Origin of the sequence: Parabacteroides distasonis (genome assembly GCF_004793765.1) — a bacterium.
Classification (GTDB): Bacteria; Bacteroidota; Bacteroidia; order Bacteroidales; family Tannerellaceae; genus Parabacteroides; species Parabacteroides distasonis_A.
In genome coordinates, this window is the sequence record NZ_SRYM01000017.1 from 1 (window position 1) to 57,671 (window position 57,671).

A 57,671-nucleotide genomic window follows, 5' to 3' on the forward strand; every position below is an offset into this window, starting at 1 on the left:
TGAAGTACCTTAGAAAATAACAGTAAAATCTGTGAAGTAAATTTAGGCATAGTCAACTTGAGAAGCCTTTTCCCAGAGAAGATATACTTACTTTGCCGATGAAGTATATCTTCTCCGGGCATAGGATATATACTTCATCCGCAAAGTAAGTATATATGGATAAAACAGGCTTTTTTATCCTACCAGCCATCGTTCTATATTCCGGGTCTCTGAGGAGAAGTTCGCGCCGATCTTGATCACTTGCCGTTTATCAGCGGCGAAGGGTAGGGCGTAGCCTTTCTCGTCGATCTGCCGCAGAGCCTCCTCTGCGGTTCCGTTCAGCTTGAACTCCATGATATAGACGTAGCGGTCGGTTTGTAGGACGAGGTCGATGCGTCCGTTCGAGGTGTGGTATTCCACTTGCGTGTACAGTCCGACCAGCTTGAAGACGATGAAGAGCACATTGCGGTAATGCAGCTCCGTGTCCCGTTCCGGGTTCCGGCCAATAATCGCCTCGTAAGAGGTATCGGCGAAGAAGCTTTGCAGGCGGTGGAAGAAGGCGTCGTAGTCTCCTGCCCGTACCTCTCTCACAAAGCGGCCTATCTCGAAAGGAGACTTCGAGGCTTGAATGTTCGTATAGAACGGCAGTAAGTATTTCATGAAACCCTCCTCTACCTCTTGGTTGGGGAAACCTAAGCGATAGATCTTGAATTCCGGCTCGTAATCCTTGATCGTGAGGTACCCGCTTTGGTAGATGACGGGAATGGGGTTCCGGGAAGTGGAGTCGATGCTGTTCAGCACGTCGGCATCGGTCTCGGTGTTGGCCATGTCGTACAGGTCGTAGTTCGTTCGTTTCAGCAATTCCACCAGGTAAGAGGGCGTGCCCGTCTCGAACCAATAATCGCCGAGCCGCATATACTTGAAGGTATTCAGCAGGCTGAAAGGGTTATAAATACTCGGGCCACCGGCCACGAAATGATAACCGTCGTACCGTTTCCGTGATGCCGCAAATGGCGGCGTAAGGCTCCCGCAGGATATATCGTCCAGATTGTTGAGGTCGCTGAAGACGCTTACCTTCCCGAACTTGGTCACGCCGGTCAGCAGGGCGAAGCGTATAGCCCTGTCCATGGTCTTCAACACGCCGTAGAAGGGTTTGAGCATGTTCCGGAATCGGTTTTGCGGTAGGCCCGGTCGATGATTCCGGCGAAGCGGAGGGGCAGGGTCTCCTCGGTAGGCCGTGTCCCATACTCCTCCTCATATCTGGACAAAGTATCATTTAATATCTTATACAAGCTGTCAGGGGCGTCGTAGTGGGAGATATTCAAGTCAAAATGCAAGATCGGATGCTTGGTCACTCTTTCTCCAGCTTCTCCATGGCCAGTCCCTCGAACAGCTCCTTCTTTCCTTGGAAATAGGCCTCCAAGGTGGATAGCACCAGGCTTTTCCCGAAGCGGCGGGGACGGCTGAGGAAATAATAGCGTCCGGTATTCGCTAATTGATAAATCAAGGCGGTTTTATCAATGTAGAGATACCCGTCTTTGCGAAGGCTCTCGAAGTTCTGTATGCCGATGGGGTAAATAGTCTGGTTCATATCGTCTTGTGTTTAATGTGACTCATAGACAAAGATATGAAAAAAAGACGTACATGTTTTCGGAAAAACACGTACGTCTTTTTTTAAAGGCTTTATAGAGTATGATTCTACCTAGTACTTGAAGCTTCCTCCCCCCAAGAATTCACGGAGCAAGGAAGTTCCGGGAAGTTCCTCCGTCGGGATGTAATTAAAGTAGCGGAGGAAACGGAGCAGACGATACGCCTCGGCATTCGCCTTACTACTCTCCGGCACTTGCGCGAGGATCGGTTCCGCGAATTTGCGCAAGGCGGCCAGCTCATACAACATGGCGCTATTAAACATAGCGTCCGCATTCTCCTGATACGGAAAGATCCATTTATCCTCACCCCGGCGAACGCTCGGCCAACGGTTGATCGTATCTTCCGCCGAATATCCCCTAAAGCGATAATCCCGGATGATACGGCGCAACAGGCGATTGTCCGTCGTGGGTATCCAGTTGTGATTATCCAAAGAGATAGAGGTCAAGACCGATACATACACTCGATACTTATACTTATCATCGATAAACTCCGTCAGTTCCGGATTCAAGGCATGAATACCTTCTATCACTAAAATAGAGTTCTCACGAAGTTTAAGCTTCCTCCCTTTAAAAACCCGTTGCCCGGTCTCGAAATTAAAAGTCGGCAAATCGATCTCTTCCCCGGATAACAACTTCTTCAAATCCTTATTAAAATAGGGTAAATCCAGCGCATACAACGATTCAAAATCATACTCGCCATGCTCGTCCTTCGGTGTATCTTCCCGGTTCAAGAAATAATCATCCAAGGAAATGCCTACCGGATGAAGCAAGTTAGTCGTCAATTGTACCTGCAAACGTTTGCAAAACGTAGTCTTTCCCGAAGAAGAAGGACCGGAGATCAAGACGATACGGATGCCCTCTTTATATCCATCGGCGATCTTCTCGGCGATTTTGGCCACTTGCTTTTCCTGCATGGCTTCCGAGACTAAAATGATATCCTGCGACAATCCCTTCTCTATCGCCAGATTTAAATCCCCCACATTATCCAGCCCGACGGTACGTTGCAAGATAAGATGCTCCTTATACGCCTCGAACATCTTATCTTGATTGATAACAGGCCGCAATTCCAACGGCTCCGTCTGTTTCGGTATACGAAGCAAGACGCCATCCATATAAGGTTCCAAGTCAAACATTTGAATATAGCCCGTAGACGGAGTCAAGCAACCATAAAAGAAGTTGATATATCCGTCTAATTCATAATAAGAGGTGTAAGGCATACCAGCGGTCTCGATCAATCGTGCCTTATCATTCATACCCCGCTCCCGGAACAATACGGCGGTATCCGCCGTACGGACACTCTTATGGAGGAAAGGAAGATCTGCGTCGATCAATTCCCACATACGTTTCTTGATCTTCTCGATCGTCTCTGGATCAACGCTCTTGCCGTTATGGATCACGCAATAGTAACCTTTCGATATCGGATGTTCCAGATTTAAGGTAGCCGTCGGCCAAATATCATACACCGCCTTGGAAAATATATGGCAAAGCGAGCGGACATAGGTTCTCAACCCGGATAATTGAGTATAGTCGATAAATTCGATATCCTTCGGCTGCCAACAGCGGAAGTTCAAGCTTTCCGTCTTATTATTCACTTGCGCATTCATCGGCCTGTACCGAAGCGGAGCGCCAACCGCCGTATAAATGTCCAACAACGAAGAACCAATGGGTACATCCTTGTAGGTATTATTATTTTTACAGTAAATTGTTATTGTCTCAGACATACTATCTCAGTTATTATTTGTAAATTCGCCCCCTAAAGTTAGGAATATTAATCGGATATACAATCCACTTAAACGTAATTTAAATGGACTATTCTTTTTTTGATTTTCTCCGACTGATCGGTTCCTTGGCGCTGTTCTTGTACGGAATGAAGATCATGAGTGAAGGGTTACAAAAATTCGCGGGTGACAGTTTACGGCGAATACTAACCGCGATGACCACGAACAGAGTGACCGGTATGCTCACTGGGGTGTTAATAACGGCTCTCATCCAATCATCATCGGCTACGACGGTTATGGTCGTGAGTTTCGTGAATGCCGGACTCTTGACATTGACCCAATCCATCGGAGTCATTATGGGTGCCAACATCGGAACCACGGTAACGGCATGGCTTATCTCCGCCCTCGGTTTCAAGGTCGATATCGCCGCATTCGCCCTTCCCCTTTTAGCTTTCGCTCTCCCACTCTTCTTCTCAGGAAAAAGCTCTCGTAAATCAATTGGTGAATTTGTTTTTGGTTTCGCGTTCCTGTTCATGGGCCTTCAAAGTTTAAAGGCAAACGCCCCGGACCTCGGAGCGAATCCGGAAATGCTGGCTTTCGTGCAGAATTATACGGATATGGAATTTTTCTCTATCATTTTGTTCTTATTCATCGGAGCCATTTTAACCATGATCGTACAAGCCTCCGCCGCTACGATGGCCATTACATTGATTATGTGCGCCAACGGCTGGATCGATTACCATTTGGGAGTCGCTTTGGTATTAGGCGAGAATATCGGAACCACGATTACAGCCAACTTAGCCGCATTAACCGGAAACACACAAGCGCGCCGAGCCGCATTAGCGCACCTTGTTTTCAACGTTTTCGGTGTCATGTGGGTTTTGGTGCTTTTCTACCCTTTTACAAATGCCGTCTCATGGTTTGTTACCCATGTAATGAAAGTCAGCGATCCGGCTGTAGCGGTATCCTTTAAACTGGCAGCGTTCCACACTGCATTTAATATCAGTAATACTTTCATCATGATCTGGTTCGTAAGCTTGATTGAGAAGACCGTATGTACGCTTATCAAGTCCAAGGCGGAAGACGAGGAATACCGCCTTCGCTATATCACGGGAGGTATGTTATCCACCGCCGAGCTTTCCATCCTACAAGCTCATAAAGAAATCTCTTTATTCGCCGAGCGTACGGCCAGGATGTTTAATATGGTGAAAGAATTATTCTATGAGAAGAATGAGGAGACCTTCTTCAAGGCTTATAGCCGCGTCGAGAAATACGAGAATATCAGCGACCGCATGGAGATCGAGATCGCAAATTACTTGACTGCCGTATCGGAAGGCCGTTTAAGTTCTGAAAGTAAAGAAGAAATCCGTATCATGCTACGTGCCGTATCGGAAATCGAGAGTATAGCGGATTCTTGTAATAACCTTGCTCGAAGTATCAAACGCCGAAACGAGTTCAAATCCGAATTCACGGAGGAGCAAAACAAGCATTTGGATCATATGTTCGAGTTGGTATCCGAGGCGTTAAATCGCATGAACTTAATTTTGCATAAGCCGGAACTCATACATGATGATATCAATCCTTCTTATAACATAGAAAACGAGATCAACAACTATCGTAACCAGTTGAAGAGCCGGAATATCGAAGATATCAACAATAAGCTGTACCAATATCAAGATGGCGTTTATTACATGGACATGGTTAGTGAAAGTGAAAAGCTGGGCGATTATGTATTAAATGTTGTTCAAGCGGTTATCGAGAAAAAAATATAGCGTATATTTGTCCTTAACAATATCAACAGCCCTTTTCCGTTATTGAAAAAGGGCTGTTTTTAATATAATCCACTATGAATTATAAGTATTATACGATCGTTATCCTTAGCCTTTTGGCATTCTCCGCTTGCGAGAAAGACGATATTGACATTCCGGCAACCGACAATGAGGTGAATCAATGGATCGAGCAAACGATGCGAGAGAATTATCTTTGGTATGCCGAGTTGCCGGATAAAAGTTCCTTGGACTTTAGTCTTGATCCGGAGAGCTTCTTCAAGGGCCTGTTATCCGATAAAGACGGGAAAGAGTTTTCTGAAGGTCATCATTACTTCTCCCAATTAGAGAAAGCGACCGCAACAAAGAGTATTTATGACACGAACAACTCCTATGGATTCGATTTCGCAACTTCCAACCTTAAAGATGGAAGCAGCACCTATAAAATAGCCATCATTCTTTATGTATTGAAAGATTCACCCGCCGAAGAGGCCGGACTGAAACGGGGAGATTGGATACTTGGAGTAAACGGCTCTCTAGGTATTTCCCCCGATTATGACGTATTGAGAAACGGAGGAAGCATATCCCTTCAACTAGGAGAAGCCCAAGGAAATGGCAACAAACTTGTCCCTACCCGGGAAGTCACCCTGAACGCATCCCGAGCGGTAAAAGACACCCCATTCCTAAAAGACTCCGTATACATATATGGCTATAAGCGAATCGGCTATTTGATGTACAACCACTTCGCCTCCGGACCGGACGAATACGATTATAGCGACACAAGTTATAATCTTTATTTGCAACAACTCTTCGAGAAATTCAAAAGCCGCAATGTCAATGAGTTCATACTCGATTTACGCTATAATGGGGGTGGACTTGTCAATTGCGCCCAATTACTGGCTTCGCTATTAGTCCGTGAAAGCGCTTTAGGAGGTCCCCTATGTATCATGGAGTACAACGATAAAAACTCCAATAAAAACGAGACCCTGCCTTTACTCAAAACGACCGAGGTTATGGCAGGAAACTTAAACCTACAACGGTTATTTGTCTTGACAGGTTCAACTACGGCTTCCGCCTCCGAACTTATCATTAACTCGCTACGATCTTATCTAGACGTTCGGGTGATCGGAAAGCAAACTTTGGGTAAGACTGTCGGTATGACAATCTACGATGAATCTAAAAAATATGGCTGGATACTTTCTCCCGTCACTTTCCATATTTATAATAAGGATCGGGAAGCTGATTATGAAGGTGGATTTCATCCCGATGTAGCTATTGATGAGTTCAAGAGTGATCTGGTAGAATTCGGAGATTTGAATGACCCCTTATTAGGACAAGCTATTTACGAGATAACCGGCCAGTCGCCATTCTTACGATCCGCTACCCCGAGAGACAACCGGGAAATCCAATATAATCCCCCATTGTCCTATAAGGATAACTTATTATTGGTACCAAACGACTAAAAAACAAGATATGAGAAAGGCGCATGCAAATTAGCCGATCGCTCAGCTATCAAAAAAAGTATAGCTATCGGAAACCTTCGTTGAAGGTAAACAGCTTCCCAAAGAATAAGAAATCCGATAAACAATGACTTCTCCTTTCTTGTTTTCAGATAAACAAGGGCATGAATGTATATGGAAAACGTAAAAGAACATTACTGGAGATACTCATTGATCACTATCATATTAGGACTAGGGGTAATTTTATTTTTTAAGATTACCTCATTTCTTGGAGGTATACTTGGAGCATTCACCATCTATATATTGCTGCGTGGACAGATGTTCCATCTGACTGAAAAGCTGAATATGAGACCGGCTTTTGCTGCTCTGTTGTTACTAGGGGAAACGATTTTATGTTTCTTAATCCCGATCACATTGGCAATTTGGTTGGTTATCAACAAAATCCAAAATATTAATTTAGATCCGACTATACTGCTGAATACAGGCCAGCACATAGCGGATCTAGTCCAAGAAAAGACAGGCTTTGATGTACTGGATAGAGGAAACTTATTAAAAGCGGCCTCTATACTCCCACAAATCGGACAATTCTTAGTGGGTAGCATAAGCAGTTTCGCCGTAAATGTCGTCGTATTGATTTTCATCCTGTACTTCATGCTGATAGGTGGAAGAAAGATGGAAAACTATCTATATACCTTATTCCCATTCAGTGACCAAAACAAGGATGAGGTACTCAACGAGATCCATATGATCGTAAAATCGAACGCCATAGGTATCCCTCTTTTGGCGGTGATACAAGGTATCGTGGCGGTGATCGGTTACTTTATCTTTCAGACTCCCGATCCGCTTTTATTTGGATTTCTCACTTGTATCGCCACGATCATTCCCATTGTAGGGACCGCCTTGGTCTGGGTTCCGCTGGCGGCTTATATGGCTTTAAACGGAGATTGGGTACATGCCTTGGGATTGACTATTTATGCCTTGCTCGTTATTACGAATGTCGATAATCTGATTCGTTTTATCCTACAAAAGAAGTTGGCGGATATACACCCGTTGATCACCGTCTTCGGAGTCGTAATCGGGTTGTCCTTATTCGGATTTATGGGGATTATTTTCGGGCCGTTGTTATTATCCTTATTCCTTCTTTGCATAAATATCTTCAAGAAGAGCTATTTGGATAAATAAAGAATATCTAATGCAATTAACGCTTCCGGGCCTTTTCCCGGGCGGCCTTTTCCTTTTCCCGCAAAGCTTCCTTGCGGACTTTTTCCTTCTCTTTCAATTTTTGCTTGTATAAGCGTTCCTTCTCCTTGCGCTCTTTTTCCTTCTGTTTCAGGCGTTGCTTATAAGCACGTTCTTTTTCCTTACGAAGCTCCTCACGAGCCTTCAGTTTCGCCTTACGGTCGGCTTCCGCTTGTTTCAGCTTGGCTTTGCGATCGGCTTCCAACTGCTTCTCCCGATCGGCCTTCGCTTTCAACAAGGCACGTTCTTCCTCCGCTTGCTTCTTGAGAAGTTCTTCCTGTTCTTTCACTTTCTGTTCACGTAATTCCTTATTCGCCTTTTGCTGAGCCTCGAAATCCTTACGAGCCTCTTCCTTGCGGGTTTCTTCTTCGGCAGCTTCCTGCTTACGGATCTCTTGGATTTCTTTCAAGGTCATGCCTTGATCCTCAACCGCCGGCTGAACAACAGGAACCGTATCCTTACGAAGGGTATCGACAGGCTGGATTTCCGGTTTGTCAAACGCAGGGCCCTCAATCGTATCCGAGACGACTGGTATAGGCTGTATCTCGGGCTGTCGGACAGGTTCTTGAACAGGCCATTGTTCCTCTTCCGGCACTTCGGCTTCTTCCTCCGTGATCATTTCATCTTCAGTCGCCTCCTCCTCCTTAGCGGCTTCCATACGGGCTTTCCAACGGGCAGCCAGATCCGGTAATTCCTCACCGAAGCTATCATCGAAGAAGGTGATATATTCATCCAAGGTCTTGCCACGCATCAAGGTCTCATAATTATCATCAGAGATCGGTAACACGGCAACTGCTTTATTCAAGGCCGTAGCATAGCCATCCTTACCGTATATCATCTTATAATATTGTATAATCTCGTCGAAATTGATAAATCCTTTGATCGCCAACATACTGATCGGGCCGGCCTGCTCCAAAGCCAAATCAAACTCTTTCACCATGAAGTTCGCGAAGTTATAAGCGGCAACAGCGAATAGCAACTGATTCTGATCTACGCTACCCGTAGGATATATCAAAAGCATCTGATAAGGTGTATTCCGTTCCGGATTAAATACACGAGCCGAATCCTCGGCAGATAACATACCATCCTCCCCCAAACCGAATCGTAGGTTCCAACTCATACCTTTCACACCGCCCTGCACCAAGGCACGTCCCCGAAGAACACCTTTCAACATCTCCCCGGCCAGTTCCGTGACATCCGCGTTCGGATACTTCTCGACCAGCGCTTTCAAGGCATTCTTAAAGCCTTCCGCATCCCCGGCTTGCACATAGGATAACGCATCCAAGAACATGAATTTAGGCATCAACGTAGCCAATGGGTATTTCTCGCTTACGTACCGGAAACTCTTACGGACATACGCTGTATCGCTCTCCAGATAGCGGTCGTAAGTAGCCTGATAGATCGAGTCCTGTACCACATCCATCATCCGGATATTATACTCGTAATTCGGATCAGCTACCGCCACCGCATAATCGCTTTCAGGGAAGGCGTTCATTAGTTTATTCTTATACTCGGTAACCAACGCTGTATTTCCGATTTTCAAGGCCATCAAGTATACTTGATAATAGCTCTCCAAGCGGTGCTCATGATCAGGGAAACGACGTTCCAGATTCTCGAACGCCTCGACAGATAAGGGGATATCCTCCAACTTATCCTTATAGATCATCGCCATATTGTAAAGGCCATCTATAATAATAATGTTAGAGGCGTCTATATCCTCTTGCGTGAAAGGTAGCTGCTGTAGGTAATACTCACGGGTATGCGGATCATCGGCGGCAACAGCCGGCAGGTCACCTCCTATCGAATCGGCCGGCAACGGCTCACCGTCCGGCCCTACTGTGGAATCTCCCTCAGCCAACATCTCCTCATCCAGATTCTCATTAAAGGTAGAGAGTTCCTTCTTACGGCGGCGCCAGTGATCTTCCAACGGACGACGTCCCCATTTACGCTGGAACTGTGTCTTTCCTTGCGCTACAGTCTGAGGATTATAGAAATAAAAAGACGCTCCACCGGCCGCATTCGGCAAGACAACAGCGTTGGTTTCCGTACCGGGGCGGTCGATTCCGGTGCCTTTCGCTTCCTGCTCGGCCAAATAAGCCTCTTTCTCAGCCAAGGCTTTCGCCTCTTCCTCCTCTTTCTTTACCTCCTCAATCTTCTTATCGATAATCGCTAATCGCTCCGCTTCCGGTAATTTAGCCAAGGCTTGCAAACTATCTTGAAGGTGGACCGCTTCTACATGCACAACCAATTCATCCAAAATCGCCGACAATTTAGAAACCCGTTCATAATCCTTGTATTCCTTTTGAATTCCAGCTAAGGCTCCGCTAAAACAAGGTTGCGCTTTCACGTAATCCCGCATCGTAAAATAGATATCTCCCAGCTTTATCTGGCAAATCGCCTTATCCATTCCATTCAATGTACTCTTATCAATACCGAGTTGATAGTTCTTTATGGCATTCACCGTATCTTCCCGGCTGAGGTATACATTTCCTAAAGCGTAGTATACTTGATCCAGATAATCCTTATTCTTTTGGCTTTTCGCCATTTTCTCCAGCATCTTCACCACTTTCAAGTAGTTCGTGCCCGAGAATACTTCCGTCTGACGGATACGTGAGGCAAATTCCAACTCATACGGAGGATTCGAACGAGCTACCTCACCAAAGGTCTTATAAGCCAAGCCATCTAATTCTTGATCCGCATAGATTTGTCCCAAAAGATACTTCATCCGGGTACGTTGCTTCCGGTTTTTCTCCGCCTTGATAGCGGTCTTCAGATAAGGGATGGCATCCTCGAACTGCCCGTTCTTGATCAAATAATCGGCATACACCGCCGCATATTGCTTCAAGGCAGAAGCAGGAATACCGTTCTTGTTCATCTTATCCAAGATATCCTCGGATTCATAGAACCAACCCATCTCGGAATAACAGCGGGCTTGCCACAAACGGGCCTCGGCCACGACCTCCTCGTCCTTCGCGTAATGACGGGCTATATAGGAAAAGGTAGCGGAGGCTTGCAGGAAATCGGCATTGTAGAATTGCGCCTGTCCCATGATCAGCCAACTATTCTTTAAGAAAGGGTTATACTCCTCTTGTTCTTGGATAGCACGTAGTTTGGGATTATTCCGCCAGCCCGGTTTCTTGGCCGGTTTCGCTTTTATGGAGTGTAGCTTAATAGCTTTATTACTTTTCTCGATCGTCCGGTCGAAAGGGCCGCCCGGCTCGGCTTTGTCTTTAGGCTGGGCGCTAATCGGATACATATAGATCCTGTCGGAATAGTTCTCTTTATATCCGTCCTGTTGGCTTTTCAGTGCCTCGTCAAACGCTTGTTTTCCATTGAAATAAATATTATAACGGGTCGTAAAGGCATGATAAAAACGGCTCGCTTTCGTGTTCTTCTTCGTGCTGCACGACCAAAGCAAGAGTACCGTTAATAACGCCACTATGTAGTAAAACCCTTTTTTCATTCTTTAATTAACGCCGTAACAACGGTTTTATTGCTTTCAAGGCCAAAAAGAGGACCACCAAAAACAAGATGATAAACGCACCGGAAGGCACGTTCAGGAAATAAGAAAGAACCAGTCCGGAGACGCAACCCAGAAAGCCGATCGCGATACTTCCCCATATGATCTTCTTGAAGTCGGAAGTAAACAGGTTCACCGTTATTTGAGGCAGGGTCAGCAAACTCATCAATAGCATAATCCCTACCAACCGGATCGAAAGAACGATTGTCATGGCGATAAAGCACATCATCGTATACTCGATCCATTTTACCGGTAGGCCTTGCGTGACAGCGAAGTCACGGTCGAACGCCACGTAAACGATCTCACGGAGGAAAAGGGAGAATATGAGTATCAGCAATACGACCAATCCTAAAATCCACAAGATATCGACCGTAGAGATCGTTAAGATATTACCAAATAGATAAGCGGACAGGTTCGGGGCGTACCCCGGGGTAAGGAAAATGAAGATTACTCCCAAAGCCATACCCAGCGACCATACACCCGCTATGGCCGAATCCTCCCTTACGTTTTGCGTCTTGCTCGCCCACTCCACGCCAAAAGCGGAGAGGATGGAGAACAGCATCGCCATCAAGATCGGATTTGTTCCCAAATAAAAACCCAAGCCCAAACCACCGAACGAAGCATGCGTGATCCCTCCGCTGATAAATACCAACCGGCGGGATACGATGTAAGTCCCGACAACCCCACAAGCGATAGCGGTTAGCAAGCTCCCGATTAAAGCGTTCTGAAAAAAGGCATATTGCAATAAATCCATATGATTCGTTTCCTAAATTAATGAATACGGCGTTCGCCAATGATCAAGAATGCCTCATCTTTCAAGGCATCCGGCAAATTGATTCCTCGTAATTGCAGGCTACGAAGCCAACCGGCCACTTCCACTTCCCGGAGGGTATAAAGCACTTCGCTAAACTCCTCGATGGCTTCCTCATCGTATGCATCCGCTTCCACTCCTTGGAACCGATCCAGTTCCTCATCGTTATAATATTCGATTTTCTTGCTGACGGCAGCCAATAAGCTGTCTCGTTCGCAGGTCTCATGTTGTCCACAGCACTCTTCCTCGATCTCTTGTGGTTCGGGGATCTCCGAGATCTCCCCCCGTTCCAGCATCTTCTGAAGTTTCTTATTCCGGAAATACCCGGCGATAGCGGCTACGACACCCAGACCTATAAGACTTATGACAATGTACCACATAATTCAATTGAAAGTTGAAAATTGAAAATAGAAAATTAAAGGGCTGATTCCCTAATAGAGAAACCAGCGGCCCTAAGATCTTCCCAATAATGGGGATAACTCTTGCTGACCACTTGCGGGTGGGCGATTTCTATTCCCTCGGGACGTACCAAAGCGGCGGGAGCGAATGACAAAGCCATCCGATGGTCCTCGTAAGTAGCGATTACCGGATGAGATGCCGATTCCCCGCGCTCACCATTCCATTCCAAGATGCTATCATTACAATCCGTCAACACATAACCCAATTTACGAAGCTCTGTCTTCAATGCCTCGATCCGATCCGTCTCCTTGATCTTCAAGGATTGAAGTCCCGTGAAACGGAAAGGGATATTTAATAACACGCAAGTCACCACAAAGGTTTGAGCCAAGTCCGGTTCATTCACAAAGTTATAAACCAACTTCTTACAGATATTTCCAGTATGTCTTAACACAACTCCACAGCTCGTATAAGTAGTGCCCACTCCTAATTGAGCAAACAACTTCGCTCCGGCGGCATCTCCCTGCAAGCTATTCTTGAATAAACCTAACAATTCGATCTCAGCATTTTTCGATAACGCCATGATCTCATACCAATAAGAAGCGGCGCTCCAATCGGATTCCACCGTAAAACGAATCGGCTTATACTCTTGGGGGAGCACCTTGATCGTATTCTCCGTCCAAGAGGCTCTCACTCCATATTGCTCCATCAATTGCAACGTGATATGGATATAAGGCCTAGAGATAATAGTTCCTTCCAAATGCAACGTAACCCCATTTTCTGTTAACGGGGCGATCATCAAGATAGCGGATATATATTGAGAGCTGACATTTCCCGGCAGCGAGATCTCCCCGCCTTGCAAGGCACTCCCGAAAATACGCAAAGGAGGATAGCCCTCCTTCTCCATATACTCGATCCGAGCGCCTAAAGCGTCCAACGCATCCACCAATACCTTGATCGGACGGTTCTTCATGCGCTCGGTTCCCGTAATCGTCCATTCGCCCACCACCTTCGAGAGGAAAGCGGTAAGGAAACGCATCGTCGTGCCCGCCGCACCCACATTAAAATCCCGATCGTTCGAGTTCAATGCCTTTACCATCAAATTCGTATCATCGCAATCGGATAAGTTCTCTACATCGTATGCGCTATAACTTAGCGCATTCAAGATCAATGCCCTGTTACTGATACTTTTAGAAGCGGGAAGCTTTACGGTAGTCCGGATAGCGGAACCCGGAGCATTTAGCTGATAATTCATTGCCTTCGTATATTCAAGATTCAAGAAGCAAAAGTACGAAAATTAGCGTACATATGGAGTATAACTGCGGGAAACTTTCTTCTTTCCTCTCACTACATGACTCCTTACATTAACAACGGACCCCTTTGCCGACATGATACAGAAACCGGCCTTCGGCTTTCTTTATGCTTCTTCTCGAACACCAATCGTGACAAGGCGTTCGTTTGAACCGATCCAACCAGTAGACAGGAGGGGCAATAAAACACCCTTTTAAGTGAGAATATTCCCGTTTTCAGGCACGAAAGGCGATGAAAGCCTACACGTATAGTCGCGTTTGGCAACGCCAATACTGCCGTTGGGCATTATAAACAGTCACGAATAGGGTTCTCAGTAGTCGTGAATGGGCATCGTAACCCGGTTAGAACCCAGTCGTAACCCTATCGGATAGCCCAAAGAAGTCAATGGATATGAATTAGGATGAATTATTTTCGCTAGAATGAAAGGCTGTTTTTCGGTATCGTATTATCAATAAATGAATTACTATTTTTTTCTCGCATATTTAGCAACGAATCGTACATAGTCCCGGAAAAATCGATTCTCCGGGACTTCAGTTTACAAAATGTCAAAATGTCAAATCGCCAAATGGTCTTATCACAAGGCATTCATCTTCAGGAAATGCTTCCAGAAAAAGAGAATCTGGTAATCAATAGAATTATTCCAATATTGTGAATCGTGATTACCCGGGCGAGTGATAAAGTCGTGGTCGATGCCCTGTTTCAATAACGCCTCATGGTAGTTTTTATTCACTTCCAAAAAGAAATCACTGTCACCACAATCGAAGATCAAAGCGATTTGGTCTTTCTTCAAGGTTGGAACCAAATTGATAACCGTGTACTTCTCCCAATTTTCCGGATATTTCGCCTTCTCGCCTATCTGTGCACTCATCTCCCAGTTTTTCGGGAAAGGGCGGATATCCACGCCACCGCTAGTACTTCCCGCCGCAGAGAAAACATCGCTATGAAGAAGGCCATTCCACATAGCGCCATGTCCACCCATGCTCAAGCCGGTAATAGCACGTCCCTTACGATCGGCTACGGTCTTATAACGGGAATCCACGTATTTCACCAACTCATTCGAGATGAAAGTCTCATACCGTACATCAGTATTCAAAGGGCTATCCCAGTACCACGTATTCTTACCATCCGGGCATACGAAAAAGATCCCCTTCTCGTCAGCGATCTTAGAAAGATCCGGCTTGATACCTACCCATGTACGAGCGTTACCGCCGTAACCATGCAACAAATAAATCACCGGACACGCCTTCGTTGCGGCCACATCCGGACTTACCACGACTACCTCTATACTTTTATTCATCGAAGGACTTTTCACTTGCAAAGTATCTACCTTCGCCGCCTGCAAACTGAGCGGAAGCAAACAAACCAACGCTACCGCTACCTTTTTCATCCAATCCATATCAGTAATATATTAACGATTAATTCCCCGTAGCCTTGTTTTCAAGGAACTACGGGGACAAATATACAGATTTTACAGCCAAAAACTTATTTACTTAACGAGAAAGGACGATCCTCTTTCGCTGTTCTTCCCAACTTTGTCATTGCGCCACCCATTTTTCACCTAACTGACTGATTTTTATCGTGCGCTTATAAAACGAACATTAATCGACAAACTCTCCAGAAGGAGGATTCGCACCTTCTCCCACTCCCCACTTCTTATTCGGATAGTCTCCCATAAACAATTCTAATGTACCCCCATTCATGATATCCTCGTGAGTAAACCAAGTCTTAGCATACTCCACACCATTCAACTTGGCAGATTGGATGTATTTATTTTCCCATGAAACTCCATGAGCGATCACGGTAAACACTTTTCCGTTTGCCAACTGAATCTCCGATTTATCAAATAAAGGACTACCTATCGTATAAACAGGCACTCCCGGAGAAACCGGATAGAAACCCAATGCGGAAAATACATAGAAAGCCGACATTCCACCGCCATCCTCATCACCACAAACACCCATCAGATCATTCCTGAACCAGCTTTCCATAAGCATACGAATCCGTTTTTGTGTCTTCCACGGCTGACCGGCATAATTATACAGATAAGGAATATGGAAACTAGGCTCATTTCCCATTACGAACTGCCCGACATTACCCGTAGCATCCGGATGAAGAGCGTAATATTGCCATTTTGACATTTTCATGTCCTCAACAAACAACTGATCCAATCTCTCAATAAAAGGAACGTTGCCTCCAAAAAGATCTATTAAATCCTGAATATGATGACGTACATCCCAATTATACGTCCAAGCATTGTTTTCGTCAAAATAAGCCCTAGCCCCGATGCCTCCGGAAAAAATATAGTCGAATGGTTCTATAAACGTCCCATCTTTATCCTTCGGATGGAAAAAATTAGTCTCTTTATTAAAGACATTCCGGTAATTATAAGAACGATCCCGAAAGAATCGACAATCCTCATCTTTTCCCAAATGTTTAGCTAATTGGGCAATACACCAATCGTCATAGGACGCGGCTGTAGTTACGGCTACCGCTTGTCGCTGTTCAAATGGTCCTACCTCCGTAAACTCTTCTTTTTCTCCCGGATGCAAAGCGGGGAACCAGCCATTCTCATGATAAAAATCATCCAAGGCCGTTTTAGGTCCCCGGTACCAAGGGATCATGGACTCTGTCATCACCGTATGTTTCATACCCTCAAAAGCCTTTTCCACATCAAACCGCAAGCCTTTATTCAAGGCATCCGCAAAGACACCTGCCGCATGGTTACCGTTCATGCAATGCGCATCCCCAAATACACAAGGGAAAGTAGGTATCCACCCGGATTGCTCATACATCCGGATATAAGACGCCAGTTTTTGTTCTTGAGCCTCCGGATTCAATAACACTTGCAACGGGTGAAGGGCCAAATAGGTATCCCATACCCAATCATCCACCCAGAAATCCACTCCATTATCTTCATGCACCTTTCCATCGTACGCACTAAAATATGTACCATCCTCAGAGATATTGATCATTCTTTCGTGCGCCCGATACAAGGCGGTATAAAATGTGGTCTTTTGATCCTCTGTTCCTCCTTCAATCTTTATTTTGCCCAACACGTCGTTCCATTTATCACGAGCTTGCGAGGCCAATTTCTCCAGATTGAAATCATTGATTTCATTATATAAATTCCGCTTGGCCTGCTCTACTCCAATATAAGAAATTCCATAACGAACATTTACCACATCCTCCGATTCCGGAAATTCAGCAAATACCAAAGAATGAGAGAGGCTATCAACTTGAATGGGCTGGGCATCAAACTCCAAATAAAAATAATGTTTTATCCCAGCGAAGTTATCATATCCACACAAAGCTCCATCTTTTATATCGATCTCTCCTTTTCCATTAGCTTTCAACAAAATCAGCCGTCGATCCGAATCCTCAAACCGAAAACGATAAATCGCCGATTTAGCCGCTGGCGCAAAATCCACCCCTACGGAGAAATCATCCAAATACACCGAATAACTATAAGGTGTAGATTTCTCATGATCATATCGATATTTTAAATTCCCACCGAAATCCTTAACGTCTCCCCTATAAGGCAACAGCAACAATGAATGGCCTTGCCTATGGGAAGGACTATTTAGGGCCAGTCCCTCCATACGATCCGTCGTAAACTCATTATGAGTCGGAATCATACGCAACATGCTGTTAGGCAGGTGGGTAGTGGGATAGGTAGGCACAAGTAAATGACTGATATTCCCAATCCGGTTATTCACATAATCTACTGGTGTTTTTTCTATTTTACCTATGCAACTACATAATAATAGAAATAAGGTTGTCTGAAATAATAGTTTCTTCATGAGATTGTATTTAATAATAACGATTCTCTAGCATCTATTCTTACCACAAAGATGAAAATTAAAATTGATGAAGCAAAACTATCGTAAACTATTCAAAGTAAGATTCTGTAGAGAATTACATACCGTACTCCCGCATTATAACCAGAAAAGAATCAGTACGATTATGATTTTCCGAATGGAAGTACAACTTTTTCTTTCCCTTCCACCACTGGAGCTGATCGTAACTCTTGGCGTGGTACATTCAGGCCGGCCCCAGCTAACACATCTGTCGAAAACCAAACGACAGGTGCAGTCATATAAGAAAGTTCAGCTGGGTTTCATAGATTCTGGCACCAAGTCCAACCCTGTCTCAAATGAACGAGTTGAATGTGTTTCATCATATCTAAAGCATCCTGACAATATCTTGCTTGCCATGCTATCCTGTATAACTTTCTAAATAAAATGACACACCCCCTAATAATCCTCCTACTAATGCCCCTAAAATAAGGCTATAGACTGGCGATACCTTTCTTATAATCAAGAAAATCGATACCAATAATCCGATAAAAGCTCCCCATGCACTCATTATACCCATGTGTTAGTGATTCATATAATATTGGATTACACGCAATTGTTGTTCCAAGGCACGCCCAATATTCCGGCAGGTGAAATCTTTGTCCATCGCCTGCTCCAAGGAAACCGGATAAGGAAGAAGTGGCAAGACCGCCAGAAACCCGGATTTATTAAGTGCCTCTACCTCCTCTACGGAACCACCCATTACGATAATCGGGATATCCTGTCTCATGCCTGCCTGCAATACTCCGCATGGGGTCTTTCCCATGCAAGTCTGTTTATCCAGTTTACCTTCTCCCGTAATAATTAGATCCGCCCCCCGTATACGTTCATCAAAACGCAAGGCATCCAGAACCATCCGGATACCGGGTTTAAGTTCAGCCTTTAGGAAAGCGACAAATCCTCCACCTAAACCACCTGCGGCTCCCGCACCCGGAATGTCGTCTATCTCTATTCGTCCCGTTCTTTTTATGACTTCCGCAAAATTTCGCAACCCCTCATCCAGCAGACGGACCATAGCGTCGTCCGCTCCCTTTTGGCGGGCAAAGACATACGCCGCCCCTTTCTCACCATAAAAAGGGTTATTCACATCGCAGGCTATGGTAAATGAAGTTTCCCGCAATTGCGATAATGCCCTTGAACAATCTATCTCATAAATCTGATTAAGGATCTGCCCACCCAATTCCAGCTCATTCCCGTCTCTATCAAGAAAACGAAAACCCAAGGCCTGCAACATACCGGTTCCTCCGTCATTCGTTGCGCTTCCTCCTATTCCTATCAAGAAATCCCGGCAACCACGATCCATAGCGTCTTTTATCAACTCACCGGTTCCATACGTCGTTGTTCTCAAGGGATTACGCTCCGATACAGGCACTAGCGTAAGGCCACTCGCCGTTGCCATCTCGATAACCGCCGTACGATTATCCCCCAGTATCCCATAAGTAGCCTCGACCGGCCTCATCAACGGATCATGCACGACACAAGATACGGCTTCTCCACCCATCGCCGTAATCAAAGTATCCACGGTACCTTCTCCCCCATCCCCCACCGGGATTTTCACCACCTCGCAATCCGGAAAAACCTTATGGATCGCCCACTCGGCACATTCAGCAATCTCAACAGAAGAGACCGAGCCTTTAAATGAATCGGAAGCAACAACGATCTTTCTCATCCAATCAGCTTCTTAATATAAAAACAAAATAAATCAATTCCTTCAAAATGCCCAAATATACAGGTTTTAAATCAAATGCAGTACTACTTATTTATCCAAAGGACATACAGACTTCTCTGTTCGACGACAGCGAACGATCGTTCGTCACCATCGAATAATCGTTCAGTGGCACCGAACGATCATTCGCCTACACTGAATAGAGAATAGATATAGCCTTTCAAGAATTTGTCTGATAATATTCAAATTTTTACTTTTGTATTCATTATAATACAATCATACATCATGAAACAAAAATTAAACATTACGACATTTTTACTATTTTGTTGCATCACCGCTTTATGGTCTATCCCACGTCCCGAATACCCTCGTCCACAATTCGAACGCATGGATTGGGTAAATTTGAACGGAGAATGGACTTGCTCATTCGATTTCGGAGGTACCGGAATGGAACGGGAATTCTATAAATCGAACGGTTTTGACCAAAAGATCACAGTGCCCTTCTGCCCGGAAAGTCAGTTATCCGGCGTAAAATACACGGATTTCATTCAGCATTTCTGGTATCAACGTCCTATCACGATCCCACAAGAATGGAATGGAAAGAATATAAGACTTAATTTTGGAGCTGTTTATTATAAGTCGGAAGTATACATCGATGGAGTCCTGGCCAATCGCCATTTTGGCGGCACCTCTTCTTTCGCGGTAGATATCACGTCCTTGGTAACACCGGGAAAGACACATAGCCTGGTCGTATATGTAGAAAGTGACCTGCGAAGCGCAAAACAACCGGCAGGAAAACAAAACCTACAATTTGAATCTTACGCCTGTAATTATACCCGAACCACGGGTATCTGGCAAACGGTTTGGATGGAGGCTGTCCATCCGGAAGGACTGCAATCCGTGCAGTTGCTGACAGATATAGATCAACAACAATTGGTTGTGCGTCCTCGTTTCTATAAGGAACTAGGAGGTAAATTGCAGGTAACGGTAAAAGATAACGGTAAAGTAGTAGCTAGCCAAACTATTACGGCAAGCTCCTTATCTTCTGCTATTCTACCCATCAAGAAAATGAAAACATGGAGTCCGGAAAACCCTTTTTTGTATGACTTGGAATACAAAGTAATAGACAAGAACGGAAAGGTAGTAGATGAGGTAAGAAGCTATACCGGTATGCGTAAGGTACATATCGAAGGCAATAAGATTTATCTGAACAACAAACCTTATTACCAACGCCTGGTACTTGATCAGGGATTCTATCCCGATGGGATTTGGACGGCTCCTAGCGATGAGGCGTTAAAGCATGACATCGAACTCTCCATGGCGGCCGGCTTTAATGGCGCCCGCCTCCATCAGAAAGTATTTGAGGAACGTTTCTATTATTGGGCAGATAAGATGGGCTATCTTACATGGGGGGAAGCTTCCAGTTGGGGTATGGATTGCAATGATACGGAAACCGCCCGGAATTTCATAACTGAATGGACCGAAATCGTAGAACGTGACCGTAACCATCCTTCGCTTCTTATCTGGACACCTACAAACGAGGAGTTCTGGCCTGATCGCGTACAATATCCGCGCCTGATGCACGACCTGTATAACCTAACGAAAATGATCGACCCGACACGTCCTTTCCACGGTACCAGCGGTGGTGTACACATCGCTACCGATATCTGGACAATCCACAATTACGAGCAAAACCCGGAAGAATTGAAAAAGCAACTGTATAATAACGGCAAACTATTTGTCGCCCCAAAATGGGAAATACAATTGATGCCGAAAAATATCGGTTTCAACGGCCTGAAATATACAGACCAATACCAATTCCCGGAATATAAAAAAGATATGCCTTATTTAGTTGATGAGTTTGGCGGTATAAAATGGAACCCGTCACAACAGATGGAAAGTGCCCAAAATACATCTTGGGGATATGGAGAGCCACCTCATTCTTTAGAAGAGTTTTACAAACGTTTGGAGGGCCAAGTCAACGCTGTCCTATCCCTTTCGAAGGATATCTGGGGATATTGTTATACACAGTTGACTGATGTGGAGCAAGAGCAAAACGGTATCTATTATTATGACCGTACGCCAAAATTCGACATGAAGCGTATTCACGATATCTTCAGCCAAACCCCGAAGGTAGAATAATATCACGATCTTAGTACGAGTGACAGTCAGTATGTAACAACCAAATTTTATCAGGGGCGTACCCACGTGGATACGTCCCTTAATTTTTACAGATTACATATCAATCTTTCTCTGTGTCATTTTACTACCGTAGGCTCCAGCCCAACTACATAGGGCAGCAGCTATCAATATAGCAAAGAAAGATATGAGAGCCGACCGGGCAGCGGCATCCGTAGCCTTATCCGCAGCCTCTAATGTCTTTTGTTTCACTTCTTGCCATTCTTGAGTAGCTTTTTGCAAGTTTTGTTCTAAATTACGGATTTGTTTATCAGCCTCTGTCGTAGCTTTACGCAAGATCTCCGTATATTGCTTAACGGCCTTATCCGCTTCCGCCTTCGACATATTCGTATTATTAGCTAAAGCCTTAGCCAAATCATTTTGATCTATATTTTTTGTCAGGCTGTTCGCTTGCTCTTTTAATCGTCCTAAGAAATTCTTAAAAATCTCATCCGCTTCTTCCGGATTGGCGATCGCTTTTTTCACGGTTTTACCGAAGTCGGTCTTAACACCGTCTAATTGTTTTTGCAAATAATCCGGTTGTAACTCTTTCACCTTGCTCTTCACGAGGGCCGTACGGATATCTTTCGGTATTTCCCCGTCTTTCAAATCGACCTTGAAATCAATTTCACCAAATATATCCTTAGCCTGATCTGACAATGCGGAGACACCGCCACCCACAATCGAACCAGCGCCAGAGAGAGCTCCGCCAGCAACAGAAGAAGCGGCACCCAATGCATTCATCGTAAGTTTCGCAGCCCCTACAGTGAGTAAAACGCCCAAGGAGGCTCCCACGATAAGTGTTGTAGCCCAAACTAGAAAACCATGGATCAAACCATCTATCCCAGCCAGCTTACCAGCAATAAATCCACCAGCCACCATACTAACTACCAAAGCGATAGCCGTACCTATGCCGACTGTAGTTCCTACACCCGAAGTAGGATTGTCTGCCAAAGGATCAAACAGGAACAAACTGATGCTGGAACTCAACATCGATAAAAGGATAGAGACAGCCAGCACCGTTACCACACCCCCAAATACACTACCCCAAGAAACTCTTTTGCTTAAATCAGTTAAACTAAATCGTGTCATAACACATTATTTTAAATCATTTACGAATCTTATTCTTTAAGAAAAAGAGACCATCTTCAGTTATGGCGAAGATGGTCTCTTCCATCAAAATCAAAAGATTATCTCTTCAGATTATTTGCGTAAGCATGTGTCTTATTTTTCACATCATCCGCTTTCTCCGCTACGTCATTAGCCCCTTCGGCTACTTTATCAGCTACTTTTACACCTGCATCCACCACCTTTTCCTTTGCGACCTCCATCATGTCATCCGTATGATTTCCAACATGGTGTAAAGTTTCACATACTTTATCTTTTAGCTGTCTATACTTTGGGGTTTGCGAGAAACGATAAGCTAAAATACCAACGATTGAACCTAATCCAAGGCCCAGCAAAAATTTTGAACTTCCAGTTTTCATAATCTTATAAATTTAATAAATGAACAATATTTATCTTTATCTCAAAAGTTTAATAAATAATACACAATGACTATTCCACATAAAGAATCACAGCACGATTCCATTCTGGTTTATCGAAAGGCGGTTCTTTATCACCGACCCATTCAACAATCACTCTATCCTGACTGATATTATAATCATTAATCAAAATCCGAGCTACATTTTGTGCCCTTTCAGCCGAAAGTTTCTCGTTGATCTTGCTTGTTCCGGTCTTTTGGTCCGTATATCCGATCACTCGAACCTTAAACTGCGGGTTGTCCTTCAAATATTGCGCAATATTATAAATATTAACACCTTGATAAGTATCTACTTTCGTTTGGTTAATTTTGAATAGTACAACATTATTTATCAAAGGATTCTCCTCGAACTCCACCACCTTCTCGGTAATGACTTGCGGTTCCGGACAATCTACCGGACGTTTAGCCAATTCTTGATTCTGGGCATACAATTCATTGATACGATTATTTAACTCGTCAATCTCTTGCGGATTTCTCAAATCAGCCTCTTTAAAAGTAGCTGTTTTACCAATGTTAAAGATCAAACCTGCTGATGCGGTGCCTAAGACATCGTAATTTCCACTACTCTTGACCTGGTTGAACTCGCTTTTCACGGCAGTAGCAGCGAACTCAACATATAAAGTCACACGGTCTGAAAGCTTGAAGTTATTGATAATACCCGCATTAAGAGTCATACCATTTACCCGAGTACGTCCTGCGGCATACGTCGGCTGATTCGTATAGTCCCATCCGAAAGCCCATCCGAAACCTACGTAAGGAACGAAGCTATAAACACGGTCAGGATTATATTTCATGAAATAATCCGTCATGCTCCACATCAAATCGGCCTGTATCGTGGCATGCTTATTGCGCGACATGATACTCGCATTGTCATTAAAGGTATGCAAGTTAGTAAGACCGGCAGCTTTAATACGAGTCCCTAAATACGGGTTGATCCATTTTCCTATTTGAACTTCAGGTGCCACCGTAAATCGATGGAAAAAATCAGCATCGCTATTCCTGTCACCAAAATAAATATTAGCGCCCGCACCCGCTCCAATGAACCAATTGTCCCCAAATCCATTATTAATAAACGTCGCTTTATGAGCGGGTTCCGTACTCTGTCCCTCTTTCACTTGGGCAAAAGATGTCTGCATGATGCTACATAGCACCACAATAAACAAATATTTTTTCATGATTGAATTGTTTTAAGTGATACAAAAGGCCAGGATTAAAAACGATATCCCCAACCGAAGGCAATGACAGACGAGTTGTCTTTGCCGAAAACATACTTATATTCGACATTCAAGAAATTCCGGGGATTGATATTATAGGTTAATCCCCCTCCTACATTAAAGCCGAAATTAGTAGAACTATTAGAGTCCAATGTCACTTCTCCCTCTTCCCCTTTTATGGTTCGTTTTCCCTGAAAATTATTTTGCAAGTTGAAACCTGCTAAAGGATAGAGCGACAATTGATCTTCAGAAAGGTCAAACACATAATGCGCATTGACGTTTACATCCAATCCTGTTGTTTTATCCTTTGGAAAGAAAAACATCAAATCTGGAGCTAAACGTACATGATTTGTCAGGTTATACCTTCCTTGAGCCCCCAACATTACACGCTTAAAATCAGTCTGATAACCAAAATTTCCCAAGAGTGAAAATTCCCCCTTTTGGGCAAAAGCCCCCATAGATGTTATCAGCAAAAATACTATAAAAAGAATTTTTTTCATTTGAATAAATTTTAATTATACATATCAAAAAACTTTCCTTTTTCGATTAAACTCATGCACAAAAAATCTATTATTGCAATAAAGATTTCATATTTAATCTAATAACATCAACCTTTTTTATTTTGTTGATACCAAATAATACGAAAATCTATACTCTAAGTTTTTTTCATATTCATTTGCAATTATCACCAGTTCAAAAAGGATTGATTTTAATAGGGGATGAGAAAAAGTGAGGCAAAAACGTGATAAAATAAATAAGATCAAAACGTCAATAAAAAAACCGGAGCTAGTATCCCTACTTGCTCCGGTTGCTTTTAGTGTGTCCTGTTAAAATATATTGATTGACTTATGTCTTTCTAAATGGCTTTTATACATTAATCGTCAACAGCGAGTCCCGTATAACGATATCCAGAAACCTTATATCGCATATCGGGTTCGTCATCACTAAATGACACATAATATACTATACTATCCGCTGGAGTTCCATGAGGTGTCGTAGCAGCCTCCAACAAAATTTTACCTCCATCAATCGTCACATCACAACCTTCGTACGATTCATTAGGCATGGCACCATTTGTCGCAAATGTCATCGCATTAACATCTGAGCTGACCCGAACCTTGAAATCCCAAAAGTTTTTCAGATCATCCACATACATCTCAGCCTGCGTATCAGCAGCCGTATTATAGGTATTCATGTGGATATGCCCCAATCCAAAGCAATCCTCGGCCACCACATTACCGCCTTCATCTACCGCATCCACCGTCACATACCATTCACCGGCAAGCGCTTCGGTAGCCGTACCACCGATTTCGTCTTTCTCGCAACCTACCAATACGAATACCAGCAGGGAAAATAGCCATACAATATGTTTATTCATAATTCCTATTCGTTTATTTATTCATTACTACATAGAATGTCATCTGTCCCGCATAATCGATATACCAAGAGATCTGTCCTGTTTCCGGATCATACTTACCTTCTCTCATGCTATCCATAGAATCGCCCCAACCAGCAACGAGGCTGCTGAGTGGTTCAATCGTATTGTCGGCATTCAATTTAAAATAACCTTTCATAGCATATGACGCACCATAAGCCGCACCTTGGTCATACCATCCACCCAAGAAATCGGATATCGCAAATATACCCGGAGCCACTTGATCCACCGATATACTGAAATCTCCTTTGAATGGAGCTTGCGCACCATTCATATCCCGATAACTAACACTCGCATCCACCGTATATGAACCAGATGCATCTGCCGTGATAGCCGGATCATAAACGATCACCGTGCGTTTAGCCGAGCTAGAAAATCCATCCGCATTCGCAGCCGAATAAGATACGGAATAAAGACCGATCTTACTGGCATCCACATTACTATCGACAATCACCGAAGCGGTCACGTCTTCTTCCCCTTCCTTGGCAATGACACCGGGATCAGCAAAAGAGCTGCCAACCGGTACCAACATAGGATCATCGCCATTCATCTCAAAGTTCACATAATAGGTCACCTTCGTCAGACCTTCTGTCGTTTTCTCGCAGCCCCACAAACCGACAAGACCGCAAAAAAGCAATAAACTATAAATTACCTTTTTCATAAATGTCTCTTTTTAATTTGATTATTTACCCCAGAATACCGGTGCCGTATACCCCGGAAATGCCGGCGTATTCTCATTACGGGAGGATGAGCTTTCAGCATACGGATAACGTTCTAACAATTTATTCGCACCTACTTCGCCAAATACTTGGATCGGGGTGTACAACGTACCAGGCACATACTTAGAAACATTGTATGATTCCTGATTACCTTCGGTATAGAAATCGCTGCCCTTAGCTGTGCCGAACGTTGGATAATCCAAACGACGCATTTCACACCAAGCCTCGAACGGATTGACACCTGAAAGCGCTACCCACTTGGCCAAACCAATACTCTTCTTATAGTTGGAAGCCTCGAACGGATAACGGGCTATGTAATCAACTGCCCCATCCACATTGGCAGAAGCAAACGATGCCTCGATTGCGGCCGCATAATGAGCCTGGGCATCCGCAGCCGATCCGTAACGTGCATAATATTCAGCCTTAAAGAATTCGATCTCCGATACAGTGATCAAGTAAACCGGCATATCAAAAGTAGCCACCGGACGGCACCAATCTTGTAGTTTACTCGTAGACTTCGGATAGTTGGTACCCGAGATACCACCGACATATTCTCCAGCCTTGTTTTTTTCGAAAAACGCAGACAAGCGCGGATCCTCATATTCAATAGCTCCTTCGCTGTTCTTTACCTGCATCGTACCGATAATAGCCAAGTTGGCCGCAATATTGGTCTGCGTAGATCCCCAAGTCGTTGCAAACTCTTCCGAATAAAATGGGTTCATCTGTCCCGGCTCATTCTTCCAACAACCTTTATAAGAGACATCAGAAGTAGGGAAGTTGTTTTCCGCAATCAAAGCTGCCACCTCAGAGCGTACGTCTTTGACATTAGACATGCGCATAAGCATTTTCAGCTTCAACGCATTGGCGAATTGTATCCATTTATCAGCCGTCGAAGACGGAAAGAGGAAGTTAGTACAGACGATATTCGCTGGAGATACCTTTTCCAATGCCGCATCGATTTCAGCGATCACGCCCTCATAAACAGTTTGCCCTTCATCATACTTCGGGGTCGGGAAGTTTTCCAAGTCCAACGCTTCCGTATAGGGCACTTCACCATAGCAGTCCACCAAAGCTTCGTAAATGAACGCACGCAAAACCGTACCGGCCAAGTAAGTACCCCAGTCTTCATCTTCTGTGGCTTTAGCCAACAATGTTTTCAAGTTCTGTAAACCTTTTTGGTTAAACTGCGTATAGGTACCGCTACTGCGGGTTGCCGACATATTGAACTTCGAATAATCCAAATAGTTGCTCGTACCGAACAGATGAGCATACTGCTGGGCATGGAAACCGCCGGCGATACGCAGAAAGTTACCGTAACTGGAAGCCGTATTCATCTCGATGGCAGGCATCAACATAAATGTCTCGATGTTTTCTTCTGCAGGCGAATTTGGATCAGTATTGATATCCAAATAGCTGTTGCAAGAAGTAAAGCTCACACCTAAAAGTAGTGCTGATGCTAATAATATCTTTTTCATATCTTATTTTCTCCTTGTTTTTAGAATTTAACACTCAGGTTACATCCGAATACGCGGCAAGACGGGTTGGTATAAAGCTCACCAAATTGCGTAGCCAAATCACCATAAGAAGACTGTGATACGGTAGTTGATTCCGGATCAACATAACGGTTGTCTGATGCGGTCCAAGTAAACACATTGTTACAGAACGCCGTGATAGCCAAATTACTCAATGACATCTTACGTACCCACCGCTTCGGGACATTCCAAGTCAAACTAATGTTACGCAATTTGACGAATGAACGATCCATCAAATAGGCCTCTCCGCCATCACCATATCCATAATCATTGAAATAGGTCTGATAACTGCCATTACCCAGATAGATAGGAGTCGTGTTTTCAGAATAATTACCATCACCATTATCAACAACCGAATTCGGGATAATGAACGGACGGCGATCGTTGTAAGTCGTAACCACACCGTTACCGGTAAACTGCATCAAGTTCTTTGTACGTGAGAACATATAACCACCACTACGGATATCCAAAGCCGCGCTCAACGTGAAATCCTTGTAAGTAAGAGCCGTATTGATACCACCAGTCCAATCATAATTCATGTTCTTTCCGGTATCTTCAACCGACGTACCTAAAACAGGATAACCATTCGCATCTACAATTGGCTTTCCATCGGCTGTTTTCTTTGGTAAATAAGTATAGAACTGTCCCATCGGCTTACCTTCTTCCGCATACATATAAATCGCATCATTACCGGCGGAGAAATTATAAATAGAAACTTTTCCACCTTCCAAGCTCTCAGGTAATGAAAGCACCTTATTGTTGTTTTTCGAGAAATTGAAACTCAAGTCCCAACGAAAATTCTTGGTCTGTACCGGAATCGTATTGATAACCAACTCGACACCCTTGTTGCTGACTTCACCAAAATTAGTCACCATATAGCTGAAACCTGTTGAAGGATCGGTCGGAAGAGTAAAAATCTGGTCTTTCGTCTTACGATCGTAATAAGCGGCATCGATACCGAAACGTCCATTAAAGAATTGTAAATTCATACCTACCTCAAACTCGGAAGTCATTTCCGGACGCAGCGTGTTGCTCCCCTTCGTATTGGAAGCCATAAAAGCATTCACCCCGTTCATTGGGAACTTAGATACATCACTGCCATAATAACCATGCGCCGTACCTTGCACATAAGTAAGTCCGGTACGATAAGGAGAAGCGTCATTACCGGTCTTACCGTAAGCCAAACGGGCTTTACCAAAGGTAAGAATTTCATTTTCAGGGATCAATCGGGTAAAGATCCAGCTTAATGTAGCACCTGGATAGAAGAAGCTATTGTTGTCGATCGGCAACGTAGACGACCAATCGTTACGGGCCGTCAAGTTCAAGTAAATCATATCGTCCCATCCAAAAGTCACATCACCGAAAAGACCAACCAAACGGCGTTTCTGTTGGGATTCCTCCAAAGTTGTCTTTGTTGAACCGTTGCTCAAATCCCAAAAGCCGGTATAGAAAGATAAATCATCGGTCTGACCGGTCATACGCGTATTACCGCGCTCATTCATGTTCACACCGACATTTACGTTAACGTCCAACTTATTATCCAAGAAACGTTTAGCATAGTTGGCTAAGAAGTCATGGTTCAACTCGTAATAACGACCATAGCTCGCATAAACATAACCACTCTGGTTCATATTGGAAGGAGCGTATCCATAATCCTCGTCGATCAAGGCGTCATCCAAGTTAATTTGCGGAGAACCTACCTTACGATCGTAATCCGTATAGTCGAAACCCATACGATAAGAAAGCTTCAATTCCTTAATTGGATTCACGTCCAACTGCACTTTACCATAGATCTGTTTCGATGCCGTATGGTTATAGTTATTTTCCAACGCCCAATACGGATTAGTGATACCGTAAGGGGTAAAGTAAGCCTCCGGAGTATTGAACGGAGAACTAGTATCTTTCATGTCCACAATAGAGATATCACGCGGCAACTCTAGTACACCATCAATCACGGATGTACCTTGGAAACTACCCACGGCATCCGTCTGGCTGCGTGCGAAGTTGACAGACGATGACACCTTCAACCAGTCTGTCGCTTGGTAACCGCCACGGAAGGCCACCGTATTACGTTCGTACGTATCATAGTCGTCCGGCATGATACCATCATCATTCGTATAAGAATAAGACAGGTAATAATCCATCTTGCTATCGTTAGAGACGCCACTCAAAGAGATCGTATGATTCTGAGACCAACCCGGATCGAAGAAATCTTTCAAGTTGTTTTTCTTAGCGCTGTACTCATGAATTAATTGTTGGTTATTCCAGATCGGACCATATACCTGCATCGAACCATCCAAACGGGGGCCCCAAGAACCATTCTCAATAAAAGTCTGCGCGCCGTTCCATCCTTGTCCGAATGAGTTCTGCAATTCCGGCAAGTAAGAAACCACACGTGACTGCACGTTGCCACTATAACTGATCGAGAAATTACGTCCGTCACCCTTCTTTCCAGACTTCGTTGTTATTACGATCACGCCATTAGCGGCACGGCTACCATATAGAGCAGTCGCGGCCGCACCTTTTAATACGGTCATCGAAGCGATATCTTCTGAAGCTACACTCGAGATACCTCCAGTCGATACGTTCTTACCACTGCCGGAAACCATATTATTCTGCAAAGGCACACCATCCACAACATAAAGCGGCTGATTACTACCGTTGATAGAACTAAAACCACGAATCACAACATTACTAACCGAACCCGGATCAGCAGAGGTTGAACTAACAGACAAACCGGCTACTTTACCGGAAAGGGCATCAGCCACATTTGTCGTACGCGAACTGATGATATCATCAGCCTTTACCGTCGTAGCAGAATAACCTAAGGTCTTTTCAGATCGAGTGATGCCCATCGCTGTAACTACCACTTCTTCCAGTTTCTGGGTATCCGACTGCAAGAGAACTTTGACGACCGGCTTTACAGCCATCTCCTGCGTATTCATGCCGACATACGAGATTTGCAATATTTTCCCTTCCTGCGGCACATCCAGAGAGAACTTACCATCAAAATCTGTTACCGTACCAATCGTTGTCCCCTTGACAATGATTGATGCACCAATAACCGGCTGCCCATCATCTGCGCTAGTGACAGTTCCCGTCACCTTCACATTCTGCGCAACCACTGTACACATACTGATAATAAGGCACAGTAAGGTAAAAGTTAACTTTTTCATCATAGACATTAAATTTTATAACATAATTACAATTTTTATTTACAAGCGACAAAATACATCTAAGTCTCCGAGGAACTATAGTAAAAACACCAATCGAATCAATGCCCTCTCGTTAAAACTCTAAAATATTTTCAGCAAATATACTAATATTTATTTTAAAAACGCAAGTTATAGTAATAATACGTAACATATATATAGACAGAGCTAATTTTATAAAAACGTAAATCATCTCCTCTATGTCATGCGCCACTCATAAACGGCTTGGCTTCGTCAGGAAATATTATAAATAAAAAATAAGATTTCCCTTTTCTTGTCATTACCAACTAAACCATTGATAATCAATATCAATAAAACCACAGTCTGCTTCCCTTATATGGAACAAATCTTCTCACTCTGTATTTACATTGAAAGCTTTTCCATCCTTTTTGGAATATATCTGACTTATTATAGTGTCATCACCTTTAACAAAAAGTTAATATTTAATTTATTTTCAACAACACTAATTAAATATATTTACATATTTACATTCTCCTTTTGTAGCTGTTTCATATCTTGAAAAATCATTAGAAAGAGGCAAATATTACGTATTTGGGGTATGCCTTGACAAAAACAGGGAAAAGTAATTTGGGAATAAGAACATAGTTCCTCGGAGACTTGAACAATAAAATATACAAACGAAGGCTCATAAACGCATAAAAATACAGCCACATCAAATAGGACACATATGCGCCCCCTATACAATTGAGCCTTCCTTTTGGATAAAAGTATTATGGGCAGTAGTTTGTCTATTTATATGATATAATCTTTCCACCTATGTGATACGATCTTTTCACAAGTATGAAAAGATCGTATCACATAGGTGGAAAGATCTCTTCACAGATATGAAAAGATCAGATTATGCGATGCTTGCTTATACTATCATTTCACTTCTACCACAATCATTACAGGAAAATGATCAGATGGTGTACGGGCAACATATTTCTGCCTGGAAACTTCTTTGGGGAAATTAGCGCTCTGCTCTTTCTCCGCACTTTCTTTCGCTCTCGAACGGTATGTATCCGTCAAGACACCATACTTTTTTACATCAAACTCTTTCGTAAGGAATAAATGATCGATACGACTATCCGTTTTGCGGTCCGCATGGAAACCATTAAATGTGCCGTTGGGTACATATCGGAAATCCGCTATCTGATAAGAATCCCGCATAATACCGGAATTATCCAACAGTAGATAAGATTCATTGTGTTGATCCACATTAAAGTCTCCTGTCAAGATAGCCGGTAACTTCTCTGGAAATTCCTTCACTTTCTTAAGGATAAGTTTAGCACTTTCCGCACGGGCTTGTACCCCTACATGATCCATATGTAAGTTAAAAAACAAGAAAGTAAAACCAGTTTGCCTATCCCGAAATTTACCCCATGTGCAAATACGGGGAAGAACGGCATCCCATCCCTTATTGGGGCGATCGGTTATCGTAGACAACCAAAAATCCCCATGATCCAGCACCTCAAACTTCTCCTTACGATAGAATATGGCGGAGTATTCCCCGGCTTGCTTACCATCATCACGTCCTACCCCGATATAATCATAACCGGGCATCGCATTCTTAAGATCTTGCAATTGATGATACTTACCTTCTTGAGTTCCGAAAATATCAAAACCGTGAAACTGTATCAACTGAGCGATGTACGGATAACGTTGCCCCCAACCATTACCATTTGTCGAGTCACCCGCATTTGCGTTACGCAAATTATAAGTAGCGACCACCATAGACTCCGCCTGCAACACAAACACGGAGCAAAGGACAAATAAGAAAGAATAAATTAGCTTCTTCATATCTTTACAATTATATAAAACATTCTAATCCGTAAACTTAAAATTCAGCCTCAATCATAATCGGGAAATGGTCTGAAGGAAAATGACCGTATTGGAACTCATTCAACGTACCATATTTATTCACGTGAATATTCTTGGTAACGAAAATGTAGTCAATTCGATTCTTCATCGGAGCATTCGAATTAAATTGATTTGTCGTTCCTACCGTCCCATAGGGCGGTGTTTTTGAGATTTCCCGTGAGTCCAACAGTAAACCATCGGATTTCAGTATTTGTATAGGCTCAGAATCCGGCGTACCATTAAAATCACCTACACAGATAGCAGGGGAATCCCCCGCTATCTTTTTAATATTAGCCAACATTATCAAAGCAGACTCATGACGGGCCACCTTACCGATATGGTCAAAATGAACGCTGAAGAAATAAAATTCCTTTCCCGAAACCTTATCCTTCAACTTCGCCCAAGAACAAACCCTCCGGCATTGCGCATCCCAGCCAAAAGAAGGCTTATCCTGTGTCTCCGACAGCCAGTAATTTCCCGAGTCCAATAATTTAAACCGATCTTTCTTAAATAAGACCGCGGCATGTTCTCCAGCCTCTTTTCCATCATCCCGGCCTACACCGACATACGTGTACGTACCATCTTTCACTAAATCTTGTACTTGGTGAATCAATCCTTCTTGAATTCCAAAGACATCAAAGTCATGAAAATGTACCAACGACACGGCCATATCCTTCCGATGCGTCCAAGAATCATCCTTATCTCCGTCATTATCATATCGCAGGTTAAAACTACCCACGTTCAACTGACATTTCTGCTGCCCGAATATTCCGGAGCAGAAGCTAAATAAGGAAATAAATACTATAACTAGATTTCTCATACTATTCTTACTTTTAATTACCAACCCGGATTCTGTTTCAAATCAGGATTCTTCTGAATTGCCGCCGCCGGGATCGGATAATAATATTGACGATCATCATCATACCAGATCCTAGGATCGTTATCAGACCAAGTGAGGTTTCCATATGTACCCTGTGTCAACCCTTGTTGGGTATCATCCCCTACTGATATCGGCGTACAACTAGCCGGTAAATTCTCCGGTTTACTACCGATATAGAACACGACATCCATTGTACCGTCATGGTCAAGATCCATCGGTTCATTCAATTTCGGGACATAAATACCCGTCCAACGCATAGTCATCAATTTACCTAACTTCCAACGCTTGATATCCGAGAAACGGAATCCCTCCAAAGCAAGTTCAATAGAACGTTCCCTGCGGATTTCCAATAAGACGGGATCTGAGATATTAGGGAAATAAGTATTCTGAAGATAAGTATCCACCTTCACCGGCTTAGCATTTAATCCTCCCGTAATACCGGCGCGGGCACGTAAAGCTCCAACTGTCTTGCTCCAATCCTGATCACTCAATGTACCCAATTCCGCTTTGGCCTCCGCATAATTCAACAGCACCTCCGCATAACGGAAAAGAGGTATAGCGTTTGTATTCAAGGCCCCAGCGTCATAATGAGTAGCATCCAACGTATACTTAATCGGCTGATAACCGGTAAATGTATAGCCATTGAAATTCGGAGCGGCAGGTTCCCCGTCTCTCTGATAACCCGGAGTACGAATTGTTTGCGCTAAACGCATATCACGATCTTGGCATTCATCATAGAACAACATTGTCTCATATCCCGGACGATCCGTAAATGGAGTTCCATCGATACTCAAAAATGTGTTGACAAACGTACGAGTCATGCTAAAACGAGAGCCGTAGGTACCCGATGTCCACCACCAATTCGCATCACCTAGTTTACCTAGAGTTACGTCACAACAGCTAGCAAGCATTACTTCGCTCGTGATCGGCGTATCACTGATGAATATAGCACGCATCGAACCATCTGTTCCCGCACCTGTATATAAAGAATGACCAGATTCTGCCATCACGGTTTCAGCAGCGTTAACAGCCTCTTGGAACCACTTATTCGCTGTATCGGCCAATCCCAATTCCGTATGATACTTACGAAAAGAACCTTCAAACAGGCAAATACGGGATTTCAAAGCGTAAGCCACCCACTTCGTCACCAAAGATCCCGTACCATCACTCGCACGAGTAATATGTTCGCACGCAAAATCCAAGTCTTCCAAAACTTTGTCCATCACGAATGTTCTGGGATCACGCTCATCATACAGCTTCTCGTCATCAATACTCAACGATTTATCTACCCAAGGCACATCTCCAAAACGGAGTACTTTCTCATAATAGAAATAAGCACGGAAAAAGCGGGCCAATCCGATATAATTATCACGTACGGACTCATCTAGCTGATCACTCACGCAATTCTCAATGAAATAATTCAAATTACGTAAGTTTTTCCAATCATCGGAAGACCAGCCCGTAGCGACCTCAGCCGAATAAGCCCCATCTCTCAAAAAAGAATCGAAACTTGTTACCGCACCATAATCACACATCGCATCTTTCTTATACCCATTACTGATAGAAGGCAAAATATCATAAAAGGAATAAGAATATGTCTGAAGTCCTTTTTCATTATTAAATATAGATTCCTTGTCTATTTCCGATTTTGGAGACTCATCCATCGAACAAGCACCCAATAACAAGCAAGCCGATATAAAAGAATATACTAGTTTTTTCATGTCTCAAGATTTAAAAAGTTACTGATACACCTAAGCTTATGCTTCGCATTTGAGGATAACTATTACCATCACCACTGCCTCGTTTCCCGTTCAAGCCAGACTTCATATCCGCATCCGTCAAGTCCGGGTCCGAACCATAGATATTTGTCACATCCAAATCACGGGTATGTTTATACAAGGGAGACCAGCACCACAAATTCTCCGCCGAGATATAAACCCGGGCATTTTGAAGCATGATCTTCGAAATCCATTGTTTGGGTAATGTATAACCAAATTGCAGATTCTTCAAACGGATATAAGCCACATTCTGCAAGTAACGAGTCTGTTTCGTATCTCTAATAGATGTATTATAACCCGCATAACGAGGCAAATAAGCGCCTTGATTATCCTCAGTCCAATAATTATCGACATGCCATGTCGGTAGATTATTATACGGACGATTATATTGTCCCCAGAAAATACATTCCGAACTAGGATACCAATCCTGCTTTCCTACACCTTGGAAGAAGGCTGATATAAAGAAGTTATTCCAATCACCGCTTAGGTTAATACTATAAGCAAAACGGGGTAAGCTATTACCTATCACCTTCAAATCCCCATGATCATCAACCCGGTTCGTTCCATAATCGATTGCACCGTTCCCGTCTTGATCCTTTAGCTTCACGTCTCCCGGATACCAAATATTTTTGGAAGATGACTTGATTAATTTCTGGGTAGCATGATTATCGATATCCGCTTGGTCTTTAAATAAGCCCTCGGTCTCGTATCCCCAAATCTCACCGACACGCATACCCTCATAGTAATCATCCAGATACTTATTCTCATTATTATAACGATCTATGGTTGAAATATAATCAGACAGAGTACCCTTGATCTCATAATTAAACTGTTTGCTAGCCAGCTCAAAATGATCACGCCAAGTCAATGTGATTTCCCAGCCTTTCGTTGTCATATCCGCATAGTTACCTTTTGGGGAAGCGGCACCGAAAATCTCAGGGAGCGTCTTACCGACCGTGTACATATCCGTAGTCTTACGGATGTAGTAATCGCCGGAGAAACGGAAACGATTGTTCAACATACCAAAGTCAAGTCCTACGTCAGTTGTCGTAGCAGTCTCCCAAGTAAGTCCGCTTGGCATAACGGCAGGTGCGCTGGTATACTTATTCAACGCTCCATTCAATACCCGATCGGAAGTCTTGATGCTTAAAAGCTCAAGGAAACTATACGGGTCAACATTACCATTACCCAGTGAACCATAAGAAGCCCTGACTTTCATATCCGAGAAGATTTGTTCATTCACCCGCCAGAACGGCTCCTCCGAGATTCTCCAACCCGCCGATACAGATGGGAAGAATGCCCATTGCTGATCTGTCAGGAATTTCGAGGAACCATCATAACGGCCGTTCACTTCCAACAGATAACGATCCTTAAACGCATAATTCAAACGGAAGAAACCACCGGCAACCCGCCAACGGTTATATTTACCGGATGTAGTGATAGCGTCACCCAACGCCAAATTGATGTTATCCGTATCATCAAATAACAATCCATTCCGCTGAACCTCTAGGTTCTTATATTGAGACTGCTCATAATTATAACCGATCATACCTTTAAAATAATGCGCCTCCGCAAACGTATCCTCATAATCGGCATAAATATTAGTAGCAATATAATCAGTCTTACCGGTCGTTTCTTTTAAATCATTGTATTTCTCGCTCAACAGCAAACTCTCACCTTCCACTTTGCTATAAGGAACCGGGACACGGCGTTGCGTCTTATTATTATCCGTATTCCTAAATGTAAAATCACCCCTTACATGCAACTTGTTGTTTAAGAATGATGTCGTAAAGCTAGTCGTATTCCGTAATACCTTATTATTCGTATCAATGCCGTTCTTGCCATATATGAAATCACCTATCGTATAAGCGGCCGCAAAAGACAGGCTTCCATCCGGATTGAAAATAGGCTGGCAAGGATGTCCCTCATCCGATATATTACGCCAGATCGAACCACCCTCACCGACATTCATCGGGTTATGATAATCCATATTCGAGAATTCCATGTTATTCTCTACTTTCAACCAATCAAACAGCTGGATAGAACCTTTCGCACGTAAATTCATCGTTTTGTAATCGTCCGTATTATAACGGAACAAACCATCATATCCATAGAAACGGCCGGATATATAATAATTTAATTTACCATTACTTCCTGTCAACGATAGATTATGGTCCTGCGCAAACGTATTCTTCTTATATAAAGCATCGTAATAATCCTCATTTCCGTAATAAACATACTTGCCGTTAGCATCTTTCTCTACTTCCGAGGTAATACCTTGTTCTTTCCGCAACCTAAAATCTTCCAGCCAACCAAGAGAGAAGTCTTGGGTCTTATTAATGTTCTTCGGATCTGCCGAATAATTGTTCCATGCGTGATAAGCCTCATAGAAACGTTCGGCATACATATATCCATCCGTCACCACATCGGGAACCGTAGCCGGGCGTTGCAATGAGAAATTACCCGTATACGTAATAGAGGTCTTATCTTTAGCCGGTTCTTTTGTCGTAATCAATACCACGCCAAACGTACCCCGGGCACCATAAATAGCGGCAGAGGCCGCATCCTTCAATACAGACACGCTAGCGATATCATTTGGATTCAACATAGAGGGATCCCCCTCAACACCATCGATCAAAACCAAGGCATCCCCGCCTTGACCAATAGAGGTCGTACCACGCACGTTATAACTAGCCGTACGGGTCGGCTTACCATCCGTCAATTGAATATTCAAGTTCGGGATAGAACCTTGCAACATCTGGGTAGCGTTCGATACGGAACGGTTCTCAAAAACCTCGCTCGTCACTTGTTCCACGGCACCCGTTAAGTTTACTTTCTTTTGAGTACCATAACCTACAACCACGACTTCATCTAATTTTTGAGTATCCTCATGAATAGAAATGACCAGATTATTCTTATTTCCTACCGGTACCTCTTGAGCTACGTAACCAATATAAGAGATTTGAAGTATCGAATTCGGAGTTACTTCGATGGAGAAATTACCATCAATGTCCGTGATCGTTCCATTCGTAGAACCTTTCACTACCACATTGGCGCCGATGATAGGTTCGCCTTTCAAATCTGTAACTACACCGGTCACTTTTCTTTGTTGCTGTGCTTCTGGCAAAGCCTCTATATCATGACTATTCGCACACAAGGCCATTGGAGTATTTACGCTCGGGAATAATGATGCGCAAAACAAAGCCTTGAAGAAAAAATGCTTGATATTACTCATTTTAAAACGTTTTTTATAATATATAGATTTTAACTAGATAACAAATGAAGACAGGTAGGCATACCGCCTTCTTCTCTTTTTACATTCATTCCGCATATTTACATAGGCTTCTCTTTTTTTAAGGTTAACTACTCTATTTACATTCTCTCATCTCAAATAAAAAACAAGACAAACGAGTTCCGGGAAGACTATGATTTTCAATAGAAAGAATTTAGGACATAAAGCCTGCTAGATCAATAGATAACCGGAATCCGGATAGAATATGATTGATCTAGTAAAAAGATTAGAAAGAAAAAATAGGATTATAATAGTGTACGGGAAAATGATTTATGTATCATAAAGAACCATAGTCTTCCCGGAACTAAGTCAGCAAGCAACCTTTAAAAAAGTAAACTATATGGATAGACTATGTCTTTTCTTAAGATCTAATGGCACAAAATTAGTGAATTTATCGTTTATTTAGCAACACTAGATACATTTTTCAACAAAAAAACACGTATGCTCTTTAGAGAACATACGTGCTTTCGAAACTTTAAAAACTTTATCTGGGGAATCGTCAATTATTCGATCGGATCTCCGGAGACTTGAAGGGCCGAATCATTACTTCTAGAGATCGCAACACACAACATACGATCGCCACCATTATGATAGAGAAAATATTTCCCTTTAAAATAAACAAGCCCAGTCATAAACACTACGTTATTTACAGTACCTTGTATCTCATACTCCCGATCTGGTTTCAGAAAAGCATTTTCCGAACGGTCCAATAATGCCGTTGGATCATTTGGATCAACTAGAGCTTGTCCTAATCCCGAGGCAAGAACAGGCTCTCCTGTCTCCCCTTCTTGTCGGAAACGGAACGTATTGTAAAAAACGACAATTCCCTTTTCCGTCTTAAGTGCATACCCACCTTCTATCACGCGATCATCAAATTTTCCTACACGTTTAGGCAATAAGACTTTAGGAGATCCATCCGGATTTTCCAACATCTTCCAATCCCGCAAATTATCCGAGGTCGCAATATACAAGCCTTCTTCACCCCAATACATCCAATATTTACCATTTATCTTTGCGGCGACTAATCTTCCATTCTTTAATTCCGTAATGATAGCAGCCGATTTAGACCATAAGCCAGCATACTTCTCCCCATGATATTTAGAGAAAGGCGACCCCTCCTTCTTCCAGTTTACTAAATCTTTAGAGGTCGCAACCATTAGTCTGGCAACCGACTGCAACCATCATACAACAGAACATAGCCTCCATCGGGAGATTCCACCAAACGGGGAATCTCGCAGCCTCCTCCCTCTTTATCCAAAAATAAATCATCTTGAGGATATAGTACAGGAGATCGCCGTGTAAAATTTATCCCATCAGAACTAACCGCCAGCCCAAGTCTCATAATGCTCGGGCTACCATGAGTATGAAGATTATATCCCCTGCTATCATCTTCACCTTGATAAATCATAAAGATCTGATTATCCTTCACAACCACAGCTCCGCCAATGATAGCCCTCGATTCCCATCTAACCTCTTTTCTTTCTAAAGGGCAATAGAATTTACTATCAAAGTTCGGGCCGAGTATCGGATTGATCCCTTCCGGTTCTTTCTCGAAAGGGCCAATCATCCAATCTTTATAAATCGAGGTGTCGATCTGAGCATTTACTAGGCCACAAAAAGACATAATAAATACACATACAAACAATCTATTATAGAACCACATACATTCTACTTTTAGACGTTACAGGGTTGGGGTATAAATAGCTACCCCAACTTTAGAATCCGCACAACCATAATACAAGTACCATTTATCTTTAAAGAATACCAACCCTTCAATAAATACAGTACCATCTACATACTGACCACTCTTCTCGAAATCAGCCATAGGTTGGAAAAATGGAACATCCAAACGAGCGATCGCTTTATAAGGATCGTTCAAATCAAACAATACTTGCCCCGCACTGTAAGTACCTGCGTTAAAACGAGGATCTCTCCTATCATCCTTTTGGTTCTTACCGTTATAAAGTAATAAGATCCCTTTATCAGTCATGATAGCAGGAGGTCCGCACTCTGTCAAGGCACTATCAAAATAATTATCACGAGGATAAATTAAGCCCAACAATTCATTCTGATCATTTAATACCGGAGTCCAAGTTATCAGATCGTCAGAGGTCGCAGCCGCAACCATCTGTTCCCCCCAATACATCAAGTATTTACCATTTACTTTCGTTATAACTTGTTTACCATCCACCACTTTTGTTACGATAGAACCGGACTTACATGCCATATCCTTAAAACGTTCATCATAAGCTTTCGCAAAAGCCGGGCCATGCTTCTCCCACGTCAATAAATCACGGGAAGTAGCGACAGACAAACGAGGAACCTCCCGATTCCATGCGGTATATATCATAACATAAAGCCCATCCTCCGTAACCGCTACACGAGGGTCCTCACAACCTCCTTGCCATTCAAATTCTTTCATATTATCCTCGGCGGGAAACATTACAGGAGTAGCATGCCGTTCCATCGTAACCCCATCTACACTCTCTGCCAATCCGATCCGAGAGGTACGTTTTCCGATACCCGTGGCTGAATTATCTTCCGCACGATACAAAACACAAATCTTCCCGTCTTTTACCACTGCCGCAGGATTGAACGTATCACTCTCTTCCCATCCTACCGGAGCCTTACGCATCGGACAATCAAACTTACTTTCCGGATTCGGAGTAATCACAGGATTCACTCCTTCCGGACGTACAAAATCACCCAAAGCCCATACGGGAAGATTATTTGTGTTGTTAGCGATCACCTCTGTCGGTACCTGTTTCGCCTTATTGCCACATGCCAACAAGCAAACACATAAGAACGATACAGGTATTAGATTTAAATAATTCATATATACTATTTTAATTTACAAATTAACTACAAAATCACTTCCATTATCTGAGAGTAATTAATTACCCCTTCTGTTTTCGCTCCTATACGGACATAGATCTTATTACCATTCGCTTTAACCTTATACTCATTATCTAAGAATGTTTGATCAGCTACCAAGTCAAATGTAATCGTTCCAGACAATTCATTCACTGTAACTTTCCCCGCTTGGTTCGCTCCACCATCATCTACACCCGGAGCAAAGTTCCAATACCCATATACCTCATCCGTTGTATATGAAGACCGGGTCTTGCTCACTTGATAATTGATAGAAACTTTTTTCCCTGAAACAGAAGCCGAGGCTTCAATCCTTGCATACGGAATCACTGGGATATTTACTTCTGTTTGTCCTTCCACGGTTGCCCGGACCTCTTCCGAAGTTACGAAAGGTCCTTCTACCGTAATCAAGTAATCGCAATTAAATATACGAGAATTATTAAAGGTACCATCTTGTTTCGCATAGAAATCCACTGTTTTAGTAGCCCCCGTACCTTGTTCCATCAACTTTATAATCACACCTGTAGAGCCCTGTACAGGCAGAGGAACAGGCTGATTTGTCTCAGCATCTAATATCGTACCATAAACCCCTCCATCCGGAGCGTCATAATTATCCAACTCATTTACACAAGAGCACATCAGGCATAAAGACATCAATGATAAAAAGCATATATTTATAAATCTCATAACTCTAATACATTTTAAATTAATTTGTATAACCGGGATTCTGTACCAATTTCGGATTCGAGTTCATGTCATCCGATCCGATCTTCACATAATAATTCTTTTCCAAGAATAAACGCACCTGTTTCGGAGGCTTATTTCCACGTTCAAATACATACTTTTGAGTGCGAGTATCCAGCCATGGATAAAGGGCGGAACCTCGGAAACCATTCAAGCCCCCCTGCGCTACATCCAAATGAGCAATTCGCCAACGACGCATATCCCAATAACGATGCCCCTCAAATGCCAACTCAACCTTACGCTCGTGACGTACTTTTTGGATATCGATGGATGTCTGTTTAGCGATTCCCGCACGCTCACGAATAGCGTTGATAGCATTCAAAGCCTCTTGCTCCTTTCCTCCCATCTCTACGGCAGCCTCCGCTAGATTCAAATACATCTCGGCCAAACGGAAGACCGGTCTAGGAGTCTCCGACTTACCCATATTTAGGTCTGTCAATGTCTCATCCCAGAACTTTTTCTGATAGAAGCCCGTTTTAGAAGGGTCACCCGCATCTGCTCCACCATCCTTACCTGATACATTATACGTAATCCCGGTAGATGGATCCACATAGTTTTCTACCGCATCTGGTTGCTTGGTCGCTTGAATCTTTTCGCCATTCGAATTAATGATACCTCTTCTCCATTCTACGATATCACCCTTACAAGGAGAACCCGGCAAATAAACAGAGGCGAACAATCTCGGATCTTTATTCGCAAATAACTCCATCGGATCATCGAAAGCACGTGCCGAGCCATCCGGATTGGTTAATACCAAGGTACCCTCCGAACCATCTAAATATTCATATTCCTCAACCATTTCGAGCGTAGGAGCCGCACCACAGCCCCAGCCTCCGGCACGGAACGAAAAAGGAGCGTTACGTTTATCAAAGTCATGTCCTTTTCCTCCAGCCACATTATATTGCTTTTGGAAAATATATTCACCGTTATCACCATTACCTTTCAAAAACATATCACAATAGTTCTGAGCTCGATCATCCGGTTTTTTCAGATATAAAGCATAAACTCCTAAGTCCATAACTTTTTTAGAAGCATCATATGCTATTTGATAAAAGTGATTCGCCTTCTCGGTAGGAATCCCCACGATACCATCCAATTGAACCGTACCATATTTAGCGATAGATCCGGCATATAAAGCGGCACGAGAACAAAGAGCCAGAGCAGCCCCTTTATCGGCTCTATACTTTCCGGAAGCATCCCGTTGTAATGGTAAGTTTTCTGCGATAGCATTACACTCGTCAATAATAAAGTTATACACCTCTTCCTCTTTTGAACGAGGAAGTTGCAAAGATTCTAATTGATCCGCCCCATTATATTCTTGAGGCTCCATTATTATAGGAACTCCACCATAGCGTTTTACCAACGTAAAATAATGCCAAGCACGGATAAAACGAACCTCGGCTTCCAAAGAGGCCTTTTCTGCCTCATCCAACAATGCTTCTTTCAGCTGAGCAAGGAAATCATTACAATTACGAATGCCTTTATATGGGTCCGCAAAGGTGCCAAACAGATCATCAGCATAGGCATAAGTCGCATTACCATTATCAAATACCGGATCTTTTTGGAAAGAGCCTTGCGCCTCATCCGACATCGTTGTCAAGTTCACTAATTGATAATCGGCATAATGTCTATAATTAAAATCTTCCAATTGCATCTTATCATACAAGTTCACCAATACACCATTAATCAATTTAGGATCTTCCCAAACTTGGTCCGGCGTGATCAAATCAAACGGTTCTTTATCCAAATAATCACAACTCGTGAAGGAAAGAAACGCAATGCCACAAATCAAACTATTAAAATATTTTATCGTATTCATAAAAGTTCCACTATTAGAATGTTAAATTAATACCAAAATTATAAGACTTCATTTGCGGGTAATATTGTAAATTCGTCTGTGAGTTCTCCGGATCCATGTACTTCATCATTCCACCTCTAGTTATAGTCAAAGGATTATAACTATTCACATAAATCCTGACATTCTCCAATCCGGCTTTCGCTAACCAAGTCTTCGGTAAAGTATAACCTAACTCTATTGTTTTTAATCGTAGATAATTCGCCTTCAATAAGCTCCATGTACTAGTCTCATTATTCAAACTAAAACCAGTAGGGCGTACAGCCGGCATCTCACCTGAAATCCATACGCTATTTACATCCGAGGGATTTTCTCTATGCCAACGGTCTTCCCAGAAGACCACACCATTACCTAATCCCTGTTGAATAAACGGGTCTAAGAATGTCTCAAACACTTTCACCTCATGTCCAGCGGCACCTTGGAAAAATGCGGTAAAATCAAAGCCATTCCAGTTTACCGATAAATTCAATCCATAATACATACTCGGTGTATCGCTATGCCCAACAGGTTTCTTATCTTTATCATCAATAATTCCATCCTCATTGATATCAGCGTATTTAATATCTCCGGGCAATAAAGACTTGTTGCCATTACCGTCTTGGATAGGCGCATTCAGTATCTCCTCAAAACTCTGGAACTGTCCTAATGCCTCATATCCCCAAGTGATACTTTTATATCGATCATTCGTGTTATTCCTCCAATTCTCATACATATTACCGGAAACAGCACGTTCTACATACCGATTCAGTTCGCGGGTAGTCGTAAAGTTCGCACTTACGCTATAAGACACCTTACCTATCGTATGACGATGTGTAAGTACAAGCTCAAAACCTCTTGTTTTATCCGAATTTAGGTTTTCTTGTGGTAAGTTCTTTCCAAATGAAGTCGGCAAAGTCAATAAACGATTCGCTAATAATCCTTTACGGCGACGCTCAAAGTAATCGAACTCCGCAGAGATCAAGCCATTTAATACAGATGCTTCAAAACCGATATTGGCCGTTGTAGATTCATACCACGTTAAATTAAGATTAGGCAATCCTTTATCTTCCGCACCATTAGAAAGTCCGTCAGAGCCCAATACATAATTACCCGATGGATACTTATAACCACTTAAATACTGAAAAGCAGCAAAATCACCTTCATCGCCCACCTTTCCATAAGATCCACGGATCTTTAAATTATCTATGAACGATACATTTTCCTTGAAGAAAGCCTCTTGTGAAACTCTCCATCCCAGAGAAACAGCCGGGAAAAATCCCCAACGACTATCGCTCGCAAACTTATAAGAACCATCATAACGAAAACTTACCTCAGCCAGATATTTACTATCATACGCATAATTCACACGCCCCACCAAACCTTCATGAGCAGAAACTTCCGCATTTCCATCATTACTCTTATTCGTATTATCACCCGCATTCATTTGGTCAAGAGCACTGATGTAAAATTGACGATAGGCAGAAAACCAGTCCTTACGATAATTCCTCATTTCCCACAATAACAAAGCGCCGACATCATGTTTACCGAATGTATTATGATAATTGACAGAGTATTGCTGGTTAGGCATAAAAGAATTCTCATTCTTCTCGTCCAACGTAGAAAGCGCATGTCGTGTTATTTTATTATAAGTTTCATTTACCGCATCATACTGGTATTCATAGTATTCCTTGAACCATTTCTTCTCAAACAGATTATTATAATCGTATGATAGCAATGCCTTTACCGATAAGCCTTTTACCCAAGGTAGATCCCAATTGATAGTCAATGCCCCATTAAACTCCCGACGGTCTCTCTTATCGTATCCAACTTCACTAGCGTTGATTACCTGCATCGGATTAGGCTCATTACCTGCGGTATTGTAATAAGGAGGCGTATTATTAGCATATACTGTTTTTAACGGGCTAGACAAATATACATCTTTGAAGACACTTTGGTCATATGGTTTATTCCGAGTATCCAAACGACCACTAAGTTGTAAACCTACCGTTAAGCCTTTCGTGATCTCCGCATTAACATTAGAGCGTACATTATATTTACGATAGTTTTGATCTCCCGAAACCCAAATACCGTCTTGACTTGTATAGCCTAAAGAAAAATAATATTTAACTTTCTCCGTTCCTCCGGAAACATTCAAGTTATGATACATTTGAGGAGCCGATTTCCGAGTTATCTCTTTCCACCAGTTCGTACTAGGATAAGCGGGATCTGCACCCGTCCTATATTTTTCAATCTCTTCTTCAGAATAAGGAGCCTGTACTCCAATATTCATCTGCGCCTCATTCCACAAGGTCGCATATTGATACGCATTGTATAATTCAGGGAACCGAGTCACCTGTTGGAGGCCATAATAACCATTATATGAAATTTTTGGTTTGCTGATCTCTCCCTTCTTGGTTGTTACTAAAATAACGCCATTCGCCCCCTTAAAACCATAGACAGCGGCAGAAGCATCTTTCAAGATACTAATCGACTCTATATCATTTGCATCGATCTGAGTAAAATCACGCTCCACACCATCTACAATCACCAATGCGCTTCCAAAGCCACGGATATCGATACTAGCCGCATCATCACCGGGAGCACCACTTCTCTGTACCGCCCGTAGACCGGGTAACTTACCAGCCAAAGCATTCGTCACATTCGGAGTCTTGACAGAAACAATGTCTTTCGTCTGCAACGAAGCTACGGAACCAGTCACGGACGCACGCTTTTGTAGGCCATATCCTACAACTACGACCTCATCCAGCTTTTGAGTATCTTCCCGTAAAAAGGCGTTCAACACAGATTTTCCGGCAATCGCCACGTCTAATGTATTATAACCAATATAGGATATTTGCAAGGTTGCCTGCGGAGAGGAGACTTCCAATGAATAATGACCATCCAAATCTGTTATCGTACCATTCGTCGTACCCCTTTCAACCACGTTTGCACCAATCACCGGCTCCCCGCTCTGATCCATGATAGTACCGGTAATCACTCGTTTCTGTTGTTGGGTAACAGATGTATTTTTAGAAGACAAAACAATCTGGCTATTATCTTTTAAGACATAAGTAATGGATGTTTGCCTAGAGATCTGTTCTAAGATATTTTGTATACTGGCATTCTTGACATCCACTGATATACGGGTACTCAACCCGGGTAGATCATCATTATAAAAAAATCGGTAGTCGCTTACCTTTTCTATTTCCTTAATCACCTCACGCATCGTTTGGTTCTTAAGAGTAAGCGTAATTTGAGCCATTGCGGATAAACCAGAAGAGGCCAACGCAAATGAACATAGGATCGCTCGTAAAAGAATTTGCTTGATGTTACTCATTTTTAAGTGTTTTTTATATATTATATAAATAATAAAAGGTAACTTTACAAGATAAAATACATGGCAATAATCTGATAGATAGAGGCAACCCGCCAGTTGTCTTATCTTTTTAAACTTTATATGTCATGATTTTATACTTATAAAAACAATACATTGGGGGGACAGGTCTTTACCCTAAAGGAACTGTCCCTTTATTATTCTTTCTTTATATCATAGGCATCATCATTTTAAGGTTAACTAAAACTTATCTCATTTCTCTCTCAGTGTTATCGTATCGCCTTCCGATCCGTATAAAATTGGAGCGGTAAGACTTATAATCTCAAAGATGTTATCCAAGCTATTATTCTTTATAACCCCAGAAAAGCGATAACGTTTTATCCGCTCCGAATCAAATTTGACTTGTACGTTATACATCCGATTCAACAATACGGCTATATTCTCCAAAGTCTCACTCTCAAAAGCCAACTCATCATTTCTCCACATCCGGGCATACGACGAATTGGTAAGTCTTTCTACCAACAGCCTCCTACTGGCCTTATTGAAACGCACATGCTGATCTGGAGATAAAACCGCCATTTCATTTCCCGCAACAGCCCGGATACTTCCTTCAAATAGGGTCGCCGTTAATTCTTTATCCTCATCATATGCCTTGACATTAAACGCCGTACCCAAAGCTTCCAGCTCCAAGTCTCCTGCCTTTACGACAAAGCGATGCTTCTTATCTTTAGCGACCTCAAAATAGGCCTCACCGGACAGGAAGACTGCTCTTTCATCCTTCCCGTAATCTCCATCGTACGTAACACGAGTATGCGAGTTTAGCCAAACTTTCGTTCCATCCGGCAGGGCCAAACTAGCACGTTGCCCCTTTTCCGCCGATACGATATATTCCTGTTGATTCCCACCTACACCCCGTGTATATAAATGAGATCCGATTCCCAGACTCACACATAAAAGAATAACAGCCGCATACGACCACCACTTCCCGAAGGATCTTCTTTTAGGCGTTTTCATCCGGTTCTTGATTTGGTGGAACATCCGTCCTTGTATCTCCGCCGATAATTCTCTACCGGACACATCTTCCCATTTCCGCTTATAAAATGAGAATATCTCATCTTTCGAACGAACATTCATAAACCACCCCAGAAGCTCTTTTTCTTCTTCCGGTGAAGTACTGCCACTCATAAAGCGGTCCAACAAATCAATATATCTATTATTTTTTGCCATCGTATATATAGTATATCTTCGAGAGAAGGCATCCCCCTACAAGTTATTTGAAAAGACAAAGATTTAACATTCATTAATTAAAAACAATAATAGTGCAGCCAATAGACAATCGGAAGACAGCCGATCCCGCAAAAAACGTAAAGCCCTGTTTACCTGTGTCTCCACAGTCTTTTCGGAGATAGAGAGGCGTTTCGCTATTTCTCTATATGATAAATGTTCATGACGGCTCAAACGAAATATCTCCCGACGTGATGGCGGTAATTCTTCTATCAAGCTATTAATATATTCCCGTAAAGACTCCGCATCAATTCGCTCTTCCATAAGCGAATCAACATCTGATAGCTGTCGTTGTAGGCTTTCCGTCAGTTTCTCGGAGAGTAGCCGATTCTCTGTCTCTTTATAAACTAAGTTACGGGCGATGGTGAATAGATAGGCGTCAAAGTTTTGCTCCGCATCTATCGTCTCATGTTTCTCCCAAATCTTAAGAAAAACGTTTTGAGTCAAGTCCTCTGCCATAGATTTTTCATATAGTAATGAGTAAATAAAATGATATACATGCTCATTATACTTCCAGAATAGGGCCTCAAAAGCCTTTTCATCCCCATTCTTCAGATCTATAAGCAAATGTTTATCCACTTTCATATTACATATATCCACTATATGGCTCTTATCCCCCTTGTGTATATTTGTAGTTCATATACATGAGTTCTGGTGAGACCACGTTAGTTTGTACGGATGATATGAATGATAAGATATAGATAATCAAGGAATAATTAAATGACAGAAGTTCCAACAGTATTGGAAAGTTAAAGAGATGATAAACTATTGGATTGTTGTTTAGATATTTATAATATAAACAAAACGTAGTCTCACCAGAACCAAATACAAAGTTACAAATAAGTTCTCAAATATAGGCAAACATCATTACATTCCAAAATGATTTATGATAGTAAGGTATTCTTTTAGTAAATAGGATTTTATTCAGTGCTATATTGAAATTTGCCAAGTAAGCAAATGCTTTATAAACCTAACTATTTGTCCAATATAACCTCATTTTACTAACACCCCCCTTCTTCTAATAAAGGAAAAAGGAGGAAACCATAAGGTTAAAAGAGAGCATTATCCCCATTTTTCGGCAAAAAAGGTCTCATTTTATCACAAGACTAGTGTCGAATGCCAACGAAAATAGTAGTGTTTGCCATCACATACAGTAGTATTGGATGATACATACAGTTGTAATTGACGTCAGAACCTATAGTAATTGGCATCGGAACCGGATAAAAAGCCATTCCTAACTTATGCAGCTATGAATTAGAATGAATACAAGTGAATTTCTTTGCTAGAATAAATGGGTTAAAAACAGCATACAACTGACATTCAAATGATTACTGATTTATTTTCTCATATTTGGCAATCAACTGTATATTGGCCCGGAAAACTTGATTCTCCGAGCCTTTAAAATACATTTTGTCAATTTGTAAATAGCTCTTCTCTTAGAACTATTCACCCAACTTATCAAGCAGTTCGTAAGAAGGGAGTAAGAAAGAAGTATGCCGCCCAAGACCTGTCGGCTATTCGGGAACTGGCCCTGCAAGTAATCAAAGGTCGCAACGACAAGCGGAGTATCAGGAAAAGACGTTTTCGTACCTCTCTTTCGCAGGATTATCTGTTGGAATTACAGGTAATCTCATTAGAGGATAACCCATCCTTCACGCCCAGATAGTCGAAAAAGCTAGTCACCTCTTAAATTTTCGCCTTATAATACCTTTTCGATAGGGAAATACTTGATGGTAAAGAAAAAAGTAGCCCCCTTACCCTCATCAGACTCAACCCATATTCGTCCACCCATACGCTCTACAATTACCTGACAGATAGACAATCCCAAGCCTGTTCCCGACACGAAATTGTTTAACTTGATGAAACGTTCAAATACATTTCGCAATTGTTCCTTCGGGATTCCACACCCCGTATCAGCTACATAAAATTCGAGTACATCCTCATCTACCAATCTATACCCAAAGTGAATGTAGCCCTCTTTGGTGAATTTCACCGCATTTGTCAACAAGTTGATCAAAACCTGAGATAACCTATTCTTATCCACATAAAGACAGCAACTTGGCATACAGTCCATAAAACGCAATTCTACGGCATCTGTTCTCCTCAGACGCATAGAACTTTCCAGTTCTTTCATCAAGACATTCAAATCTACCTCATTACGGACAAACTCCAAAGTCCCGGCCTCTATTTTCGACAAATCAAGTATATCACCGATCAATTGCAACAACAGCATATTATTACTCTCAATGATAGAAACAAATTGCTTCTTTTCCTCCTCATCGTCCGTAATCGCCAATATCTGCGAGAAACCGACAATGGCATTTAATGGAGTCCTGATCTCATGGCTCATATTTGCTAGAAAAGTAGATTTCAGCCGATTGGATTCCTCCGCCTTATCTCTAGCCTTTAATAATTCTTCCTCTATTCTTTTCCGCTCGGTGATTCTAAGCGAGGAGCCGGTCAATACGACCGGATGCCCCTCCTCGTCTCTCTTCTCTACGATTGCCTGCACCTCTATCCAATCAAAACGAGGAGTATTCCTTCCCGATCTATAGATAAGGAATTCTTCTTTTATCTTGTTGACGTCCCCTCTAATCAATGCCTCACATACATCCTTCATCCGATCTCTATCAGATTTACGGATCTTACTGAAATATTTCTCTTCCGATATCTCAAGCGATTTTTTCGATATGGACCGATCCGAATTAGAATGCTGAACATCACAGAATATGAGATGCGCTCGCAAATCCCACCTCCATGGAATAATATTGGCGATATCCAATGCCAGAGATAATTTGCAGTTCAACGCACGGTAGTTTCTCATCAGCTCCAACTCACGTCGTTGCAAGTTTCTCTGGCGGCCCAAAGTCTCTATTCTCCAAAGAAGGAAGAAGATAATAAAGAACAATAACAAAATACCCATAGAGATATGCAAGCGATACTGTTCCCAGAATGTAGAAGGCCTCAGATAAAAGAACGTATCAGGAGGACAATTGTAAGGAGAGATTCCTTTCTTCTCCAGTACTTGATAATCAAATACAGGCCTAGCATAGTCAGGAGAGACTATAGATCCACCAGATGTTCCCTTCAGCACGGACCTCACGGTCTTTATGACAATGTCATGTATACTGGATGCGACGTAAAAATATCCTCCCAGCAATCCGTTCTTATCAATCGCCATATCATTCAAGGTGAATATGGGAGATGAGGTATATGAACTTATTGTCTGATAGAGGTCTGAGCTTTGAACCACATATTTCCCCTGTCGGCTTTTAAACGTCCATGAAGACAATAATACCCCAGTCCTAGCATCTACGTTCCTCAAGGAATCTATCAAACTACTTACCGAAGTATCTCCTGCCGTTAACACCGTAAGCTGTATATCTGGGTACTCGGTTCGCACAAGACTCTCTACTATATCTTGATTCTGTAAACCCAAAAAGGTCTTATCCGACAGAAACAACAACCTCTGCATATCCGGTATCAAGCTATGCATCAAGTTAACGGTCTCTTTTATATAATCTGGAATAAAAAGAACTGTCACTTGGGGATGCGAACGAATAACATCTTGTATCGGAGTTTTTTCATCCTGCGTGATAATCCTTTCCTGCAAATAAGTCTCCCGCAAACCTATATATAATTTATGTGTATATAATAAGATCGGGATCTTCTGTCCCCAAGCTTCTTCCAACTTATCAAGTAATAAGGCAAACGCCGGATTTCCCAATAACAAGATCAAGCGAGGAGGCGACTTATACCTTGCGAAAAAATCCTCCTTAAACAGAGATAGATCTTCCTCGTTCTGTATTAACAACATATTCATGTGCTCCGTATAAGCTGTTAGTTCCTCATACTCTTTAAGTAACGTCTCGTAAATAGGTACGGTACAATTATAGCTCCAGGGAGAATTTTCAGAGTAAGAGTTTATAATAAGTATATAATCTTCGTTTTTTGGAGATTGCGACATAAGATCAGTACAAATTCCTAACGAAACCAAGATAAGAACAAATAGTTTTTTTACACAACTCATAGTTTTTTCAAATATGCGCAAAAATAAACATTTTTCATAAAACATAATATTGTATCTATAATAATAATCATTTATTACCCAATAATGGTGAACAAAGCAATTTCAGATATTACTATTCAATACTTCAAAGTTACCAGACATCAATATTCAGACACATATTGTCATGTTGAAAATTATAAGCAAATACTTGAATATTTCGAATAATAGAACTTGAACAACTTGAAAATCTTATTTATTTTCATTCATTTTCGCTGTAAAAATATTAACTTACAATTTTAAATATCAATAATTATTAAAGAATCACATGTTATTGTACTAAATATATACATTTGCCAAGTCTTTTAATAGTTAAAGGACGATAAGTGATATAAATAATAAGTTTTTATTCAATTTGTAACCTATGAACGCATTAACATTTCAAAAGAAATTATTAAGCATGCAGGAGAACATGATGAATTTCGCGCTCATGCTTACAGCGAATCGGGAAGATGCTTTCGATTTGACACAAGACACGACTTTAAAAGTTCTTAGCAATCAGGAAAAGTTTGTGGATAATGTAAACTTCAAAGGCTGGGTCCTTACAGTAATGAGAAATATATTCATCAACAACTACCACAAAGTGGTACGTGAACAAACCCTGATCAACCGGGATGCAGACTTATACAATTTAGACGTATTGAGCAACTCCGGTTTTGACTCTCCGGAAGGAACTTGTCAAATTAATGATATAACAGAAGCGATCAATAACTTGAACACTGATTTGAAGGCTCCTTTCTCAATGTTCGTGAGTGGTTATAAATATCATGAGATAGCAGAAAAGCTAAATCTACCGCTAGGCACAATAAAAAGCCGCATCTTTTTCGCCCGAAAGGAATTACAGAAAACATTAAAAGATTTCCACTGATAAACTTTTAATTAAATAAAAAGCTCCTATTCCTCTTTCACTTACATCAAGAAATAGGAGCTTTAACATAGATACCCTATTCGAAAAGATCCGACAGGACTACAAACACGCATCCAACAAGGAGACAAATTTTAGTACAGCTGTCTTAGTATCCTTAGATAAGAACACGATTATTAAAAATTATCCCGTACATTTGTCTTTCGATTGGAATTGAAACGAATAAGGCGCAATGATTGTTGTAAGAGATTTTGACAGACTGAAAGAAAAGGAACTGGTGGCTACGATCGGATTTTTCGATGGTGTGCATCTAGGGCACCGTTTCTTAATCGACGAGATGAAAGAGATTGCCAAAGCACGTAACCTGCCATCGGCCGTAATCACCTTCCCGAAACATCCCCGGACCGTATTGCACACGGATTACCAACCGAAGCTATTAAATTCTTTCGAGGAGAAGTTACAGCAATTAGAGACTACCGGAGTAGATTATTGCATCGTATTAGATTTTACGATCGAGCTATCCCGACTCTCAGCCAAGGAGTTCATCACCTCCATTTTAGCGAAAAGCCTGCATGTAAAGACTTTATTGATCGGATACGACCATCGTTTCGGGCACGATCGGACGGATGGTTTCGAGCAATATGTCGTTTATGGCACCGAATGTGGCATCGAGGCGCTAAAGGCATCTCCCTATGACGAAGGAAACACGGCTGTCAGCTCTTCCGAAATCCGGAAATTACTACAAGCCGGGAATGTAGCGGAAGCCGCTTATTTGCTGACTTATCCTTATCAATTGCTAGGACATATCGTCAGCGGCTATAAAGTGGGACGCACGCTAGGATTTCCCACGGCGAATATACGGGTAGATGAGCCTTTCAAAGTCATACCCGGCATTGGCGTATATGCCGTATGGGTGGAAGTGGAAGGCAAACGATATAAGGGAATGCTTTATATCGGCGACCGTCCGACACTCAATAATGGAACGGATATATCTCTCGAAGTCAACATTCTGGATTTCTCCGGAGATATCTACAATGATAGCATTCGTGTTTCATTCGTTCAATATGTACGTGGAGACATCAAATTCGATTCCTTAGAAGCATTGAAAGCCCAGCTGGAGAAAGACAGATGCACCGTAAATAATTTATTATAAGATGGAAAGATATTACGAAGCGATCGATTTATTAAAAGGCATGATCTCCCGTCCGTCTTTCAGCCGGGAGGAGACCGCCGTAGCGGACTTCCTGCAAGCAGAATGGAAAAAGGCCGGACAAAAGGTATTCCGCAAAAGCAACAACCTGTGGATCATCGCCCCGGATTTTGATTTCGGTAAACCGACTCTTTTACTCAACTCCCATATAGACACCGTCAAGCCCGCTTCCGGTTGGACCAAAGACCCGTTCACCCCCGAAGAGACCGATGACGATACTATATACGGACTCGGTAGCAATGACGCAGGCGCAAGCGTAGTCTCCCTCTACGAGGCTTTCTGCATTTTAAGCCAGAAAGAACAGCCTTACAACCTGATCTTCTTAGCCTCCTGCGAGGAAGAGGTATCCGGGAAAAACGGGATTGAGAGCGCGTTGACCGAACTCCCTCCTATCACCTTCGCCATCGTTGGGGAGCCTACGGGCATGCAACCCGCCGTTGCCGAGAAAGGGCTTATGGTACTGGATTGTTCCTCCGTCGGGAAAGCCGGACATGCCGCCCGCAACGAAGGTATCAACGCCATCACCTTAGCCATGAAAGAGATCGAATGGTTCAGCACCTACCAATTCCCGGAAAAAAGTGATTTCCTCGGACCGGTGAAGATGACTGTCACGATCATTCATGCGGGGACACAGCATAATGTCGTTCCGGATACCTGTGAGTTCACCGTGGACATCCGTACCAACGAATTCTATACGAACGAGCGACTGTTTGAATTGATCAAAGAAAAGGTTCATTGTGAGATCAAGGCCCGCAGTTTCCGCCTTAGCTCCACCCGTACGGATCTGGCTCATCCTTTCGTGCAACGGGCGATCTTGATGGGCAAAGAGCCTTTCGGCTCTCCTACGCTTAGTGATCAAGCACTCATGCGTTTTCCTTCCGTCAAGATAGGGCCAGGTAATTCAGCACGCTCCCATTCCGCCGATGAATTTATCCGAGGCATGGAGATACGGGAGGCGATCGATACGTACGTACGGCTATTGGACGGATTACAACTTCTATAACCTATGTTGAAAAAGATACTGGGAACGATCGGGACACGCTATCTAATAGCCCTCCTTAACCTTGCGCTCATCTTTATCAACGCGAAAGTGCTAGGTATAAAGGGCGTAGGAATGGTCGGCTTGATTGTTGCGTCGGTAAATATCGCCGTAATTTTCAACGGGATACTCAGCGGAGGCACGATTGTTTATTTCATGAATCGTTATTCTATGCGGACGATCTTTCTTCCCGCTTACCTCTGGACTTTCATAGGTTCTGCCCTCGCCTGTGTATTCATGTATTTCACGAGACTTTTACCTACCGCTTATTGGCTGGATATCTATCTGTTGGCGATATTAAACTCGATTGTTGCCGCCAATGCCCGGTTTCTTTTGGGAAAAGATCATATAAAAGGGTTTAACCTAACTTTTATCTTGCAGGGAGGATTGCTATTCTTCATCCTCCTCTATCTTTATTACGGAGCGAATTTACAAGAAGTACAATCCTATGTATGGGGACTATATGCAACCAATGGTATCGCTTTAGCGGCTAGCCTGATCATGCTTGCCCCTTACCTTCTTAAGGAAACACCTCGGCCAGCGGGGAAACCGCTCTATAAGATCGTAAAGGAAATGTTTGCCTATGGCTTATGGGCTGGTGCGGACGGGTTAGCGGAGACTTGTACCACCCGTTTGAATTATTTCCTCATAGAGCGTTTCAGCGGGTTGGGGGGCGTAGGCTTGCTCGATGCCGGAACAAAGATATCCGAAAGCGTATGGCATATCAGCCGTAGCGTAAGTTTCATAGCATACAGTAATGTAGCCAAGACCACGGATGTGATCGAGCAAAAGCGTATTACCCTGCAACTTTTAAAATTGACCTTCTGCGCTATGACTCTTGTAATGGGATGCACCTTATGTATTCCGGAATGGGTGTACACAGACTACCTTTTCAGTACCGAGTTCAAAGGCGTACGGAAGGTTATAATAGGTTTATCGGTAGGTATTGTCACACTGGGATGCAACAGTATTGTCGGTCATTATTTCATAGGTAGCGGAAAAATACGGTATAGTGCCGCAAGCTCTTGTGTAGGATTGGTTACCTTATGGATAACCGGGGTTATCTTGATTCCTCTTTACGGTATCATCGGATCGGCTGTCAGCACCAGTATCGCCTTCACGACCATGTTGATTTTCTCTTTGAGCGTATTTATGCGACAAACCTCTACTGCGTTCCTCGAACTTATCCCCAACCGCAAAGATTGGGAATACCTAATGCTAAAATATAAAGATCGGAGAAAGGTATCATAACATAGACTGTACCTTATAGACAAACTCCATCCAAACCCAATAGCGAATCGCTTTTCCCAAGAACATGGAGATTGCCACGACCCATATATTCGCCCGCAAGAAACCTAGGGCGACAGCGATAAAATCGCCGATACCGGGAAGGAAAACAAAGAAGCCCATCC

At 42.7% G+C, this 57,671-nt stretch carries 38 protein-coding genes and 1 pseudogene (1 of these 39 running past the window's edge); 8 read left to right on the plus strand and 31 right to left on the minus strand.

Annotation, left to right across the window (positions count from 1 at the left end; all coding sequences use genetic code 11):
- Positions 1-174: 174 nt before the first annotated feature.
- A pseudogene (locus E5342_RS20305) lies at positions 175-1,570 on the minus strand (ATP-binding protein).
- A gap of 111 nt (positions 1,571-1,681) precedes the next feature.
- Positions 1,682-3,349, minus strand: a complete 1,668-nt coding sequence (locus E5342_RS07985; protein WP_121736024.1) for a nucleoside kinase — start codon at positions 3,347-3,349, stop codon at positions 1,682-1,684.
- 83 nt (positions 3,350-3,432) lie between these two features.
- Here E5342_RS07985 and E5342_RS07990 point away from each other — a divergent pair, with 83 nt between their 5' ends.
- The 3 genes from E5342_RS07990 to E5342_RS08000 all read left to right on the plus strand — a co-directional run bounded on the left by E5342_RS07990 (position 3,433) and on the right by E5342_RS08000 (position 7,754).
- Positions 3,433-5,118, plus strand: a complete 1,686-nt coding sequence (locus tag E5342_RS07990; RefSeq protein ID WP_135959155.1) for a Na/Pi cotransporter family protein — start codon at positions 3,433-3,435, stop codon at positions 5,116-5,118.
- Positions 5,119-5,192: 74 nt separating this feature from the next.
- On the plus strand, positions 5,193-6,575 hold the full coding sequence (locus E5342_RS07995) for a S41 family peptidase (protein WP_121736026.1): 1,383 nt from the start codon (positions 5,193-5,195) through the stop codon (positions 6,573-6,575).
- 165 nt (positions 6,576-6,740) lie between these two features.
- Complete coding sequence (locus tag E5342_RS08000) at positions 6,741-7,754, plus strand: AI-2E family transporter (protein WP_135959156.1); 1,014 nt, start codon at positions 6,741-6,743, stop codon at positions 7,752-7,754.
- Between the two features lie 16 nt (positions 7,755-7,770).
- Here the strand turns inward: E5342_RS08000 and E5342_RS08005 are convergent, their stop codons facing one another.
- The 7 genes from E5342_RS08005 to E5342_RS08040 form a co-directional block, all read right to left on the minus strand.
- A complete protein-coding gene (locus tag E5342_RS08005; protein WP_121736028.1) occupies positions 7,771-11,274 on the minus strand; it encodes a cell envelope integrity protein TolA in 3,504 nt (1,167 codons plus the stop codon).
- Positions 11,275-11,281: 7 nt separating this feature from the next.
- Positions 11,282-12,085 carry a metal ABC transporter permease gene (locus tag E5342_RS08010; RefSeq protein ID WP_036618669.1) on the minus strand — a complete coding sequence of 268 codons (804 nt, stop codon included), beginning with the start codon at positions 12,083-12,085 and terminating at the stop codon, positions 11,282-11,284.
- 17 nt (positions 12,086-12,102) lie between these two features.
- Positions 12,103-12,522, minus strand: a complete 420-nt coding sequence (locus E5342_RS08015; protein WP_036618667.1) for a hypothetical protein — start codon at positions 12,520-12,522, stop codon at positions 12,103-12,105.
- 35 nt (positions 12,523-12,557) lie between these two features.
- Positions 12,558-13,793: a 3-phosphoshikimate 1-carboxyvinyltransferase gene (locus tag E5342_RS08020; RefSeq protein WP_135959157.1), complete on the minus strand. Its 1,236-nt coding sequence runs from the start codon at positions 13,791-13,793 to the stop codon at positions 12,558-12,560.
- Positions 13,794-14,423: 630 nt separating this feature from the next.
- Positions 14,424-15,236: an alpha/beta hydrolase gene (locus tag E5342_RS08025; protein WP_168354467.1), complete on the minus strand. Its 813-nt coding sequence runs from the start codon at positions 15,234-15,236 to the stop codon at positions 14,424-14,426.
- A gap of 211 nt (positions 15,237-15,447) precedes the next feature.
- Positions 15,448-17,649: a GH92 family glycosyl hydrolase gene (locus E5342_RS08030; protein ID WP_135959159.1), complete on the minus strand. Its 2,202-nt coding sequence runs from the start codon at positions 17,647-17,649 to the stop codon at positions 15,448-15,450.
- A gap of 577 nt (positions 17,650-18,226) precedes the next feature.
- The gene (locus E5342_RS08040; RefSeq protein WP_135959160.1) at positions 18,227-19,372 is read right to left on the minus strand and encodes a glycerate kinase; all 1,146 of its coding nucleotides are present in this window, start codon (positions 19,370-19,372) and stop codon (positions 18,227-18,229) included.
- A 282-nt stretch (positions 19,373-19,654) separates the two neighbouring features.
- On the opposite strand from E5342_RS08040, the gene E5342_RS08045 reads away from it, so the two are divergent.
- Positions 19,655-21,511, plus strand: a complete 1,857-nt coding sequence (locus tag E5342_RS08045; protein WP_135959161.1) for a glycoside hydrolase family 2 TIM barrel-domain containing protein — start codon at positions 19,655-19,657, stop codon at positions 21,509-21,511.
- Positions 21,512-21,604: 93 nt separating this feature from the next.
- Here the strand turns inward: E5342_RS08045 and E5342_RS08050 are convergent, their stop codons facing one another.
- From E5342_RS08050 to E5342_RS08150, 21 genes are all read right to left on the minus strand, one after another.
- Positions 21,605-22,639 (minus strand): YrzE family protein, encoded by a 1,035-nt coding sequence (locus E5342_RS08050; RefSeq protein WP_121736034.1) that lies wholly within the window; start codon positions 22,637-22,639, stop codon positions 21,605-21,607.
- A gap of 98 nt (positions 22,640-22,737) precedes the next feature.
- On the minus strand, positions 22,738-23,034 hold the full coding sequence (locus tag E5342_RS08055; protein ID WP_121736035.1) for a YtxH domain-containing protein: 297 nt from the start codon (positions 23,032-23,034) through the stop codon (positions 22,738-22,740).
- A 70-nt stretch (positions 23,035-23,104) separates the two neighbouring features.
- A complete protein-coding gene (locus E5342_RS08060; protein WP_121736036.1) occupies positions 23,105-24,265 on the minus strand; it encodes an OmpA family protein in 1,161 nt (386 codons plus the stop codon).
- Positions 24,266-24,300: 35 nt separating this feature from the next.
- A complete protein-coding gene (locus tag E5342_RS08065; RefSeq protein WP_121736037.1) occupies positions 24,301-24,804 on the minus strand; it encodes an outer membrane protein in 504 nt (167 codons plus the stop codon).
- Positions 24,805-25,178: 374 nt separating this feature from the next.
- The gene (locus E5342_RS08070) at positions 25,179-25,682 is read right to left on the minus strand and encodes a lipid-binding protein (protein WP_121736038.1); all 504 of its coding nucleotides are present in this window, start codon (positions 25,680-25,682) and stop codon (positions 25,179-25,181) included.
- A gap of 13 nt (positions 25,683-25,695) precedes the next feature.
- Positions 25,696-26,400, minus strand: coding sequence for a BT_2262 family domain-containing protein (locus E5342_RS08075; protein ID WP_121736039.1), 705 nt, complete (start codon positions 26,398-26,400; stop codon positions 25,696-25,698).
- Between the two features lie 21 nt (positions 26,401-26,421).
- Complete coding sequence (locus tag E5342_RS08080; RefSeq protein WP_121736040.1) at positions 26,422-27,933, minus strand: SusD/RagB family nutrient-binding outer membrane lipoprotein; 1,512 nt, start codon at positions 27,931-27,933, stop codon at positions 26,422-26,424.
- A gap of 20 nt (positions 27,934-27,953) precedes the next feature.
- On the minus strand, positions 27,954-31,169 hold the full coding sequence (locus E5342_RS08085; RefSeq protein ID WP_246867077.1) for a SusC/RagA family TonB-linked outer membrane protein: 3,216 nt from the start codon (positions 31,167-31,169) through the stop codon (positions 27,954-27,956).
- A gap of 915 nt (positions 31,170-32,084) precedes the next feature.
- Positions 32,085-33,002, minus strand: a complete 918-nt coding sequence (locus E5342_RS08090) for an endonuclease/exonuclease/phosphatase family protein (protein WP_121736041.1) — start codon at positions 33,000-33,002, stop codon at positions 32,085-32,087.
- 37 nt (positions 33,003-33,039) lie between these two features.
- The gene (locus tag E5342_RS08095; RefSeq protein WP_135959162.1) at positions 33,040-33,882 is read right to left on the minus strand and encodes an endonuclease/exonuclease/phosphatase family protein; all 843 of its coding nucleotides are present in this window, start codon (positions 33,880-33,882) and stop codon (positions 33,040-33,042) included.
- Between the two features lie 17 nt (positions 33,883-33,899).
- Complete coding sequence (locus tag E5342_RS08100) at positions 33,900-35,663, minus strand: RagB/SusD family nutrient uptake outer membrane protein (RefSeq protein WP_135959163.1); 1,764 nt, start codon at positions 35,661-35,663, stop codon at positions 33,900-33,902.
- A 10-nt stretch (positions 35,664-35,673) separates the two neighbouring features.
- Positions 35,674-38,955, minus strand: a complete 3,282-nt coding sequence (locus E5342_RS08105) for a SusC/RagA family TonB-linked outer membrane protein (RefSeq protein WP_282593905.1) — start codon at positions 38,953-38,955, stop codon at positions 35,674-35,676.
- Positions 38,956-39,515: 560 nt separating this feature from the next.
- On the minus strand, positions 39,516-40,169 hold the full coding sequence (locus E5342_RS08110; protein ID WP_135959164.1) for a hypothetical protein: 654 nt from the start codon (positions 40,167-40,169) through the stop codon (positions 39,516-39,518).
- Positions 40,169-40,675 (minus strand): hypothetical protein, encoded by a 507-nt coding sequence (locus tag E5342_RS08115; RefSeq protein WP_135959165.1) that lies wholly within the window; start codon positions 40,673-40,675, stop codon positions 40,169-40,171. Before E5342_RS08115 ends, E5342_RS08110 begins: the two co-directional genes overlap by 1 nt.
- A gap of 18 nt (positions 40,676-40,693) precedes the next feature.
- Positions 40,694-41,848: a glycoside hydrolase family 130 protein gene (locus E5342_RS08120; RefSeq protein WP_135959166.1), complete on the minus strand. Its 1,155-nt coding sequence runs from the start codon at positions 41,846-41,848 to the stop codon at positions 40,694-40,696.
- Positions 41,849-41,874: 26 nt separating this feature from the next.
- The gene (locus E5342_RS08125) at positions 41,875-42,570 is read right to left on the minus strand and encodes a DUF3823 domain-containing protein (protein WP_246867078.1); all 696 of its coding nucleotides are present in this window, start codon (positions 42,568-42,570) and stop codon (positions 41,875-41,877) included.
- 19 nt (positions 42,571-42,589) lie between these two features.
- Positions 42,590-44,446, minus strand: coding sequence for a RagB/SusD family nutrient uptake outer membrane protein (locus E5342_RS08130; protein WP_122380254.1), 1,857 nt, complete (start codon positions 44,444-44,446; stop codon positions 42,590-42,592).
- A 13-nt stretch (positions 44,447-44,459) separates the two neighbouring features.
- Positions 44,460-47,798 (minus strand): TonB-dependent receptor, encoded by a 3,339-nt coding sequence (locus E5342_RS08135; RefSeq protein ID WP_135959167.1) that lies wholly within the window; start codon positions 47,796-47,798, stop codon positions 44,460-44,462.
- A 249-nt stretch (positions 47,799-48,047) separates the two neighbouring features.
- Positions 48,048-49,022: a FecR family protein gene (locus E5342_RS08140; RefSeq protein ID WP_135959168.1), complete on the minus strand. Its 975-nt coding sequence runs from the start codon at positions 49,020-49,022 to the stop codon at positions 48,048-48,050.
- Between the two features lie 63 nt (positions 49,023-49,085).
- Positions 49,086-49,664: an RNA polymerase sigma factor gene (locus tag E5342_RS08145; RefSeq protein WP_135959169.1), complete on the minus strand. Its 579-nt coding sequence runs from the start codon at positions 49,662-49,664 to the stop codon at positions 49,086-49,088.
- 1,114 nt (positions 49,665-50,778) lie between these two features.
- Entirely contained in the window at positions 50,779-52,902 is a 2,124-nt protein-coding gene (locus E5342_RS08150; RefSeq protein WP_160217469.1) for a sensor histidine kinase, read from the minus strand.
- A 607-nt stretch (positions 52,903-53,509) separates the two neighbouring features.
- On the opposite strand from E5342_RS08150, the gene E5342_RS08155 reads away from it, so the two are divergent.
- The 4 genes from E5342_RS08155 (at position 53,510) to E5342_RS08170 (ending at position 57,510) form a co-directional block, all read left to right on the plus strand.
- Positions 53,510-54,013 (plus strand): RNA polymerase sigma factor, encoded by a 504-nt coding sequence (locus E5342_RS08155; protein ID WP_121736048.1) that lies wholly within the window; start codon positions 53,510-53,512, stop codon positions 54,011-54,013.
- Between the two features lie 229 nt (positions 54,014-54,242).
- Positions 54,243-55,163, plus strand: coding sequence for a riboflavin biosynthesis protein RibF (ribF, locus tag E5342_RS08160; RefSeq protein WP_135959170.1), 921 nt, complete (start codon positions 54,243-54,245; stop codon positions 55,161-55,163).
- Between the two features lies 1 nt (position 55,164).
- Entirely contained in the window at positions 55,165-56,223 is a 1,059-nt protein-coding gene (locus E5342_RS08165; protein WP_121736050.1) for a M20 family metallo-hydrolase, read from the plus strand.
- 3 nt (positions 56,224-56,226) lie between these two features.
- The gene (locus tag E5342_RS08170) at positions 56,227-57,510 is read left to right on the plus strand and encodes a lipopolysaccharide biosynthesis protein (RefSeq protein WP_135959171.1); all 1,284 of its coding nucleotides are present in this window, start codon (positions 56,227-56,229) and stop codon (positions 57,508-57,510) included.
- Here E5342_RS08170 and E5342_RS08175 read toward each other — a convergent pair.
- Positions 57,505-57,671, minus strand: the final stretch of a protein-coding gene (locus tag E5342_RS08175; protein WP_121736052.1) for a YqaA family protein. The gene runs 283 nt beyond the window's last position; only the last 167 of its 450 coding nucleotides appear in the window; its start codon lies beyond the right edge, outside the window; it ends in the stop codon at positions 57,505-57,507. The two genes, E5342_RS08170 and E5342_RS08175, sit on opposite strands and share 6 nt — an antisense overlap.

Coding starts and splice junctions, on each gene's coding strand:
- E5342_RS08070 (WP_121736038.1), bottom strand. CDS start 25,682: ATGAATAAACATATTGTATGGCTATTTTCCCTGCTGGTATTCGTATTG.
- E5342_RS08170 (WP_135959171.1), top strand. CDS start 56,227: ATGTTGAAAAAGATACTGGGAACGATCGGGACACGCTATCTAATAGCC.
- E5342_RS08020 (WP_135959157.1), bottom strand. CDS start 13,793: ATGAATTATCAGCTAAATGCTCCGGGTTCCGCTATCCGGACTACCGTA.
- E5342_RS08025 (WP_168354467.1), bottom strand. CDS start 15,236: ATGAAAAAGGTAGCGGTAGCGTTGGTTTGTTTGCTTCCGCTCAGTTTG.
- E5342_RS08040 (WP_135959160.1), bottom strand. CDS start 19,372: ATGAGAAAGATCGTTGTTGCTTCCGATTCATTTAAAGGCTCGGTCTCT.
- E5342_RS08115 (WP_135959165.1), bottom strand. CDS start 40,675: ATGTGGTTCTATAATAGATTGTTTGTATGTGTATTTATTATGTCTTTT.
- E5342_RS08150 (WP_160217469.1), bottom strand. CDS start 52,902: ATGAATATGTTGTTAATACAGAACGAGGAAGATCTATCTCTGTTTAAG.
- E5342_RS08010 (WP_036618669.1), bottom strand. CDS start 12,085: ATGGATTTATTGCAATATGCCTTTTTTCAGAACGCTTTAATCGGGAGC.
- E5342_RS08045 (WP_135959161.1), top strand. CDS start 19,655: ATGAAACAAAAATTAAACATTACGACATTTTTACTATTTTGTTGCATC.
- E5342_RS08090 (WP_121736041.1), bottom strand. CDS start 33,002: ATGAAGAAGCTAATTTATTCTTTCTTATTTGTCCTTTGCTCCGTGTTT.
- E5342_RS08120 (WP_135959166.1), bottom strand. CDS start 41,848: ATGAATTATTTAAATCTAATACCTGTATCGTTCTTATGTGTTTGCTTG.
- E5342_RS08100 (WP_135959163.1), bottom strand. CDS start 35,663: ATGAAAAAACTAGTATATTCTTTTATATCGGCTTGCTTGTTATTGGGT.
- E5342_RS08060 (WP_121736036.1), bottom strand. CDS start 24,265: ATGAAAAAATATTTGTTTATTGTGGTGCTATGTAGCATCATGCAGACA.
- E5342_RS08110 (WP_135959164.1), bottom strand. CDS start 40,169: ATGGTTGCGACCTCTAAAGATTTAGTAAACTGGAAGAAGGAGGGGTCG.
- E5342_RS07985 (WP_121736024.1), bottom strand. CDS start 3,349: ATGTCTGAGACAATAACAATTTACTGTAAAAATAATAATACCTACAAG.
- E5342_RS08145 (WP_135959169.1), bottom strand. CDS start 49,664: ATGAAAGTGGATAAACATTTGCTTATAGATCTGAAGAATGGGGATGAA.
- E5342_RS08135 (WP_135959167.1), bottom strand. CDS start 47,798: ATGAGTAACATCAAGCAAATTCTTTTACGAGCGATCCTATGTTCATTT.
- E5342_RS08165 (WP_121736050.1), top strand. CDS start 55,165: ATGGAAAGATATTACGAAGCGATCGATTTATTAAAAGGCATGATCTCC.
- E5342_RS07995 (WP_121736026.1), top strand. CDS start 5,193: ATGAATTATAAGTATTATACGATCGTTATCCTTAGCCTTTTGGCATTC.
- E5342_RS08065 (WP_121736037.1), bottom strand. CDS start 24,804: ATGAAAAAAATTCTTTTTATAGTATTTTTGCTGATAACATCTATGGGG.
- E5342_RS08125 (WP_246867078.1), bottom strand. CDS start 42,570: ATGAGATTTATAAATATATGCTTTTTATCATTGATGTCTTTATGCCTG.
- E5342_RS08085 (WP_246867077.1), bottom strand. CDS start 31,169: ATGATGAAAAAGTTAACTTTTACCTTACTGTGCCTTATTATCAGTATG.
- E5342_RS08030 (WP_135959159.1), bottom strand. CDS start 17,649: ATGAAGAAACTATTATTTCAGACAACCTTATTTCTATTATTATGTAGT.
- E5342_RS08155 (WP_121736048.1), top strand. CDS start 53,510: ATGAACGCATTAACATTTCAAAAGAAATTATTAAGCATGCAGGAGAAC.
- E5342_RS08095 (WP_135959162.1), bottom strand. CDS start 33,882: ATGAGAAATCTAGTTATAGTATTTATTTCCTTATTTAGCTTCTGCTCC.
- E5342_RS08105 (WP_282593905.1), bottom strand. CDS start 38,955: ATGAGTAATATCAAGCATTTTTTCTTCAAGGCTTTGTTTTGCGCATCA.
- E5342_RS08140 (WP_135959168.1), bottom strand. CDS start 49,022: ATGGCAAAAAATAATAGATATATTGATTTGTTGGACCGCTTTATGAGT.
- E5342_RS08080 (WP_121736040.1), bottom strand. CDS start 27,933: ATGAAAAAGATATTATTAGCATCAGCACTACTTTTAGGTGTGAGCTTT.
- ribF (WP_135959170.1), top strand. CDS start 54,243: ATGATTGTTGTAAGAGATTTTGACAGACTGAAAGAAAAGGAACTGGTG.
- E5342_RS08075 (WP_121736039.1), bottom strand. CDS start 26,400: ATGAAAAAGGTAATTTATAGTTTATTGCTTTTTTGCGGTCTTGTCGGT.
- E5342_RS08000 (WP_135959156.1), top strand. CDS start 6,741: ATGTATATGGAAAACGTAAAAGAACATTACTGGAGATACTCATTGATC.
- E5342_RS08055 (WP_121736035.1), bottom strand. CDS start 23,034: ATGAAAACTGGAAGTTCAAAATTTTTGCTGGGCCTTGGATTAGGTTCA.
- E5342_RS08130 (WP_122380254.1), bottom strand. CDS start 44,446: ATGAATACGATAAAATATTTTAATAGTTTGATTTGTGGCATTGCGTTT.
- E5342_RS08015 (WP_036618667.1), bottom strand. CDS start 12,522: ATGTGGTACATTGTCATAAGTCTTATAGGTCTGGGTGTCGTAGCCGCT.
- E5342_RS07990 (WP_135959155.1), top strand. CDS start 3,433: ATGGACTATTCTTTTTTTGATTTTCTCCGACTGATCGGTTCCTTGGCG.
- E5342_RS08050 (WP_121736034.1), bottom strand. CDS start 22,639: ATGACACGATTTAGTTTAACTGATTTAAGCAAAAGAGTTTCTTGGGGT.
- E5342_RS08005 (WP_121736028.1), bottom strand. CDS start 11,274: ATGAAAAAAGGGTTTTACTACATAGTGGCGTTATTAACGGTACTCTTG.